The organism is Flavobacterium sp. GSP6 (genome assembly GCF_003984855.1).
GTDB lineage: Bacteria > Bacteroidota > Bacteroidia > Flavobacteriales > Flavobacteriaceae > Flavobacterium.
Genome location: NZ_RYDO01000002.1, coordinates 57672 through 115342, shown reverse-complemented (window position 1 = coordinate 115342; position 57671 = coordinate 57672). Strand labels below are relative to the sequence as shown.

General features: G+C 34.9%; 44 protein-coding genes (2 of these 44 cut by a window edge). 10 read left to right on the top strand and 34 right to left on the bottom strand.

The annotated features are described in order from the left end of the window. The 4 genes from EKM03_RS02410 to murI all read left to right on the top strand — a co-directional run. Positions 1-166, top strand: partial view of an outer membrane protein assembly factor gene (locus tag EKM03_RS02410; protein ID WP_126739825.1) — the 3' portion only. The gene continues 2564 nt to the left of window position 1, outside the view; the window shows 166 of its 2730 coding nt (coding positions 2565-2730); the start codon falls outside the window, past its left edge; it ends in the stop codon at positions 164-166. Positions 167-203: 37 nt separating this feature from the next. Continuing rightward, the gene (locus tag EKM03_RS02405; RefSeq protein ID WP_126562598.1) at positions 204-1226 is read left to right on the top strand and encodes an OmpH family outer membrane protein; all 1023 of its coding nucleotides are present in this window, start codon (positions 204-206) and stop codon (positions 1224-1226) included. Positions 1227-1247: 21 nt separating this feature from the next. Further along, the gene (locus tag EKM03_RS02400) at positions 1248-1748 is read left to right on the top strand and encodes an OmpH family outer membrane protein (protein ID WP_126458540.1); all 501 of its coding nucleotides are present in this window, start codon (positions 1248-1250) and stop codon (positions 1746-1748) included. A gap of 111 nt (positions 1749-1859) precedes the next feature. Continuing rightward, the gene (gene murI, locus EKM03_RS02395; RefSeq protein ID WP_126739824.1) at positions 1860-2639 is read left to right on the top strand and encodes a glutamate racemase; all 780 of its coding nucleotides are present in this window, start codon (positions 1860-1862) and stop codon (positions 2637-2639) included. Positions 2640-2651: 12 nt separating this feature from the next. Here murI and EKM03_RS02390 read toward each other — a convergent pair whose 3' ends face one another. Continuing rightward, positions 2652-3167, bottom strand: a complete 516-nt coding sequence (locus tag EKM03_RS02390) for a gamma carbonic anhydrase family protein (RefSeq protein WP_126458534.1) — start codon at positions 3165-3167, stop codon at positions 2652-2654. Between the two features lie 11 nt (positions 3168-3178). Further along, on the bottom strand, positions 3179-4177 hold the full coding sequence (locus EKM03_RS02385) for a type IX secretion system membrane protein PorP/SprF (RefSeq protein ID WP_126562599.1): 999 nt from the start codon (positions 4175-4177) through the stop codon (positions 3179-3181). A 168-nt stretch (positions 4178-4345) separates the two neighbouring features. Here EKM03_RS02385 and EKM03_RS02380 point away from each other — a divergent pair, with 168 nt between their 5' ends. From EKM03_RS02380 to EKM03_RS02365, 4 genes are all read left to right on the top strand, one after another. Next, positions 4346-5245: a NifU family protein gene (locus tag EKM03_RS02380; protein WP_126739823.1), complete on the top strand. Its 900-nt coding sequence runs from the start codon at positions 4346-4348 to the stop codon at positions 5243-5245. A gap of 205 nt (positions 5246-5450) precedes the next feature. Then, complete coding sequence (locus tag EKM03_RS15435; RefSeq protein ID WP_370272921.1) at positions 5451-5549, top strand: dodecin domain-containing protein; 99 nt, start codon at positions 5451-5453, stop codon at positions 5547-5549. A 511-nt stretch (positions 5550-6060) separates the two neighbouring features. Next, positions 6061-6681, top strand: a complete 621-nt coding sequence (locus EKM03_RS02370; RefSeq protein ID WP_197037217.1) for a hypothetical protein — start codon at positions 6061-6063, stop codon at positions 6679-6681. Between the two features lie 66 nt (positions 6682-6747). Continuing rightward, positions 6748-7596, top strand: a complete 849-nt coding sequence (locus EKM03_RS02365) for a mechanosensitive ion channel family protein (protein ID WP_126568031.1) — start codon at positions 6748-6750, stop codon at positions 7594-7596. 57 nt (positions 7597-7653) lie between these two features. On the opposite strand, the gene tsaB is transcribed toward EKM03_RS02365, so the two are convergent. From tsaB to EKM03_RS02345, 4 genes are all read right to left on the bottom strand, one after another. Further along, the gene (gene tsaB / locus EKM03_RS02360) at positions 7654-8322 is read right to left on the bottom strand and encodes a tRNA (adenosine(37)-N6)-threonylcarbamoyltransferase complex dimerization subunit type 1 TsaB (RefSeq protein ID WP_126568029.1); all 669 of its coding nucleotides are present in this window, start codon (positions 8320-8322) and stop codon (positions 7654-7656) included. Between the two features lie 97 nt (positions 8323-8419). Continuing rightward, positions 8420-9718 carry an efflux RND transporter periplasmic adaptor subunit gene (locus EKM03_RS02355; RefSeq protein WP_126554790.1) on the bottom strand — a complete coding sequence of 433 codons (1299 nt, stop codon included), beginning with the start codon at positions 9716-9718 and terminating at the stop codon, positions 8420-8422. A gap of 6 nt (positions 9719-9724) precedes the next feature. After that, the gene (locus EKM03_RS02350) at positions 9725-11095 is read right to left on the bottom strand and encodes a TolC family protein (RefSeq protein ID WP_126554788.1); all 1371 of its coding nucleotides are present in this window, start codon (positions 11093-11095) and stop codon (positions 9725-9727) included. An 82-nt stretch (positions 11096-11177) separates the two neighbouring features. Beyond that, positions 11178-11858 carry an efflux RND transporter periplasmic adaptor subunit gene (locus tag EKM03_RS02345; RefSeq protein ID WP_199741550.1) on the bottom strand — a complete coding sequence of 227 codons (681 nt, stop codon included), beginning with the start codon at positions 11856-11858 and terminating at the stop codon, positions 11178-11180. A 240-nt stretch (positions 11859-12098) separates the two neighbouring features. On the opposite strand from EKM03_RS02345, the gene EKM03_RS02340 reads away from it, so the two are divergent. Next, on the top strand, positions 12099-13508 hold the full coding sequence (locus tag EKM03_RS02340; protein WP_126739821.1) for a DUF4403 family protein: 1410 nt from the start codon (positions 12099-12101) through the stop codon (positions 13506-13508). 33 nt (positions 13509-13541) lie between these two features. Here EKM03_RS02340 and EKM03_RS15430 read toward each other — a convergent pair whose 3' ends face one another. The 28 genes from EKM03_RS15430 to EKM03_RS02200 all read right to left on the bottom strand — a co-directional run bounded on the left by EKM03_RS15430 (position 13542) and on the right by EKM03_RS02200 (position 56551). Further along, positions 13542-13691: a hypothetical protein gene (locus EKM03_RS15430; RefSeq protein WP_317125129.1), complete on the bottom strand. Its 150-nt coding sequence runs from the start codon at positions 13689-13691 to the stop codon at positions 13542-13544. 109 nt (positions 13692-13800) lie between these two features. Further along, positions 13801-14385: a DUF420 domain-containing protein gene (locus tag EKM03_RS02330; protein WP_126554782.1), complete on the bottom strand. Its 585-nt coding sequence runs from the start codon at positions 14383-14385 to the stop codon at positions 13801-13803. Beyond that, a complete protein-coding gene (locus EKM03_RS02325) occupies positions 14386-15072 on the bottom strand; it encodes an SCO family protein (RefSeq protein ID WP_126554780.1) in 687 nt (228 codons plus the stop codon). An 11-nt stretch (positions 15073-15083) separates the two neighbouring features. Continuing rightward, entirely contained in the window at positions 15084-15725 is a 642-nt protein-coding gene (locus EKM03_RS02320) for a hypothetical protein (RefSeq protein WP_126739820.1), read from the bottom strand. A 77-nt stretch (positions 15726-15802) separates the two neighbouring features. Beyond that, the gene (locus tag EKM03_RS02315) at positions 15803-16153 is read right to left on the bottom strand and encodes a cytochrome C oxidase subunit IV family protein (RefSeq protein WP_126454166.1); all 351 of its coding nucleotides are present in this window, start codon (positions 16151-16153) and stop codon (positions 15803-15805) included. 21 nt (positions 16154-16174) lie between these two features. Further along, a complete protein-coding gene (locus EKM03_RS02310; protein ID WP_126458495.1) occupies positions 16175-17152 on the bottom strand; it encodes a cytochrome c oxidase subunit 3 in 978 nt (325 codons plus the stop codon). 42 nt (positions 17153-17194) lie between these two features. After that, a complete protein-coding gene (locus EKM03_RS02305) occupies positions 17195-17782 on the bottom strand; it encodes a cytochrome c oxidase subunit 3 (RefSeq protein WP_126458492.1) in 588 nt (195 codons plus the stop codon). A gap of 3 nt (positions 17783-17785) precedes the next feature. Continuing rightward, the gene (cyoE, locus tag EKM03_RS02300; protein ID WP_126554776.1) at positions 17786-18688 is read right to left on the bottom strand and encodes a heme o synthase; all 903 of its coding nucleotides are present in this window, start codon (positions 18686-18688) and stop codon (positions 17786-17788) included. 105 nt (positions 18689-18793) lie between these two features. Next, positions 18794-20947, bottom strand: coding sequence for a gliding motility protein RemB (locus EKM03_RS02295; protein WP_126739819.1), 2154 nt, complete (start codon positions 20945-20947; stop codon positions 18794-18796). After that, the gene (deoC, locus tag EKM03_RS02290) at positions 20937-21680 is read right to left on the bottom strand and encodes a deoxyribose-phosphate aldolase (RefSeq protein WP_126562648.1); all 744 of its coding nucleotides are present in this window, start codon (positions 21678-21680) and stop codon (positions 20937-20939) included. The genes EKM03_RS02295 and deoC overlap by 11 nt, the downstream gene beginning before the upstream one ends. Positions 21681-21901: 221 nt before the next feature. Further along, on the bottom strand, positions 21902-22318 hold the full coding sequence (locus tag EKM03_RS15425) for a VanZ family protein (protein WP_126454173.1): 417 nt from the start codon (positions 22316-22318) through the stop codon (positions 21902-21904). Further along, positions 22257-22637, bottom strand: a complete 381-nt coding sequence (gene gcvH / locus EKM03_RS02280) for a glycine cleavage system protein GcvH (protein WP_126454175.1) — start codon at positions 22635-22637, stop codon at positions 22257-22259. The genes EKM03_RS15425 and gcvH overlap by 62 nt, the downstream gene beginning before the upstream one ends. Before the next feature lie 93 nt (positions 22638-22730). Further along, a complete protein-coding gene (sprA, locus tag EKM03_RS02275) occupies positions 22731-29897 on the bottom strand; it encodes a cell surface protein SprA (protein ID WP_126739818.1) in 7167 nt (2388 codons plus the stop codon). Between the two features lie 26 nt (positions 29898-29923). Further along, positions 29924-30505, bottom strand: a complete 582-nt coding sequence (ruvA, locus tag EKM03_RS02270) for a Holliday junction branch migration protein RuvA (protein ID WP_126458479.1) — start codon at positions 30503-30505, stop codon at positions 29924-29926. A gap of 101 nt (positions 30506-30606) precedes the next feature. Further along, positions 30607-32883 (bottom strand): NADP-dependent malic enzyme, encoded by a 2277-nt coding sequence (locus EKM03_RS02265; protein ID WP_126458476.1) that lies wholly within the window; start codon positions 32881-32883, stop codon positions 30607-30609. Positions 32884-33041: 158 nt separating this feature from the next. After that, a complete protein-coding gene (locus EKM03_RS02260) occupies positions 33042-33467 on the bottom strand; it encodes a CBS domain-containing protein (protein WP_126458474.1) in 426 nt (141 codons plus the stop codon). A 72-nt stretch (positions 33468-33539) separates the two neighbouring features. Further along, a complete protein-coding gene (locus EKM03_RS02255; RefSeq protein WP_126739817.1) occupies positions 33540-35405 on the bottom strand; it encodes a trehalase family glycosidase in 1866 nt (621 codons plus the stop codon). Then, positions 35402-36616 (bottom strand): sugar MFS transporter, encoded by a 1215-nt coding sequence (locus EKM03_RS02250; protein ID WP_126562617.1) that lies wholly within the window; start codon positions 36614-36616, stop codon positions 35402-35404. The genes EKM03_RS02255 and EKM03_RS02250 overlap by 4 nt, the downstream gene beginning before the upstream one ends. A gap of 39 nt (positions 36617-36655) precedes the next feature. Next, on the bottom strand, positions 36656-37594 hold the full coding sequence (locus tag EKM03_RS02245) for a carbohydrate kinase family protein (protein ID WP_126739816.1): 939 nt from the start codon (positions 37592-37594) through the stop codon (positions 36656-36658). Further along, positions 37595-38791 (bottom strand): glycoside hydrolase 100 family protein, encoded by a 1197-nt coding sequence (locus EKM03_RS02240; protein ID WP_233584048.1) that lies wholly within the window; start codon positions 38789-38791, stop codon positions 37595-37597. Beyond that, complete coding sequence (locus EKM03_RS02235) at positions 38775-40076, bottom strand: MFS transporter (protein WP_126458464.1); 1302 nt, start codon at positions 40074-40076, stop codon at positions 38775-38777. The genes EKM03_RS02240 and EKM03_RS02235 overlap by 17 nt, the downstream gene beginning before the upstream one ends. 133 nt (positions 40077-40209) lie before the next feature. After that, positions 40210-41124, bottom strand: coding sequence for a hypothetical protein (locus EKM03_RS02230; RefSeq protein WP_126562620.1), 915 nt, complete (start codon positions 41122-41124; stop codon positions 40210-40212). Between the two features lie 14 nt (positions 41125-41138). Then, a complete protein-coding gene (locus EKM03_RS02225; RefSeq protein WP_126562622.1) occupies positions 41139-42497 on the bottom strand; it encodes a vanadium-dependent haloperoxidase in 1359 nt (452 codons plus the stop codon). A gap of 33 nt (positions 42498-42530) precedes the next feature. After that, entirely contained in the window at positions 42531-45788 is a 3258-nt protein-coding gene (locus tag EKM03_RS02220) for a VCBS repeat-containing protein (protein ID WP_126576545.1), read from the bottom strand. After that, positions 45781-49083 carry a VCBS repeat-containing protein gene (locus EKM03_RS02215; protein ID WP_126739815.1) on the bottom strand — a complete coding sequence of 1101 codons (3303 nt, stop codon included), beginning with the start codon at positions 49081-49083 and terminating at the stop codon, positions 45781-45783. The genes EKM03_RS02220 and EKM03_RS02215 overlap by 8 nt, the downstream gene beginning before the upstream one ends. Positions 49084-49289: 206 nt before the next feature. Then, on the bottom strand, positions 49290-50837 hold the full coding sequence (locus EKM03_RS02210; RefSeq protein WP_126458449.1) for a RagB/SusD family nutrient uptake outer membrane protein: 1548 nt from the start codon (positions 50835-50837) through the stop codon (positions 49290-49292). 11 nt (positions 50838-50848) lie between these two features. Next, positions 50849-53815: a SusC/RagA family TonB-linked outer membrane protein gene (locus tag EKM03_RS02205; RefSeq protein ID WP_126739814.1), complete on the bottom strand. Its 2967-nt coding sequence runs from the start codon at positions 53813-53815 to the stop codon at positions 50849-50851. A 729-nt stretch (positions 53816-54544) separates the two neighbouring features. Continuing rightward, positions 54545-56551 (bottom strand): glycoside hydrolase family 65 protein, encoded by a 2007-nt coding sequence (locus EKM03_RS02200; protein WP_126739813.1) that lies wholly within the window; start codon positions 56549-56551, stop codon positions 54545-54547. Positions 56552-56874: 323 nt separating this feature from the next. Here EKM03_RS02200 and EKM03_RS02195 point away from each other — a divergent pair, with 323 nt between their 5' ends. After that, on the top strand, positions 56875-57671 hold the 5' portion of the coding sequence (locus tag EKM03_RS02195) for a glycoside hydrolase family 32 protein (RefSeq protein WP_126739812.1). The gene runs 793 nt beyond the window's last position; the window shows 797 of its 1590 coding nt (coding positions 1-797); its start codon is at positions 56875-56877; its stop codon lies off the right edge, out of view.

Here is a 57671-nt window from a genome sequence, read left to right as displayed (position 1 = left end):
CTATAACCCTTTTGCCTTAAATCGTTCCGCAGGAGTTGGATTGCGTGTATTCATGCCCGCATTTGGTTTATTGGGAATTGATTTTGGCCATGGTTTTGACGCTCTGCCCGGACAAGCAGAACCAAACGGATGGGAAACTCACTTTATTATTGGACAACAATTCTAAAAAATTGATTTAAAATTTTTCTAGTAGGTTACTATTTATGAGAAAACAATTTTTATATCTTTTTTTAATTTTAGCAGTTGCGCAGACTATGAAAGCGCAAACTAGAGGAACCAAACTGGGCTATATTGATATGGAATACATTTTACAGAATGTTCCAAATTATACCGAAGCAAAAGTTCAATTAGAGCAAAAAGCCCAAAAATGGAAACTAGAAATTGAAACTAAAAAAATTGAAATCAATAAATTGAAAGATGCGTTAAAAGCCGAAAAAGCACTATTAACCAAAGAACTCATTAGCGAAAGAGAAACAGAAATTAGTTTCCTCGAAAATGAAAATTTAGACTATCAACAAAAAAGATTTGGACCCAATGGCGATTTGATCCTACAAAAATCTATTTTGGTAAAACCAATACAGGATCAAATTTTTACTGCCGTTCAGGATATTGCTGAAGCAAAAAAATATGATTTCATCTTTGATAAAGCCTCTGATCTTACCATGCTGTTTGCAGCAAAAAGATTTGATATCAGTGAGCAAGTTTTACGTGTATTGAACCGTACAGAAAAAAGAGAACAACTGACAAAAAAACAACTTCAGGAAGAAGAAGCCAGAGAAAGCAAGGAAGATGCGTTAGATGAAAATCCTACCTTAGCCGATAGACAAAAAATCCTGAACGATAAAAAAATAGCTCGAGACAAATTGCTTGAAGACCGAAAATTACTTCAAGAACAAAGAAAAAAAGAATTTAACGACAAGCGAAAACAAATAATAGCTGACAGAGAAGCTAAAAAAACTGGCACGGTTTCTGCAAATGTCAAAACAATTGACACCGTTACAGCACCATCAGTAAGTGACTTAAAAAAAGAAAAAGCTAAAGAAACTGTTGAATTAGCCAAACAAAAACAAGCTGATGCCAGAACTAAAACATTGGAAGATCGTAAAAAAGTCATTGAAGATCGCAGGAAAGCTTTAGAAGAAAGAAGAAAAAAAATACTGGAAGACAGAGAAGCTCTCAAAAAAGCAAAAGAGGAAAAAATAAAAGAAAATACAAACAATAATTAATTACTAAATACTTTAAAAACGATGAAACAAATCAAAACCCTATTAATTGCTGCCCTTGTTATTTTAGGAGCAAATCAAACAATTACTGCACAAACAAAAACAGCACATGTAGATGTAAGTGAAATTATGACAAAAATGCCTGCAATGTTAGATGCTCAAAAACAATTAGACAAATTGAGTACTACGTATGATGCTGATTACAAAAAAATGGTTGAAGAATACCAAGCTAAATTAAAAAAGTACGAAGCAGAAGCAGCAACAGTTACTGAAGTTATAAACACAGAACGTTCTAAAGAAGTTCAGGACATGCAAAAAAGAATTGTTGACTACAGAGACAATGCTCAAAAAGAATTGCAACAAAAAGAATCTGATATCGTAAAACCATTAATGGAAAAAGTAAGAGCTTCGATCCAAAAAGTGGGTAAAGCAAAAGGATATCAATATGTTTTAGACGGTTCAACTCTTTTACTTGCTGATGGTCCAAACTTGACTATGGATGTAAAAAAAGATTTAGGTTTTTAAAAAAAAGAACAAAATTCAAAAAAACTGCTCACCTTATATTAGGACAGAGCAGTTTTTTTTGTTTAACAAATATTCTAGGAAATTAAAATTTCAGCGCGTAACTTTGTTTCTATGAACAACAACGATCAACCTATAGGGATTTTTGACTCAGGAATAGGTGGCACCTCCATCTGGAAAGCAATTCACAAACTACTTCCAAACGAAAAAACCATATACCTTGCCGATAGCAGGAATGCACCTTACGGACAAAAAACAAAAGAGGAAATTGTTGCATTAAGCATGAAAAACACCGAATTCCTGCTTGATATGAAATGTAAATTAATTGTAGTTGCCTGCAATACGGCAACAACTAATGCCATTCAAGAATTAAGATCTAAATATAATGTTCCTTTCATAGGAATAGAACCTGCGATAAAACCAGCAGTCACTCATTCAAAAACACAAATAATAGGAATTCTGGCTACACAAGGCACACTAAACAGTGAACTTTTCAATAAAACCACTGAAAAGTACCAAGACACTAAAATAATTGAGCAGGTGGGACATGGATTAGTGCAATTAATTGAAAATGGAGAGATTAACTCACCCGAAATGACCACATTACTTCAAGCCTACCTGATTCCTATGATTAATGCCAATATTGATTATTTAGTATTAGGTTGCAGTCACTATCCGTATCTGATTCCTCAAATAAAAAAAATCCTTCCCAAACACATTCACATTATAGATTCCGGTGAAGCAGTTGCCAAACAAACTCAAAACATATTGCGGGAAAATATAGGTTTCGCATCATCACTAAACAAAGAACCTATTTTTTATACCAACACCAATCCAAAAGTATTGACTGAAATTTTAGAAAACAAGTATACGGTAGAACAGGAAAATTTCTAAAACGGCTGAATATTACTCCTCCTTGAACCAACTGGAATACATAACATAATTATTCGAAATGCGTTCAATTTCTCCTGCAAAATCGGACTGATCTATATCCTTAACTTTTCTAGCGGGAACTCCTGCCCAGATTGTCCCTGAGCCTACAACAGTGTTCTGAGTAACAACAGCACCGGCAGCTACAATAGAATTACTTTCGATAACACAATTGTCCATTACTATCGCCCCCATTCCAATCAATACATTGTCGTGAACCTCACAACCATGCACGATTGCATTATGTCCAATAGAAACATTATTTCCTATGAGTGTAGGATGTTTTTTGTACGTACAATGAATAATAGCACCATCTTGAATATTGACTTTGTTTCCAATTTTAATACAATTAACATCGCCTCTGATAACAGCATTAAACCATACACTACAGTTGGTTCCAAAAGTAACATCCCCAATAATAGTGGCATTTTCAGCAACATAACAATCCTTCGGAATAGAAGGTGATTTACCGTTGACAGATTTTATTAGCATGATAAGATAAATTAGTTAATTGCCGGACAATTGCAATCGTATTTTACAGGTTTACAAAACAAATCAATCCCAAGGGTAATTTGGTGGTAACCACCATTATCAAATTTAACCGCTCCAGACAATTGAGAATACGTATAAGCGACCATAAATTGATCAAAATTCACACCCACAATTGGTGTTATGTATTGCAGTTTTTGTTTGGAAATTGTATTGCCATCAAGATATTCTGCACCATCAAAACTTCTTCGATAGGACAATCCACCCCAAACTCTACCAAAATCTAAATTTTTATATGCTTTCAAATTAAGGTCAATTGATTTCTCTTTTGTTTGATCCACCAATTGGAATAAAACAGAAGGCTCCCATAAAATTTGATCTGAATTACCAAAAACATACCCTGCACTGAATAAAAACTTCCTTAAGTTATCACTTTCATATTCCGTGTAAATATTTCTTCTCGTTTCAATTGCGTTTTTTACTGTCGCATGCGCGTAAAAATCTAAAAAATTATAGGATATTCCAAAGTCCACGTTAAAATAAGAATCTTTTTGCACCACGGTTCCGTCAATTATTGGATCAAAATCCCCTGACTGCAAAAAAGCGGTTTCATCTAATTGACTTTGTATCAATCCACCACTAATCCCGAAAGACAATTGATTTAAATCAATTTCGTCTCTAGAAAACATAAGGTGATACGCATACGTCAATTTTATTCCTTTTTGAGAATGATACCCGTTTTTATCATTAAAAAGTATAAAACCAGCTCCTGCTTTTTCACCTACTTTACCATTAAAACTAAGTGTTTGTAATTCAGGTGCGTCCTTCTGATCGAACCATTGCTTACGACCGGTTAACCTAATTTTAGCACAATTTGCCGCTCCGGCCATAGAAGGATGTATCAAGTAATAATTGTCTGATAGATAATCTGAGTACACCGGTATTCCTTCCTGAGAAAAGGAATAATGTGACATCAAAAAAATAATGGCTAGAAATCTAATCTTATTATACATTCAAATACTTTTTAGTAAAACGGATGCGATCAAAAAACAATATAAATTATTAAAAAAAAGCAAAAGCCGAATCAAACACGTAAATTAAAGTTAATTTATTCATTAAAAAATCAAATATAGGTATTCGTAGAAAATAACTTTAGTAAATTTGTAAAAAATTCAAAACTGATGAACAAAGTTACCATAAAAGAGACCCAAAATCCAACGATATTAAAATTTGAATTTAACGATTTCATCACTCAAAATGAAAGTTTTGAATTCAAAAATATAGACGAGGCAAAAACATCCCCTTTAGCACAACAATTATTTTACCTGCCTTTCGTAAAAACAATTTATATCTCCGGGAATTTTATTGCCGTTGAAAAATATAATATTGTTGAATGGGATGATGTCAAAGATGCTGTAGCGCAACAAATAGAAAAATTTGTAAATGATGGCGGATCAATCATTACTATAGAAGAAAATAAGTCTAAAAAACAACCGGTGACCGTGTATGGCGAAACAACTCCTAATCCGTCAGCTTTGAAATTTGTAGTTAGCAAAATACTCACTAAAAACGCTATTGAATTCAAAAACATCGATCAAACTGGCGCTTCTCCATTGGCAAAAGAACTGTTCAAATTCCCTTACGTAAAAGAAATTTTTATTGATGAAAATTACATCTCCGTAACTAAATACGAAGTCAATGAATGGCAAGAAATTACCTTAGAACTAAGAAGTTTCATCAAGCAATACATAGAAAATGGCGGAACTGTTTTAGATGAAAATTATATTGCCACGGTAACTGCAGAAGAAAAAATAAAAGTAAAAGAATTTGATACCCTGGATGTCACTTCGCAACAAATCATTAATATATTAGAAGAATATGTAAAACCCGCAGTACAAGCTGATGGTGGAAATATAGCCTTCGATTCCTATAACGAAGCCGACAAAACTGTAAAAGTGATTTTACAAGGTGCTTGTAGCGGATGTCCTTCTTCTACATTTACTTTAAAAAGCGGGATAGAAAACATGTTAAAAAGCATGTTAAATGACGAAAACATCAAAGTAGAGGCAATAAATGCATAAAAAGGGAAAATAATTCAAAATATTGATTTAAATTATAGTTACGTTAAAAAAATGTATTTTAAATTGAAAATACATTTTAATCTTTAACTTAACACCTAGAAATCAGGTCAATATTAAAAGTAATTGAAATTCTTTGCAGTTCTGAAACAAGTTGGCAAGATGGAGCTCGAAAAGAATAGCCAAAGCCTGAAAATCTGTAAAACACATGCGGTCCGTCCATGTCCATGACCAAAGCGCAACCATCAGTAATGGTGTTATAACAGAATTTAGAATAAATCTAAAATTAACTTTCGAACACGAATAGAGTAGCTAAAAAAATCAAAGCGTTTCATCAGAAGCGCTTTTTTTTAGGAGCAATTTCCCGTCATCCGTTACAATCTTTTTCTTTTTAAAGAAAAAAGAAAAAGGATTTCCACTTCTACCGGGGCTAAAAAAATTTCCATGAATAAATTCCATTTAGAAACCAGTCGTTTTTTTTATAACACACCAAAAATCCAGTAGACCGGAAAACACTGATTTCAATATCATTGGCACCAACCCTAGAAAAAGACAAACCCAACATTATAAACACCGCTAATTTCCCAGCCATTAACAACCAACCTGTATGGCACTAAGGCAGCAATGACAGAAATACAAAACTATCAAATTCTCTTTTTTACAGGCAGGCTTCTCAAGCCAAGAAAAACTGTAATACTTGAGTCAAAACTATACCTGTTCAATGCCAAATACTGATTATCAACAAATTATTAATGATTTAATAAAGTAATCATAGAAAAAAATCACTACTATTGTAAGACCAATCAAATAGAAATACCATGGGACTAGCATCATTTTTTAAAAAATTATTTGGCTCAGCCAAAGAAACGACTAATGAATTAGCGAACAAAGCAGAAACTAGTTTTGATCACGCCAAAAAAACAGCGGCACCTTACTTAGAAAAAGCAGAGAATTTCGTAGCAGAAACATTTGAAAAAACAAAAGAAAGCGCAACACCCTATTTTGAAAAAGCAGAACTTTTTGCTGAAGATACTTTTGAAAAAGCAAAAGAAACGGCAGCGCCAATTATAGAAAAAGCAGAACACTTTGCCAGCAATACTAGAGAAGTATTAAGCGAGTATTCAGCCAAAACCGGAGAAGCTCTTGGGGATTTAGTAAATAGTATAAAAGAAAAAACTGATGCAACTGCTGACAAAGCATCAGATATGGCCATTGAGAAAAAAACAAGCGTATCTGAAGTTATTGATACCCTAAAAGAAAAAGCAAGCGAAACTGCTGACAAAGCAGAAGACTTAGCCAGTGATGCAAAAACAACCGCTTCTGAAGTTGTTGATACCCTAAAAGAAAAGGCAAGTTCCCTTGCACATGATGGCGATGAAGAACTAAAACAGAGCAAAAAAGAAACCATAAATAAAATAGAAGAAGAAGATGCCGATTAATTTATTCGTATTTTTGTCTTTCAAACTTAACCTTCTCCTTTTGAGAAGGTTTTTTATTATATAAAAATGAATTTAGATCCAGACCAACTTACTAATTACGCTGATACTTTTTTAAAAGTATTGATAGATTATTCTCCAAAATTAATTTCTGCCTTTATAATTCTATTTGCTGGACTTTATATCATCCGTCTCATCAATAGGTTTATCAGAAGAATAATGGTGAAAAGGAATCTAGACCCTACACTGACAAAATTTCTGGCAGATATTTTAGTTTGGGTCTTACGAATAATTTTATTTGTATCCTTTATTTCGAAACTAGGGATTGAAACATCTTCCTTTGTGGCCATTCTCGGTGCAATGGGACTTGCTGTAGGCTTATCTCTCCAAGGATCACTCTCCAATTTTGCAGGCGGCATGTTGATTATTCTCTTTAAACCCTTTAAGGTTGGCCATACAATTGAAGCCCAAGGGGTCATTGGAACTGTTAACGAGATACAAATATTTGTAACCAAATTAATCACCGCTAACAATCAAACTATTTTTATACCCAATGGATCTTTATCAAATGGAAATATCATAAATTATTCTTTACAAAGGATCAGAAGAGCTGATTTGACAATTGCTATTTCTTATGATACGGATATTAAAAAAGCGCGCGAAATGATAACGGCAGTTCTAAAGAACAATCCAAAAGTGCTTGAAACACCTGCTGCTGAAGTATCCGTAAAAAACCTCACCGACAGCGCCATCCAAATAGCGGTAAGACCTTGGGCTACAAATGAAGATTTTTGGGATGTTTATGCCGATACATTAGAAAACTGCAAACAAGCATTTGATACCGCGGGAATTATTATTCAGCCTTATGTTAAAGAGTCTTCAAAAAAGAATAACACGGAGAGTAATGAAATAGAATAAGAAAGGCAGAAGTTACGACACTATTATTTTAAAACCCAGATTCCACAAAAGCAATAACTATTTTTTTGAAGTCGTAATCAAAAAATCTTTCAAATAATAAGGCTCAAAGTACGCAACATCAACGGTGTCACTTACTTTGAATTTCTCATAACTCAAAGCGCTCATTTCTTTGGCAGAAGGATATTTAATCTCCTCTAAAAATATATGGTTTTTTTTAGTTAAAACTAACTTGCATTTCTCGGCACAATCTCCAACAAAATAGATAGATTCCTGCAAATCTTCAAATGAATTCTCCGTAATTATTTCGGCAAGAACTTCTCGTTTTTTTACTAAATTCGGGTTAAAAACAGCACTATATACTTCCATTCTTCGCGCATCAATCATGGGAATAATCAATCCGCTGGAAACTGTAACCTGCGATGCCAACGCTTGCAAAGTATCAATAGCAATCAATGGGATGTTCAGTGCATAGCAAAGCCCTTTTGCTGCCGAAACCCCAATTCGCAATCCAGTATAAGAACCCGGTCCCTGACTTACGGCAACAGCAGATAAATCCTGAAACGTAATTCCGGCTTCTTTGATAATTTCCTCAATAAAAACATGCAATCGTTCCGCGTGGGAATATCCTTCTTCTGCTATTTCTTTGCAAAGAATCGTTTTTCCTTCTTTTGCAAGAGCTACCGAGCAATTTTTAGTGGCGGTTTCAATATTTAATAAGTAAGACAAGCCGTTTAAAGTTTAAAGTTTAAAGTTCCTCTCGAAACCTTTAATTTGTTTTATTTTTGAATTACAAAATTCGCATTATTTATCCTGTTTTTCGCTTTTATTTTTTCATAATTTCCTTATCTTTTTTCAGCATCACTTTATCTCCTGAATTCAGTTCCTTAGCGACTGTAGAGTATGGCCCGGTAATGACCACATCGCCTTTTTTAAGACCTGTCAAAACTTCAATATTAGTATCATCCTGAATTCCGGTTTTAATAACTCTAATTTTTGCTTTATCCCCTACTTTTACGAACACACATTCGTATTTTTTATCACTTTTAGGCGATGCTTCTTTTTGTTCTTCAGCTGGATCTGCCACTTTAATCTCTTTGACTGAAGCCGTATCTGACTTTATAACAACAGCACTTATAGGCACTGTCAGTATATTTGTTTTTGTATCGGTAATAATATCAACCGTTGCGGTCATTCCAGGTCTAAAAGGGGAATATGTTTCTGGTCTTCCTTTAAGTAAATCTTGATAAGATTCCTTCAAAATTCTAACTTTTACTTTAAAATTAGTGACCTGATCAGCTGTCAAGGCGGAACTGGCTGAATTAGAAATACTAGTTACCGTCCCTTTAAATTGTTTTTTTAAATAGGCATCTACCTCCACATTTGCTTCATCTCCTACTTTAATTTTTACAATATCATTTTCATTGACATCCACTTCCACTTCCATATTATTTAAATTGGCCACTCTTAAAATCTCCGTTCCGGTCATTTGTTGCGTACCCAAAACGCGCTCGCCCAGCTCTACATTCAGTACTGAAATGGTTCCGTCAGCGGGTGCATAAATGGTGGTACGCCCTAGATTATCTTTAGCCTCATTTACGGTTGCCGCAGCACTTTGAACATTAAAGTAAGCCGTTTGTTTTGATGCTTTAGCAACTTCATAAGAAGCAACTGCTTTATCCCAATCTGATTTTGAGATAATGCCTTTTTCAAATAATATTTTGTTTCTCTCGTAATTTGATTTGGATTCTTTAAAAGAGGCCTCCGCCTGACTCAAAGCAGCTCGTGTGCCTGATAAATTAGAAACGGAACGATTGTATCCTGAAGTATACAAATCCGGATTTATCTTGACCAATAAATCGCCTTTTTTAACGGCTTGTCCTTCTTTTACATTCAAAGAAATAATTTCGCCTGAAACCTCCGATGAAATTTTAACTTCAATTTCTGGTTGAATTTTCCCGGTAGCCGATACGGTTTCAATAATAGTTGAGGGATTGACCTGGGCGATTTCAATTTCTGTTCCCTCATCTTTATTTCCTATAACACCTGCTTTTGAAAGCGTTACTAACAATACAATAGCTGCTACTGAAACACCTAATACAATATAAATTGTTTTTTTTGACATGATAAATTAGTATTTGATAATTGGAATTCCAAAATAGAATTCTAGTATTTTGATTTTAAAAATATAATCGTATTTGGTTCTAATAATTTCTGATTGTGCATTCGTCAGTAAGGTTTGTGATTGATTAAAATCAAATGAATTCATCAAACCTACATCATATTTTTCTTTGGCATAATCGTAAGCGCCTTGTCTCGCCTCAAGTGCCACAACTGAGGATTCATAGGTATTTAGTGCGCCTTTAGCATCTGTAAAGGCAGTAAAAACATTACGCTGCAAATCTAAATCCTGCTGTTCCACTGCAATTTTTGACCGTTCTAAACTTACTTTTGAACGTTCTACATTGTTCCTCACCGAAAACCCATTGAATATCGGAATCGACAATTGTGCTCCAAAAGACTGTCCTTTATTACTATTAAACTGTTCGAAAAACGGAGCTGAATTTTTAGTGCCAATTAGATTCCTCATACTATCAAAGAAAGGGACATCAGCATAAGAAACTCGGCTATTAAAGCTGTAAAAACCTTGTAAAGTAGGTTGAAAAGCTCCTTTGGCAATCTCCAGATCTTTCTGTGCAATCTCCAGATTTGTTCTGGCAATTTTCAGTTCAGTTCTGTTTTCTAATGCTTTGTCATAAATAGCAGCTGGAGTTTGTACCATTATATTATTTTTATCTCTAATGTCAGTATCATCTACTACATCAAAATCTTCAAACTCTTTTAATTGCAACAACTGCGCTAAACTTAATTTAGAAATTAATAAAGCATTATCTGCAGCAATAACATTTTGATTGTTCAATGCTACTGTAGCTTTGATATCTAATAAATCCCCACGAGGAATTGAACCTGCTTTAACTAATTCTTCAGAGCGTACATATTGTTTTTCATTAATTTCCAACTGTTCTTTTTGTACTTTTAGATTTTCTTTATTAAAAAGAATCTGTAAGAAAGCGTTGGCAACATTCAGGGCAATATCCTCCTGCATTTTGAGTAATTGGTATTTAGCCGCCACAATTGAAAGATTAGCTCTTCGAAGTGTATTTTGATTTTGCAGTCCTTTATAAATATCCACTCCAACATTGGCTCCAGCCGAAGTAAACTGCGTCGTTTGGTTCTGCAAAAGCCCTGTTGTAATATCCTGATTCAAACCAATGTTCCAGGAATGTGATGCATTTGCATTTAAAGACGGCAGAAAATTTCCGATGGCTCCTTTTTTATCAATAAGAGCTGTTTTACTATCTAATTCAGATTGCTTGATGGAAATATTGTTTTGAATGGCATATTTCACGCATTCCTCGAGGGTCCATTTTTTGGATTGCGCCTGAATAGACAAACTGAACAGCGTGATAAAAACGAAACTGATATAACTATTTTTTTTCATATATTTTAGATGAAAGTGTAACAAAGGTACTACACATATTTAACATTTTTTAAAAAACTGAATTTCTTTTTTAAGTACAGATTTAGGGTTTCACTTCTTCGCTTTTTAAGCCTTGATTCCAAACTTTAATCGTATCGGAAGCTTTAATTCCACTTTTGATTTCGACATAAATACCATCGCTGATACCCAAGATTAACTCCTTTCTTATAAATTCCTGCGTCCCCGTTTGAATCTCTACGTATGGTTTTTGTGTCTTCTTATCAAATTGAATCAGCGCCTCTTTCAGCGCCAATACCTTATCCACTTTTTCAAGTATAATTGACACATTTACTCTCAAACCAGCGCGAATAAAAGTGTTCTCACTATTGGCTAATGATGCTTTGATTTCAAATTGGATGGCACCATTTTCAGTTTTACCTTTTGGAGCAATGTATTGCAATACGGCGTCAAATTTTTTGTTCTCGATAGCGCCAATGGTAATTTCGATGGGTAATTTTTCTTTTATTTCGCCCACTTCTGACTCGTCAATTTTCCCCACAAATATCATTCGGCCTACATCTGCAACACTTGCAATTGTTGTCCCTTCATTGAAGTTATTACTTTCAACAACCTGATTCCCTACTTTTACAGGAACAGTATCTAAATTGTAATTCCCGGAATCTGCCTCATCCAGAATTCCAAGTATGTTTAATAGTGTTAATTTCCCTGAACCAGAGGAACCCATAATGGCCACTAGCTCGCCTTCCTTGATATTGAAATTAATCCCTTTTAAAACATGTAGATCAGAACTTCATATTTTATACGATTTGTACAGGTCTTTAATTTCAATCATAATCTGGCAATTTTAAAACACTATTTAATTAGTTTCAACAGTAAATTATACGGAAATAAAAAGAATGACTTCAAGGATTTTAACCATAAGACTTCGTTGCAGATAAAATGTTACACTTTAATCTTAAAAAAGAATAGTTTTATTAATTTTACCGCTTTAAACCCGAATTAAATGCCAAAAACGCTATCAACCCTGCTTACACTCTGTTCTATAATTTTATTTTTTAGCTGTTCGTCAACAAATCAAATTGAAGCTTTGAAACCTGAGCCTGACGACGCAACACCATTAGTCTATGAAAACACTCCGTCCTTTATCAACTTGCCCATCAGTATCAAACTGAAAGAAATTCAAAACCAAACCAACACTCTAATGAACGGCTTGATTTACGAAGACAACAACATTAACGATGATGGCATTGAAATGAAAGTTTGGAAATTGGCACCAATAAGTATCGTGAATGACCCGGAGAACTCAGGAGAAAAAATAAAAACTATTTTACCCTTAAAAGCGGTTGTGAAATACCGAATTGGCACTAAAAAAATGGGTATTGAATTGTATGATACGCGGGAATTCAACCTGAATGGCGTGATCACTTTAGTAAGCGAAATTAGCTTAACCAATTGGAAACTGAATACCACAACACAACTGCAATCATTGGACTGGAATGAAAGCCCAACGATGCGTGTTTTTGGAAAAAATGTTCCAGTTACCTATTTAATCAATCCTGCCATCCAATTATTTAAATCGAAAATCGAAAATAAAATTGATGCCGCTATTGCGAAATCAATGGATTTCAAGCCGAATGTGTTGGCCGCTTTAGAAAAAATTTGCACCCCTTTTCAAATGAGTACTACTTATAACAGTTGGCTTCGTATTGTTCCTATTGAAATTTATTCTACAAATGCCCAACTAAAAAAAGACACTTTTGTGTTGCAAATGGGGATGAAATGCAACATGGAAACCATAATAGGACAAGAACCTGATTCTAAATTTGATGCCTCAAAGATCATTTTAAAACCAGTTACTAAAATTCCAGAAGCCATCACTGCAAATATCATTGCTGTTTCGACCTATCAGGAGGCTTCAAAAATAATGATCAAGAATTTTGCAGGCCAGGAATTTAGCTCAGGATCAAAGAAAGTAAAAGTGCAAAATGTAGCAATTTGGCACAAAACCGGAAAAATGATTATTGCGCTAGAAATAACAGGATCTGTAAACGGAACACTCTATTTGTCCGGATTACCCAAATATAATGAACAAACAAAAGAGATCTATTTTGATCAATTGACCTATGCTTTGGATACCAAAAATAAATTGATGCGCACTGCTAGTTGGCTTGCACAAGGATTTGTATTGCGAAAAATGGAACAATCTTGCCGATATTCCTTGATACCAAATCTTGAAGATGGTCAAAAAAATATACTACCTTATCTAAAAAATTATTCTCCAATGCAAGGCGTGTTCATCAATGGAAAAATGGAAAACATTCAATTTCAAAGAATCCAATTGACAAATCAAGCCATCTTAGCCTTTATAAAAGTAAAAGGAACCATCAATGTCGCTATAAACGGCCTGAAATAATTTTTCCATTTTAAAAAAAATAAAAAGTGCTGTTTAACTGGATTTGTTTTTTTTCATTCGATAAATAGCGTAACCAATCCCTGCAACCAGAAGATAAGGAATTACCATTAAATATACAATTCCGTCATTAACCGCCGCTGCTGTAGTGGTATTTCCTTCACTCGTCAATGCTGCGCGACACATCGCACATTGGGCCTTTACAGAGGACGAAAAAAGAAAACAAATTAGTACAAATATAGATACGGACCACTTTCTGATGATGCTCTTGGTTTTTGAAATCTGGCTTTTACTTTTAATATACATAATAAGGGGAAATCATTAAATAAACAATTACTCCGGTAACGGCGACATACAACCAGATTGGGAAAGTAATTTTGGAGATCTTTTTATGACTTTCAAAATTTTGTGCTAATGCTCTAACGTACGTAATTAAAACCATTGGAATAATCGCAATCGATAAAATAATATGCGTGATTAAAATCAATAAATAAACGATTCGTAATGATCCTATAGTTACTCTTTCAGAATCCTCTAATATAAGATTATGGTTAGAATCTCCAAAAATAGCAGAAACGGACGTCATGTGATAGGCAACATACATTACCAAGAAGGCAATAGACAATGCAATAGCGCCTGTCATCAACCTTTCGTGTAATTTTCTTTTTCCGTTTTTAATTGCTACTACGGCTGCTACTAACAAAATCGCAGTAACCCCATTAGTGGCAGCATAAATGGGTGGCAAAAAAGAAAGAGGCGCTACATTATATCCCAAATCTTTTAATTTGACCCCAAAGAGTATAGCCACAACCACTGGTATTAATACCGATACCGCTATAATTAGCGTATTGTATTTTTTTTCTAAAGAACTGTTTTCCATTTACTCTTTTAATAAAATATTAATATCCTGTTGGATGTTCCTTACTCCTTTTTTATCTAAACCATCGTAATATAAAATTGGATTCCCAAAATCATCTTTTCTACAACGAATATTTCCATTCTTATCAATCAAGGCAAACAATCCTGAATGCTCGAATCCACCTGCTGCTTTATTATTTTCCCCAGCATAAAGATTAAATCCCTTATTGGCCAGATTAAAAATGTAGGCTTTATCCCCGGTCAAAAAATTCCAATTCGTAGATTTTACTCCTAAAAAGTCTGCATGCTCTTTTAATACTTCTGCAGTATCGTGCTCTGGATCTATAGTAATAGAAACGATCCCAAAATTAGGATTTCCGAAAAAACTTTTTTCAATAAGAAGCATACTTTCATTCATCTTTGGACAAATAGTAGGACAAGTTGAAAAGAAAAACTCTAAAACATAGACCTTTCCTTTGTAGGTTTCATTCGTTATTTTTTTATTGTCTTGATTTGTCAATTCGAATTGTGGGGCTGGACCAATTTTAGTTAGCTTCTCACCTTCTATAACTGCTGGCCTCACACTGTCCAGACGATCGCCCTGAACCACTTTGTCATTTTTAATTCTATCTACAATTTTTGGAATCGCATAGATGCCAAAAATCAAAATAATAAACGAAATACCGATATATGATTTATTCTTAAACATAAACTATAAATTTAAATTTTTCTACTGGCATTCTTATTTTTCTTCAGAGCAGCGCGATATTCATACAAAATGACTTTAAAATCATCCAGCATTTCATTGCTTAACTCAGCGGGGTGAAACGTATTATACCCCTCTTTGGTATCTTTTACTAATTTCCTCCCTCGAAGATTGCGTTCTTTATCGATGATATACACTTTGGGAGTCCCTAACTTTTGGTCAAGGTTCTCGATCAGTTTTAATTGCTTGTGATACGCTTGAATTTCTTCAGCTGAGGCAAACACAAAACACCATTGTGCCATATCTGTAAAAGCGGACAAGGCATCAACTACTTTCTTCGCATCTTTCTCAGTCCCTATAGGGCAAATTACTACGAACTGGACATCTTTAAACTTATGATACGTTTGATAAATTTTCTGATTTAGGTTAAAAAGGTTGCCTCGGTTTATCAAAAGATCTGTCCCTGAAAACCCCAGAACGGTAACCTTATCATTTAAACTGATTTTTCCTCCGTCTAAAGTAGACCAATCTCCAAAATCAGCTGTTTTAGGGGTTACAATAGGAAGTTTTGTAAAACTGTTTACACCAGAAGCAAAAAAGAGGTACGCAACGATGGGTAAAATAAAAAGAACAAAAAGAACACTATTTTTTTTCATTGTGACAATGCTATTTATTAAAGTACAAAAATAAAAAAAGGCACGCAATGCGCACCCTTTTTTGAATTAATATCGTGTTAAAAATTCCATTTAATCGTGGAATTTTTAAAAACCTCATGAATATAATCTCCTTCTGTCAAAAGAATGAAAAGCAGGTAAATGATCAAGAAAATTAAAGGCAAAACAACTGCACTTCTTAAACTACTTTTTTCACCCTCCATGTGCATGAAGGCCCAAACTATATAGTACGCCTTATAAATTGTAAGGCCATAAAATATCCAGTTAAGCAAATTCATACCCATAAAATTATTCATGTGAAGAACTTCAGGTTTCAAAATCCCAAGAATAACTTCTATTATGGTAACGGCAGATAATATTCCGAAAACTTTCCAGATTCTGCCTATGTTAGATACGTGTACGTGTGACATGATAATTACTTTTTTTGAAAATTAAACAAGATAGAAAACGGTGAATACAAACACCCAAACTAAATCGACAAAATGCCAATAGAGCCCCACTTTTTCTACCATTTCGTAGCTACCTCTTTTTTCATAGGTTCCAATTAATACATTAAAAAATATAATAATATTAATTATTATTCCTGAAATAACGTGAAAACCGTGAAAACCGGTAATAAAGAAAAAGAAATCAGCAAATAATTTACTTCCATATTCATTTCTGACCAGATTTGCGCCTTCCACAACATAATGTGCCTGACCCAATCTAGATACGGATTCTTCTCTAGAAAGAATTGTTTTCTGTTTGGTTGCGGTCATCACTTCTGTTCGAATCAAAAGTTCAGGATGTGCTTTGAAACCGGCTTGAACCTCGGCTACAGAATAGGAAGGTAATGATGGCTCACTCATAAACCATTTGGCTTTATTTGGAGTCAATTGCTCTCTTTCTTCGTGCAGATTGGCAGCAAAATCAGCCAAAGCTACACGATTTCCGTCTTTATCAACAAACTGAAGCAAACTACCGCCTTTTGTTTCGATAGCGCCGTATTCGCCTTTGATGAAATTTTTCCATTCCCAAGCTTGAGACCCTACGAAAATCAAACCTCCAATAATAGTCAAAAACATATAAAGGATTACTTTGTTTTTTTTCATTTGATGCCCTGCGTCAACGGCCAAAACCATAGTCACAGATGAAAAGATCAAAATAAAAGTCATTAATGCTACATAATACATCGGAGCAGATACCCCATGCATAAATGGAAAGTGTGTAAACACTTCATCAGCCAACGGCCATGTCTCAATAAATTTAAATCTAGAAAAACCATACGCGGCTAAAAATCCAGAGAACGTTAAAGCATCCGATACGATAAAAAACCACATCATCAATTTGCCATAACTTGCCCTCATTGGCTCATTGCCGCCTCCCCAAGTTTTCTCTTCACTATTTGCAGTAGTAACTGTCGCTTCCATAAAAATTATTCGTTAAAAAGTTCCCAAATTTACGTTTTTTTCTTATTTAAAGAAATATAAAAACAAAAACAAATAAACCCATAATAGATCCAAAAAGTGCCAATACATTGCACCTAGTTCTATACCAAGGGTTTGAGATGAATTGTATTTTTGTTTAAAATGATTATAAATTATAATTAGTAGTGAAATCACACCACCAGCAAGGTGAATCAGGTGCACAACCGTTACAACATATAAAAAAGTAGTCGTTATTGAGCTTCCACTTCCCGTGAAATAATACCCGCTTTCGACTATTTCTCCAAAACCTGCAAACTGCAAAAAAACAAACAATATTCCTAATGCTAAAGTAGCTAAAAGAAACATTGTAGTTTGTGTTTGATTGTCTTTTTGAATCGCTTTTTTGGCTAGGTAAAAAGTCACACTACACCCTATAATTGCCGCAGTGCTATAGTAAAAAGCAATTGGCAATTGAAAATTCTTCAACCAGTCAGCTCTTGATTTACTCACTACAAAAGCACTCGTTAGTCCTGCAAACATCATAGTCATACTCACCATAGCAAACAACAAAATCAATTTATAGGATCTTGCCGTTCTTGATTTTTGCTCGGCTGCTGTCATTATCATTTCCATAATTTATCTTAAAAATTTATCAAATATATAGACTAATTGTAACAAAGTAATATAGGCTACACTAACTAACATCAAAGTTTTAGCCGCTTTTGCGGTTCGTAATTTATACAATCGAACGGCATAAAAAAGCATCCAAATACCCAGTAAAAATACAACAATTGCTGCAATTGGCGTGATAAAAAAACGTCCCGTATACCCTAAAACCGGCAATAAGGAAGCCAAAATAAGCCACACTGTATACAGAATAACCTGCAAAGCGGTTCCTTTGTCTTTCTTTCCCGTTGGTAACATAAAGAACCCTGCTTTTTCATAATCTTCGTATAGAAACCAACCAATAGCCCAAAAATGTGGAAATTGCCAAAAAAACTGAATCAAAAACAAGGTTCCTGCCTCTATTCCAAATTCTCCCGTTGCCGCTACCCACCCCAACATAAAAGGAATTGCACCCGGAAATGCCCCCACAAAAACGGACAATGAAGTCATTGTTTTTAATGGCGTATAAACACTTGTGTATAAAAATATGGAAATAGCACCAAACATGGCCGTCTTCGGGTTGATCGTATAAAGCATCGCAATTCCTATAACGGTAAGCAAACTTGCTACCAGCAATGCAGTGCGTTGAGACATTCTTCCCGTTGGAACCGGACGATTTTTGGTCCTGTCCATCAAAGCATCTAAATCTTTTTCAATTACCTGATTAAAGACATTCGAAGCGCCCACCATACAATACCCGCCTACAGCTAATTTGAACAACACCGCCCAATCTAAAGAGTGCAAATCATAAATCCCAAGCATAAATCCTGCAATAGATGAAAATACGACACTAACGGCTAAACGAGCCTTAGTGATTTCGCGGAAATCGATATAAATAGATTTTAATGAAAGGGTACTTTGTGTTGTGCTCAATGCTAAAGATGATTTGCTTTGTAAAAACTTTTGCAAAAGTAGGGTATCAAAAGGGATTTGACAAAAAACAATTCATAAAAAACTTTTTTAAAATGAAAATGAAAACTAATAGTCAAAATACCAGTTAAAAATATCAGCTCTTAATCCTAAAGTTAGCCAATTAGTGCTCTGATTGAAAGTTGTTGCCGTATTTTTTGAAGGGTCGAAACTCCTGTAAATATAGCTTCCAAAAAACTTTAGGTTGGTTGCCGGATTGACTAAATATCCCCCTTGAAAGTCCGCAATAAAAACAGCTGTTTTATTTCCTTGACCCACTTTTACACCACTGTCAAACGGCCTGTTTTCATCATAATCCTTGTAAATATTTCCTCCATAATTAAAAACATCTTCTGTTGTACCAAAATCCAGGCCTCGAGTTCCCATAGTAACTTTTGCGTCAGCAAAACACCTTCCTTTGTGGTATCGGGCAATTGCAATAAATTCCTTAAAATTTCCGCCCCACTGATGTCCTATACTTTGATTATTATGTCCATAATTTGTGATTGGAGCACTATGAGAATATACATACGGACGAACATGATTGTACTCTAACTGCAATAGTAAATTATCTACTTTGAAAGCATCAAAATATTTAATTCCAAGTTGGTATCCGTATTTATTTTTCCAGCTGTTATCCCGTTTTTTTACATCACCAAGCGAAAATTCATCGAGAACAAACTGTCCGTATAAGTTAATCTGGTTGCTCCATTTGTATTTATAAGTCAATCCTAAAAGCGCATTTCCGGTTCTTGCTGACGAAGCAAATTCGACCGCACGATAAAAAATTATGGGATTCACAAAACTCATGTCAAATCCTCTCTCATTGGTATTTGTCCAAATCACAGATTCGAAGAAACCTAGATTCAGCCTGTTCGAAACATTCCAACTCAAATAATGGTTGGCCATAAACTTCGTAGCGTAGGTTCTTTCCAGCGTAGCGTCCGGGCGAACGTCTTTAAGCCACATATAAGTATTGGTATATTTTATTTTCCAAAAATTAGTATTCAATTTAAAATAAGGATAGGGACTGGCGCCATCACTTTCTAACAAAGAGCGATAACCATCCCCAATAAAATTTCTTCCGTAACCCAATTGCATATCAATATGTTTGCTGGGCGCAAAAGTCAAATTGGCTTCGGCCAAAGGAAAATCATACGAATCCGTTTTGAAATCTTTTGCAATTCCGATTCCCGGAATAATCGCAGGATTGCCTCCATCCGGTTTGATTGACTCAGCATACCGATTGTAATAATCCGCAAAACGACCCTGACTTTCAAAAATGGTTGTGGTAAAATTGAGTTGTTTTCCTATACCACCACGAAAATTTATCCCCCGTGTATTTACATAAGTATAAGAAGCCTCCGTTTGGGTAGCCTTCCCAAGCTGCAGGTCAAAAATAGGGTTAACTGTAAACCAATAGTCTTCCCCTTGAATTGCAACTGTACTCTCATTCCATAGTTTTCTGGCCCACCAGCCGGAAACATTCTTTTTCAGCTTTTCATTGGCTCCTTTTAAGTCATAATATTTTGACACCTCCGTGTACGTATATGGTTTTGATGCCGTATGATTATTGCTCCCCACTTGATTTAACGAAGCATCAAATTGCGCATAATAACTGTGTGAAAAGGGCACATTCAAATGGCTATCAAATTCAGGGTTATTAAATTTTTTATACACGATGCTATCCAGTTCTGTTACCTTTTTATTGCTACTAGGCAGGAATTCGGCTTTCGCCAAAGCTTCAGCAACAACTTCTTCCCTGCTTTTTAAAGGAATTGCAATCGTCATTGTAAACTTATTATAGGTGGGGTTACCGTTGTAGGTTGAGGGTTGAATTTTAGGCAATTTTGCAAAAACTCTTTTGGTTTCCTTTATCAGGTCTTGCGCTATGGCATCTACATAAATCACTTTAAATACCCCCGTATTATCTACTTCAAAGAGCACTTTTACCGCTCCTTGAAAATCATTTTGGACTAGGTGCTCTGGAATTTCAAAGTTTTGAAAAACAAAATCCTGAACCTGATTATAGAAACACGTTTCTAATGTTTTGGATTGCAAGTTTACACAATCTGGAAAAACAGGAAGTCGTTCGGCTGAATTTCCTGACTCTTGCAGTAAACTATTAATCTGCTGAGCGTTTGTATAGAAAGAAGACAGGAACAAAAGCATTACAAACACTGTTTTTTTTACCTCAATTTCCTTTATAAATCTAATATTCATTGTGTGAATTTTGACCGTTAGCAATCATTTTAGCTCCCGAAGTTCCTATTCGTCTCACGCCTAATCGGATCATTTCAACAGCTTCCTCATACGTCCGCACTCCTCCGGCAGCTTTTACCGGTAAAGGCGACGCATTTTCGAGCATCATTTTTATAGCAGGAATCGTAGCGCCATTGGGCAGATTATTTTCCGTTTTATAAAATCCGGTTGAAGACTTCACAAAAATCGTAGCGAACAACTCTTGCTGAAAATTAGAAACAATAACATTTTTAATCAAACTTGATAATTGGATGATTTCTTTATCATTGAGCGCTGCAACTTCAATAATCCACTTTACAACTTTCTTATTGGCCAATCCCAATTGCGTACACTTTAGAATTTCATCTTTGACCAAGTCAATTTCACCATTTTTGAAGGCTTCATAATTACAAACAAAATCCAGATCATCAGCCCCATTATCTATAGCCTGTCCGGCCTCAATCAACTTCTGTTCAATTGAAGATTTGCCCTGCGGAAAATCAATTACAGTTCCTATTTCCAGATTTGAATGTGCCGAAAGAATCATTTTTCTAGCTAAAGGAACCATCTCGGGACGTATCATAATGAGTTTAAAGCGTTCCTCAATGGCTTCCTGAATAAATCCCTGAGCCACAAGCGTATTTTCTTCATGACTGAGACCCGCTTGTACCGCAGTTTTCAAATAGGTTGAGTCTAAATATTGCTTGATATCCATAGCGATTTTGATTTCATAATTATAGTGAACTCTGACTGACAAAAATACATTTTATATGCACATGAGCTTAGTGCTAGATCGTACAATTTAATTATTTTTGATACTACAACTGATACTTTCACTACCTTAAAAATAGTATAAATCCTGTTCCGTAAAACCGCAACTCTTCTAGTGCCTAAAACATAAAATCCCACAAGAAGTGGGACTTTATCTTTGTGTTTTTATTTCTTAAACAGCACCGCGATTGCTACTGCCAGCACCGCTCCGGATGTATTTGCTGAAACATCATATATGTCTGCATGTCTGGAAAGGGTAAACAACTCTTGTGAAATCTCGATTACTATTCCAAAAAAAAAGGAAAACAAAAAAGAAAACACTAACGGTTTTAAACTATTCGAACTGCTTATCTGTTTTTTTAAAAACAAATAACAAAATGACGTTAGTACAAAATGAAAAAAAGCATGGACATATTTATCTATATTGGACACATTCCCAAGAGGGACATTGTTCAATTGTATTAAACAAAAAAAGGCAATAATTCCAGCCCATACAATAGCTGCCCACAAAAATAGTTGCTTATGCACCAATAATTTCTTTATACGAATCACTCGAAAGAAGCGAATCAAATTCAGCAACATTAGTTACTTTAATTTTTACCATCCATCCGGCGCCATAAGGATCTGAGTTGACACTTTCCGGAGTGTTCTCTAGTGCGTCATTAAAAGCGATAATTTCTCCTGAGAGAGGAAGAAACAAATCAGAAACCGTTTTAACCGCTTCCACAGTCCCAAAAACCTCATCTTTCTCTAAAGTCTGATCTAAAGTTTCCACCTCAACATACACGATATCACCTAATTCTTTTTGCGCAAAATCAGTGATTCCTACTGTTGCAATATCCCCTTCAAGGCTTACCCATTCGTGATCTTTTGTGTACTTTAAATTTGCTGGTATGTTCATATTATTGTAATTGATAATTATTAAATGATAATTTGAATTTTATGTGACAAATGTAGCAATCTCAATTCAAATCTGGTTTAGATTTAAAGAAAATTAATTCCCAAAATTATACCGAAGTGTAAACCCGGAACGAACATTTGTCAGTGGAAAAGAAGTCGAGATTACTGCTTTAGAAAAAGAATGATCGTAATAGAAAATAGCCGTAAGGTTTTTACTAAAGGAATAATCAGCTTTTACGGTAAGTGACCACAAATTTTGACCGCCTGCCAGCTGATTGTTGTTATAATCCAAGTACCTTACAATGGTTTGATTGTTCCGATAGGACAAATCTGCTTTCAAATTAATATCGCTTTTTATTATTCCTGTAGGATTATCCGCGAGTCTGGAAGAAAAAATAACATCTTTGAAACGGTAGCCTAGCCCAACCACATATTCAATTCCTTTGACTTCGGTCAATAAATTATTATCAAAACTCATGGATAACGCTCTGTCTTTTTTGATTTCGGCCAATACTTTCAAGGAACTTTTCAGTTCAAAATCCATTCGCAACAACGGATTAAATTGCTCTACTAAATTGATATTAGACATGATGGTTTGATTAAAAAAATTACCACTTGCATCAGTTCCGTCGGGTGTTTTATCGTATTCAAAATTTGATCTGAATGCATTTATCGTATATGAAGCCCTGTAATTATGCTGCAGGGAGAATCGTTTGAAATTCTTTTTAAAAACTTCATAACGCATCAGTCCATTATATTTCACAGCCCAGTTTGGGATTGGAAAATTTCTAAAAATTCCCAGCGAAACAGCGGAAGCATCTCCCCCGGAATAAGCAGCTAAAAACGCTGGTAACAATACGGCCTGATTATTTTTTCCATAACCCAAAGGGAATCCTTCCGGATCCAGGTTACTCGGATTATTAATGTCGATGCCGCGCTGTGTTGCCAGTCGATTTGCCACAGTAAGCCTGTTTGATCTAAAGTCATCAAATGCAGCTGATATATTTTCATCACTACCCGAAAAGGAAGTTTTTATCAGAACGGTCGATATCGAGAAAATCCCGGCAGTGTAGGGAGATCTTGCGTTATAAACGCCATCGGTAACGTCATATTGTTCCGAAAAATTTTCAGAGTAGGCCCGGTCTAAAGTCAAATCAATTTTTAATTCCGGCAGTAAATCTACATTTGCTGTAGCTTTAAATAATTTATTTGTCACTCGGGAAAAATTTTGGTTGAAATCCGGATAATTGGTCAGCCATCCATTTTTTGCTGCTTCAAAGCGAACATCATCCTGACTTCCAAAAATAAATCCTAACGATGGTCTTGAAGAACCCAGAAACCCCACGCTTGGTGTGTATCCCGGCAAAACGGTACCGCTATTGTGTGTATAGGTCATCTGAATGTTTTTGACACTAGTCAACATCCCAATCAAACCATCTACAAATGGATTGTTTTTTGGAGCTTGGTTTGCATTCCTATTTACTATTTTTTCTCCCGGTTTTGGAGCAGTCATTCTAGGTTTAGGTACTGTCTTAGTACTGTTTTTGGCAAGTCCTAAATATTTATACAACAAATCCATATTGAATGTTGCATTCAAATTATTGGAATTTGCATTTTGAACGGTATTTCCCAGATTATAATTAGCGCCTTCAATTTGTATTTCTGACAAAGCATTAGAAGTACGCTGCCAGCTGTAATCACCGGTATAAGAATACGTTGCTCTTACAAAACTGAACAACGGAATTTTATTAATTGGAATTTCATAATTCAAAACCAGTTGTTGCATGTGTTGATTTGGATCTCCCATGTCCCAATAACTATCCCAAATTGTAAACGTATCAATAGGCTCATTATTCTCGTTCAAATAGCTTTTTACAATATTGCTGGATGAAGCGGTATAGTTTAATTTCAGTGATTTTGTCAAATTATAATTAAATCCATATTGGTAATTAAAAGCAAAATTTCTGCGATACAACGGATCAAGTCCTATGCCTTCTACCTCAACCTGTCTGAATTGCTGACGGTTGTATTGTCTAATAATATTGCTGTTAAACGAAATATTTGAAGGTAAATAATTAAAATTAAAATCACTCAGTAACTTCCAATAATTACTGTTTTTCATGAACTTAGTTTTCTTGAACGGCTCCACTGATTTAGGCTGAAATGTGTACGCATAATCTACAGAAGAGTTTACCTGTTGATCCACATAATCTTCGATTTCAAAATCATGTCTTTCTACTTCATTAAAAGATTGCGAAAAAGTAAAGTTTTCCGGGTCGTAAACATGCTGTTTTTGTTCCGGACCACGTTCTTTTCTAACCCCGATAAAGTTTATGCTTTTGCGTTTTGTATAATCAATAGCTCTACTGGCAATATTATCTCTTTGATTTTGATCCGTGGTTTTATCCAGTAACTGTTTTAGTTTTATATCTTGATTAAAAGGATCGTATTCCGGCGTTATTGTTTCTTCGCCTATAGCGTAATTAAAAGGCAGGTTAATCTGCCATTTTGGAGGCAGTAATTTTCCTAAATTCACATTAGCAACAATAGTATACTGTTGCGTATCTTCTCTGCTTCTTTCATTTGGGCCTTGTTCCAATGCTCCAAAACCAATAGTGCTTTTTCTACCGGAAGCTGAAACAGTGGCGAAATCAGCTAAATTTGAATCAATATTCAACACTGCGGCCATTCCGCCTTTGTTATCCATATCGGCCAGGCGAAGTTCATTAAACCAAACTTCTCCTTTAATATCGTTGCGGGCATCATTGTTTTTTACCCCAACCATTAAGGTTCGCACTAACCCAAAATTAGGATTCCCCTTAACTCCTATTCTTAATTTATTTATTTTATTGCCCAGGGAGGAATCCAATTCATCTTCATTTTGATAATAAATCCCATCTAATGGCAGTGTGGCAGGATCGATACTCATAGCCAGAATCTTCAATTGCGTTAATAAAGCAAGTGACAAATCAATTTCATTCTCTGCGGGCCAAACTGTTTCGGCACTCAAAGGTGAGCAATCAGAATTAGATGCTGATGATGGCGTGGTGACTTTTAAAGGAATTTCAATTTGGTAAAAATTCTGGGTAAAATCATTTCCAAAACGAATGAAACCTACCATTTGATTTTCTTGAAGTGCAATTTCGTTTGGTAAAGATTCTGCATGCAAAAACATTTTTAATTTCTTGAATTGGCGCATATCAATACTAACGTTTTTAAAAACGGCTCTGGAGTCTAATGGTTCCAGTCCGTTTCCGGATACCCGCAAGGCTAATGATTGTTCGTTTTGATTAATTACCGTGTTGTTATTAAACAGTTGTTCACGCGTTACGCCCGGTGGAGTAATGTAATTAACAGGACATCTTTGGTTGTTTTCCTGAACATTTACGGCTAAAACATCTAAATTAGTATTGTCATCGTCTATGTTAGTATCATTAAAATCAAGGGTATTGGTATAGCGCCTCCATTCTCCTCGAACTAAATCCAAGGCTCCAAAACGAACCGTTACTTGATCTTCAAAACCGGTCATAAACATTCTCATGAAACGAATAGATCTAAAATCGGAAATATTTCCTATTGTGTTTTCAGGTTGCGAAACCGGAATTTTAAACTGCAGCCATCGGGCCTCTGTATTTGAACCATCGGGCAAGGTCACTTGCGTATTTCTAATATCCGTAATGTAATTTTGTCCCACGGCCATATTGGGCTGGACAGTAATGCTGTATTCATAATACGCATTAATGGTATTCATCGTATTATCCTTATTGATATCCTCGACATCAGGAAGAGTGGTAGACCCTCTGTTAGGATCATTGATATCTACTGTTGAGTTGCCATCAGTACCGTTGTACATTTTGTATCGATCAATAATGCCGCCTGATGCATTCAAGTAAAAAGTATAGTCATCTGCCGCTGGATCCAGCTCAGAAGCAAAATTAGTATATACTGATCCTTCATTAGCATTAGACAAACCATCTAAACCAATGTCTTGATTTTTTCTATTATCAACATTTGTGTCAAAAGCATAAATCAATGATTGAGAAGCCGGGACATCGCCCCATATTGGCTGTGGATTTGCCACTATCTGATCCGGTCCTAATCCGTTTTCATATTGTTTTCTTCCATCTTTCAGGACATCCTCTGATATCTCTCCTAAGTTGAAGTATATTTTACCCGTATTTGTTTGTGCTGCCTGACCATTTCCTACATACGGATCTAAAATCCAAAACTGGATGTATTCCACATTTCCTTGTTCGAAATTAGTCGAATTTAATGCTCGCATGATTCCACCAAAATTGTCTTTGGCATTTGCACCAACATTTAGGCTGTTGTTATATGGCCCCCGTTCTAAAGGATAATAACTTAAATCTAATGTGTTTATCACTTGTGATTGTCCTTGAGCGATATCTGTCAGGGGATACAATTCCTGACTAAAAATTCTTCTGGTGGTATTGAAGGAAAGGTCTTCATTAGAAACACCGGATGGTTTTTGTGTATAAAATATCGGATCTATAGAATACCATGATAATTTGGCTCTTTTAAACCCGTAACTTAAGTCATTGGCACTGGCATTAAAATCATACGTACTAGTTGTGTTTTTTTCTGGGGTTGATGCAAGACTCCAAGAATATGGGCTTCGCATATCAATAGTAGATTGAGTTCCTTCAAAATCATCTACATAAATCGTAGATTCACCCTGAAATTGATCTGCTTTAGGCGAATCCGGTTTCAAGAAAGCAACTTCGCCTCGTATAGAAAGATTAGAAGGCACATCCGTATCCAGATTGGGTAATTTATTTACCAATCGAGTCAAGAATGGCACTTCGGTTGAAAAATTAGTATTAAATCCAAAAATAGTATTGTTGACCGATTCCTGTCCAAAACTCGATTTTTGAGTAAATGGCCTTTCGCTCATTTTCAAAAAAGTGGCTCCAACCACAAAATTATCAGCAATTTTATGCTCTACATTTACACCCATAAACCGCCTGGTTTGCTGGCCAAAAACAGAGTTGTTTTCCAATGACACCTCAATAGGCGTATTAGAGGCTTGAAGTGAAGCATCTAAAATCTGTACGCGACCCAATTGATAATTGACACTGTAGTCAATTCCTTCTACCAGAACCCTTCCTGCTGCGGTCACTACAACAGAACCTCTAGGAACATTAAAAGCGCCAATTGGTATTCCATCACCACCTGTAGATTTGTATTTCCCTCTTAATAAGAACTTATTTTTCTCACTATCCTGCAAAGCCCCTGATTGGGTGTTGCGGTACATATTGCGGAACACATATTTTTTCTGATTCTCATTATAAGAATTTACATTGTTATAATTTTCTATTAAAGCGGGGTTTGCTAATTTAGAAAACAACAATTCTCCAAACGGTTCTTTTGTGGTAAAAATAATTCTTCCGTTTTGAGCATCTATAGTCAGCCCTGGCATAAAGTCAAAAAAACCATCACCTCCGGCTTGCGGATCATTATTGAAATTTAATTTGTCTAAATTAAAGACTTTCAACAATGGTGTGCTGGTAACGGTATAGTCTTTTGGGGGAATTTCATTTTTATTGTTAGCATCCGGAAAAGGACTTCCGGATACTTCCGTAATATAGTTTAGAGGCGAAGGATCCGTGTAGAGAATATTAAATCTGAAATCTTCTTGTTTCAATTGATAGCCCCCTTGAATCTGATAGATATTTTTCATCATCAGGTTCCAAATAGGGTTTCTAACGTTAGTCAAATTACTTTTCAGCATTTTCAATATCAAACTTTGCGAGATAACCGCTTGATTTGAGGAACCATTCCCCGTAACCACCGTTGCATCTACTCCATCATTACCAAATTCCCCCACTTGATAGACCTGATCGCCTATGGTATATTGATACGCCACTGCCAGAACCTCATCATTTGCCAGTCGTTGTTGCAATGAAATATATCCTAATTGTGAATTAAAAGTATATTCATTTGGATTCAGTTTTCGAGCATTTTCTAGTTTAGAATAATCCTGTGCTTCACTTACTGTCACATTAAAACCGGAGTTTGCCGTTACAATTTCACGTATATTGGGATTCAGCAAACCTCCTCCTGTAGTAATTTGTGCCGGATCATAATCATTATTTGAATTGTCAGCAGGAGAATCTAAGGGATTATTAAAAATACCTGTTGATGGATCTAAAACAACTACTTCGTTGTCTGCCAAACCCGATAATTGTCCTTCCCCTAAATCCTGAAGTGCAATAATATTTCTAAGGTTATTATTCGTGGTCGTGACACGGTTTTGCTTATTGGTTACCCAAATTTCGATTCGGGAGATCTGAACTCTACTGTCAATAAAAGGATAATTTGCCAGGGATTTATCATACCTGTTTCTAAAATATTGGGATAAGAAAAAATGCCTGTCACTATCATAATCTAAGGCAAACATCTCAAAATCTTCAATTGTGCCTCCACCTTGAGCGATTAAACTTTTAGTCTGCGATTTTTGTTCCGAAAAAACACCAGTGACTGTTGTTTTCCCAAACTGTAATTGTGTTTTTACACCAAATAGACTTTGTGCTCCCCGGATCAAGGAACTATTCAATGGCATGCTGACATTACCCACTTCTATTTTTTGAATAATATCGTCCTCTGATGGTGCATATTCCAGCTTGATCAGGTTTTGAAAAGCAAATGTTGACTGCGTATCATAATTTACATTTACATTGAGCCGAGTCCCTACCTTTCCCATCAAACTCATGCTAATTCTTTGATCAAAATCAAATGAAGTAGTAGTCCTGTTTCTCGGGGAAAATGAGGGATTATCTTGTTTGGTATACCGCATTCCTAAATCCATTTCAACAGATCCGGTAGGTTTTACATCAATGGTATTGCTACCAAAAACAGATTCAAAAAGCCCTGATTTTACATAATATCGAGGTAATAAATCTCTTTTAGCAATTTCACTTCCTTCCTTTTTTCCGTCAATAGCGTCTACTTTTTTCTTGAAATAATCCCGCATGGATTCCTTCAAAACAAGATTTTCATACTCTTTTGGTGTTAAAATAATAGGGTAATTAATAGAAAAACCATCCACGGAATTTGTATAGATGTACCTGTCAGTTACAGGATCATAGGTATATGCCGAAAGGACACTTTGAGGATTTTTTAACTGTACCTTCCCTATAGAAAATCCGGTTTTTACGGTATCCTGAACTGCCTGAGTTACTTGTGCATTTGACATAAAACCACAAAATAAAACAAGTGAAAAAATACAAATTTTATGCATACAACTCGTGTTTCTTGAATCCCTTTTTATAGATTTTTCAATGCTTTTTTGATGATTGTTTCCACTGTGGCGTCCGGATCTTCTTTAACAATTTTTTCTATAATTTTTTCCGAAGTTTTTCGTACAAAACCTAAAACTTCCAAAGCTGATAACGCTTCATCTCGATTTGTATTGTTCTGTGACATAGAAACTTCATCTAAGTCGTATAATTTTAATACTTTCTCTTTTAGATCCAGTATGACTCTTTGTGCTGTTTTACTTCCAATTCCTTTTATAGACTGAACAGTAATTACATCCGCAGTCGCAATTGCTTGTATGATTTGTTTAGGATCTAGCGAGGAAAGCATTGTTCTTGCTATGCTCGCTCCTATTCCTGAAACGGACAATAACATTTTGAATATTTCTCTTTCTGACTTTTCCATAAAACCAAAAAGTGTATGCGCATCTTCTTTTATCTGAAGATACGTATACACTTTTATAAAATCTGTACTAGGAAGTAACGAATAGGTATGTAAGGAAATATTTACGTGGTAACCTACGCCACCACAATCAATAATTATGTGAGTGGGTGATTTCTCAACTAGTTTCCCTTGTAAGTGTGCTATCATGAATTAACAATATGTTAACAAATATAACAAAATTAGCATACTATTTTAGTAAATTCATTAATTTAACTTTGTTAGCTTCTTGACGCTTTTCTGAATTTAATTTATTTTTTCTTTTGTTTTTCCTGAGCATCAATCACAGCAATAGCTGCCATGTTTACCATTTCCTCAACACTGGCTCCCAATTGAAATATGTGAACAGGTTTTCCCATCCCTAACATGATTGGCCCAATAGAATCTACTTTATTTAGTTCTTTCAACAGTTTATAGGTGATATTAGCCGATTCCAAATTGGGGAAAATAAGGGTGTTTACTTTTTTGCCTGCCAATTTAGAAAACGGAAATTTCTCTTTCAGCATTTCTGGATTAAGGGCAAAATCAGCCTGAAGTTCTCCATCAATAATCATTTCCGGATGATTTTCATGCAAATAAGCAACCGCTTGTCTTACTTTAGTGGCACTTTCATTTGAGGAAGATCCAAAATTAGAATAGGAAATCATGGCAATGACTGGCTCTACTCCAAACATTCTGGCGGTTTTAGCTGTCATAACTGCAATTTTTGCCAAATCATCTGCTGATGGATTAATATTTATAGCCGTATCAGATAAAAACATTGGTCCACGAGCCGTCATCATCATATTAGTTGTAGCCACCAGCGAAGCCCCAGGTGCTTTCTCGATAAGCTGTAAAATAGGTTTTACCACCGTAGGATAGCTTCTGGAATATCCTGTTACCAATGCATCAGCTTCGCCTTCATTGACCATCATAGCCGCAAAATAATTTCTTTCGCGCATCAGCTTCTGAGCATCTAATAATGAGATTCCTCGTCTTTGTCTGGAGGCCCAGTATGTTGTGGCAAACTTATTTCTTCGACCTTCTTCTTCAGTGATTTTCGGATCAATAATTTCAACATCGGCATCAAAGCCAATTTCTGCTTTCAATTCTAAAATAATTTCTTTATTCCCCAATAAAACTGGAAAACCTATTCCTTCTTCCAATACTATCTGGGCTGCTTTCAAAACATCTAAGTGATCTGCTTCGGCAAAAACGATTTTTTTAGGATCCATTTTAGCTCTATTGGTAATCAATCGAACCATTTTATTATCATTCCCTAAACGCTCTAAAAGTTCCTCTTCATACTTGACCCAATCCGTTATAGGATTCAATGCAACCCCAGAATCCATTGCTGCTTTAGCTACCGCCGGAGCAACAACTATAATCAATCTTGGGTCAAAAGGAGAAGGTATAATATAATCCCGTCCAAATGTTAACTTTTTAGCCCCGTAAGCGATATTCACTTGTTCAGGAACGGACTCTTTCGCTAAAGCTGCCAGCGCTTTGACTGCAGCCATTTTCATGGCTTCATTTATTTTGGTCGCACGCACGTCTAAGGCACCCCTAAAAATATAAGGGAATCCAAGAACATTATTCACTTGATTAGGATAATCAGACCTTCCAGTAGCCATAATCACATCTTTTCGAGTTGCAATGGCTAAATTATAATCAATCTCCGGATCTGGATTTGCCATAGCGAAAACGATAGGATTTACAGCCATTCCCTGTAACATTTTAGGGGTCATAATATCTCCTGATGATAACCCTAAAAAGACATCAGCACCAACTAAAGCTTCTTCAAGACTGATAGGTAAAATGTCTTTGGCATATTTTAATTGTAAATCAGACAATTTCGGATTGTCTTTGGTCAACAATCCTTTGCTGTTATACATTAGGATATTTTCTAGTTTTACACCCAGTAAAATATATAAATTTGCACAAGCAAGAGCGGCTGAACCTGCTCCTGAAACTACCAATTTTACATCTTCTACATTTTTACCGGCCAGCTCAAGGGCATTTAGCAATGCTGCCGAAGAAATGATGGCTGTACCATGCTGATCATCGTGCATCACGGGTATATTAAGCTCTTCTACAAGCCGTCTTTCTATTTCGAAAGATTCCGGTGCTTTGATATCTTCCAGATTAATACCCCCAAAAGTTGGCGCTATGTTCTTTACCGTCTGGATGAATTCTTCTATATCTTTTGTCCCAATTTCAATATCAAATACGTCGATATTGGCGAAAATTTTAAACAACAACCCTTTTCCTTCCATTACTGGTTTTGACGCTTCCGGACCAATGTCTCCCAATCCTAAAACTGCAGTTCCATTAGTAATCACTGCAACTAAATTTCCTTTTGCAGTATATTTATAAACATTGTTTACGTCTTTAGCAATTTCTAAACACGGCTCAGCTACACCAGGAGAATAGGCCAAAGATAAATCTCTTTGTGTTGCATATTTCTTGGTGGGAACTACTTGAATTTTACCAGGAGTCGGCTTTGCGTGGTATAATAATGCTTCTCTTCTTTTGCTATTCTTTTCCATTGTTTTTAGATTTTATTCTAGCGCGTAAAGATAGGGGTCTAGATTTAAAAAGAGAGGACTTTTCTCCCATTCTTTTGCATAAAAAGGTCTGATTTGATTCCAAAAAAAAAGCTACACGTAATGCAGCTTTAAATAATTATTATTTTTTTGAATCTTTTTTATTGGGTAATGTAGGAGTTTAAATGTTGAATAGTCTCTTTTTGGATCTCGATTATAGCCTTTACCACATCACTTATTGAGATAATTCCAATTACAATTTCATTTTCCAAAACGGGCAGGTGACGCACTCTTTTGGCACTCATCAACTCCATGCAGTACTCCAAATTATCCGATGGACTTACTGTAACCACATCCGTCTCCATGATTTCATAAACAAAGGCTTTCTTTGAAGATTTTGCTTTCAGAACAATTTTCCGAGCATAATCTCTTTCAGACAGCACACCTTTCAAAATCGTATCTTCAATAATAAGAATTGCTCCGATGTTTTTTTCACTCATCACTGACAATGCTTCGTAAACAGTGTTAGTGGAAAGTATGGAATACACTTCCTTCCCTTTAGTACTTAAAATTTGATTAACTGTCATAATTGATTCATTTAGTGAATCATAAAGTTAAAAAAAATATGCATTCAAACAACAAAAACTTTTTTTTAAGCTCTAAAATATAGCATCAGGAGAAACCAACGCTCCTAATTTAGCTTTTAATTCTTCATTCAAAATTTGTAATCCATATTGATAGGACGCATTCATCCAGCCAAAACCTTCCTTTGCGATGTAATCAAATTCAGTCCCTACATTACCATATTCGGCAAAAACTTTATGGGAACTGATTTCCAAATCGAATTTTTCAGGGATTGTTCCATTATAATCCACTGCATTTCTAGTAATTAACCACAACCATCGGTACACCATTTCTTGTGCTTTATCTAGATAATTATAGTTAATCAATCCTTCCCACAGCAACATTTGGTGCGGTGCCCAACCAAAAGGATAATCCCATTGTCGTTGCGGTACCTCTTTTGAAGCATTAGCAATACTAGCCTTAGTGCTTCCTGTAATTCCACCTGTTTTCACAAATTGCGGCAAAGCAATTTCAACTAATTTTTTGGCCTGATTTTCATCACATAACCCAGCCCACAAAGGAAAAAATGTTGTCGCCGCTTCAAACGGGAACTGCTTATGGCTCACAAAATCATAATCAAAATACATACCTGCGTCCTCGTCCCAGCACAATTCATTCATTTTTGTTTTTCTGGAAAGTGCTTTTTGCTCCCATTCTTCTGAAGTGTAAAGGATCTCGCCACTTTGAAAAGCATTACTAAAATATTCTTTTATCAAGTAAGCGACATCTTTTTCATATTTGTAAAGAAAACTATTGACATCTACTGAATTCAAATTAGTACACGTATTTATCAGGCGGTTTGTTGTATCATGCCCGCTTTCTCTCATGCTTCGATCATGAACAAAATAAATGTCCAGTTCGTCATCAACAAGCGTTCGCTGTAAATATTGTTTTTCAAATTCTCGAATAGGTAAATTGTATTTTTTAGCATACGGCTCTAAAACATCATCAAAATGCCCCGGTTCTACTTCAAATGGCATTCCAATTCCATCGGCTTTATACCTGTTTAAACCTGTTGGGGTCAAGCGATTTCCTTGCACCATCCAAACTGTATTGTATTCCAAAATGACCGTTTCCAAATGGCTTCTTAACCAGTCTACACTTGGCGTTTTCTTTTTTGCAATTTCGATTAGCAAAGAAGAATACAAAGGCGGTTGTGTTCTGGTCAAATAATAACTTCTATTCGCATTCAGAATTTTACCATACTGTATAATTTGGTATTTAAAATTTTCAGCAATTGCGATTGCTTTGTCTAATTGACCATCTATTAACAAGCCAACGCCAATAAAATAGCTGTCCCAACCATACATTTCGTTGAATCTTCCACCAGGAACCACAAAAGGCACACCTTGCAGACTGTATAATTTTTGTTCCAGAGCCAAAGCCAGAATTCCTGGTTTTTCATTTAAAGTTTCCACATATTCCACCGAATAATTCTCAGGCAGAATTTCAACTTTAAAATTTGGCAATTCTTTTTCTAATTCTTGAAAATAAGCAACTCCCGTTTTGTCTTTGGCAGCAACATAAAGTGTTGCCACATCACTGGACGTTTTTTCATCTTCAATAATTTGTTTCAACCCTTTTTTATCAATGGTACGAGTCAGTTCCTCCCAATAATCATCCTTGATTTTTCTTGAAATTCGGTGAACTGGATTCTCTTGAATGCGACTCAAATCGACTTCACCCAATACTGAATTCGCTTCCTTAAGCTGCGCTAATTCCTGTAATAAATTGGACAAATGATATGTACCTATGATAGCCACTTCCTGTTTGGTGTTTTCGTCAACCAAAACAAATTTTTTAGGCCCATTGTCGTCTTTCGTAATTTTTTTATCCTGATCTGTATCCTCTTGAAGTAATAGTTCCTGGAATACTTTGTCTATGTTGAGTATGAATTTCATTGTTTAGCGGTAAGTTTTTTTAAAATAAAGAAAGAAACAAGCAGTAATGACATTGGAATTAAAGTGTAATAAAAGGCGTTTTCAGGGCCTTCATTTTTAAATAAGTAACCAATAACTCTAGAGCCCAAAGTACCACCAAGTGCTGAGAAAACCACAATTAAACCAGTCATAGAACTGTGTAATTTTTTTGGCAAGGCACTTAAAACTACTGAATTTAAAAGCGGATAAATCGGTGCAATAAAAAGTCCTACTAACGGAAATGCAAATCCTATCAAAGGAATATCGCTTAATGAATTGATTTCTTTGACATTCAATCCAACTGTTTTAGGAAGTACAAAAATCACAATGAGCATAGCTGCTATAATACAAAAACTGAGTACCCAAATCCAATTGACTCTTTTAGTAATTACCCCAGCAACAAGTCGGCCTACAGCCAATGAAATAGCCAAAATACTCGCCATCATGATACTGATATTCTCCGGAAGATGCAACACCTTATTATTGAAAGTAGGCAACCAAGACATAATTCCCTGCTCAATCATTACAAATAGGAATGCGCTGATTACAAAAACGATGGTTAACAGTTTCGCAAATAATTTGAACATTTGTTTGAAGTCATCAGCTAGATCAACGCCCGGAATTTCAATTTTATTTTCGAATTTAGTAAAAAATAAAAAACCAAAAGACAATAACGAAATACCGGCCAATAACCAATACACGTTCAACCAAGCATCTGGATTCGCATCTGAATTAAAAGCCGGAAACAAGAAATACGCTAATGCAATTCCTATCATAAACACGCCTTCAATGCTACTCATCAAACTATTGTGTTCGTGTTGATTGGTTGTTATGGTTCCAATAAGTGAATACACCGATACTTTTATCAATGCAAAAGAAACGCCCACGGTAGCAAAAAGCAATTTGGCCGTTCCAAAAGAATTTCCATAATACATACTGACGCAAGCTGCTGAAACCAAAGCCAAACCAATAAGCATAGCTTTCTTATATCCAATTCTGGGTAAAAACGAAGCGATTAAAAACGAAACTATAGCAATGGGCAAATCCTTGTATGCTTCCAAAACACTGGCTTGAAATTCATCTACACCATAATTTTTTTGCGCCTTTAATATCACAATTCCCACGCTGTTCAGCAGAATTGCAAATACAAAGTAGTTGAGATACATGGCTAATTTTATAGTGCTTTTTTTCATGTTTTATCTATTATAACAATTAATTTTTATTCAAAGACATTACAAATCGGAATTTAAATATTCCTGAATATCTATTCCTTCTGGCAATCTGCCTACATTCTGAAGTTTCAATACTGCCAGTTTCTGTGCAATAGTTATTGTTTCTTCAAAGTTTTTATTCAACAATTGTGCATATAAAAAACCCGTCCAGAAAGCGTCTCCTGCTCCTGTGGTGTCTTTAATATCTTCTACCGGCAATGCTTTTTGATGAAACCTTCCATAGTCAACATTAGACAATACTACGCCATCTTTCCCTTTTGTCAAACAAATCGTTGAAGCGCCCAAGCTATGAAAATAATCAAAAATAAAATTTTCGGTTTTTTCTTCCGTAAAAAGACGGTAACAGTCATCTTCGCTTAATTTTACCAAAGGATTTGTTGACAAATAATCCTTTAAAACCTCACTTGCCTCTTCCCGATCAGGCCAAATTCTCTCCGAAAAATTAATATCAATACTCGTTTGTAATCCTAATGCTTTCGCTCGTTTGGCACTTTCCACAATAGTGGTCCGAGCTGGATTTTTGCTTAAAGCAAAACAAGTCGTATGGAAAATTTTAGCACTTTCCAGTAAATCATTCGGTATTTGACTTTGCTCAATCTGACAATCTGCTTCTCTGTACGGAATAAAATCCGGCGTACTTGTCGATTTTGAAACAAATATTACAGACGTCGGATGACTTTCTGATATTCTAATTTGTGACGTAATGACATGATTTGCTTTTAACTTTCGAACAATATATTCGCCTAAACCATCTTCTCCACAGGTGGCCACTAATACTGATTTCAGACCCAAACGCGCAGCATTTACGGCCAAATTTGTTGGCGAACCGCCCAGAAAACGATGGTAATCTTTGGTTCTATTTATAGACGTATTCATTTCATGACCAATAAAATCAATCAAAACTTCGCCTGCACATAATATGTCTATTGACTTTTTCACTTAAACTAAAAATTTAAAATTTGTATGTACACTTTGGTGCAACAGCACCGTTGCTGCGCCACTCCAAGCGCAAAAAGGAACGCCGTTTGGCTCTTTGGTTTCGCTATTAAAATTTTCGTAGAAACTAAAATTTTCAATAGCGTTGGCTTCATTTATAGCCGTTAAAAGCGCCTCTGCTTCCTTATTATTTCCTTTCGAAAGCAAAGCCAGACCATAAAAGCCATTGACCATGGACCAACTTCCACCGTTATGAAACTCATTAGGGTAATTTCTGAACTCGTATTTGCAATTGTTTTTAAGCAAATTCCAGTCTAAATCAGTTTCTTGTATTGGTGGCCAAAAAGCAGGTAACAACTGCAATTTCATTTCGTTTTTGAGTGCAATTGAATATTCTAAAATTGAATTTTGAAAATCTTCGGAACCAATGTTTAAGTACAAAGCCAGCGAATTTGCAAAAGCATCAAACTGTGTTTTGTAACCAGCCGGTGAAAAAGAACACGGCATGTATTTTTGGAAGTTCAATTCATTATATGCACGTTCGTGGTATTTTTCACCAACTGAATTTGGAGTGAAATTAATTTCTAGTTGCGCTGTTATTGTTTCAATCTTTACGGTAATATCCTCGTCATGTGCAAAATGATTGTAACTTTTTAAGGCCCAAATTCGGAGTAATTGATCGTACAAAACATAGCCGTCCGTAATATATTCATCCGCCCAATTTCCTGATAATGGCACATACAAAAGGCCTTTATTGTTAAATTCCCAGGATTCCAGGAGCGCAAAACACTTTTCAATTTCAGTATCGTATTTTGCTACAAAAGTAATGTCCTTTGTATAATACGCATATTGGCAGATCCCAATTACAAACCAAGTCACGGCGTCGACTCTTCCTGCCAATCCGCCATAACTAACCTCAGCTTGCTCGCCAATTGTCATCACGTTAGACGGAATAGTGCCATTTTGATGTTGATTACTAGCTAATGTTTCTAATGTGTTACGGAATGTTTCGATCAATTTTTTATCTCCCGAGGCCAAAGCCGCCAATCCACAAATCACTCCATCTCGGGCCCAGACCCTTTTATAGTTGGAAATATTTTGAGCACTGGCTAGAAATCCTTCAGAAGAAGACACTTTCTCAAGCAACTCCATTGCTTTTGTATAATTCAAATCACTGTTCATATTATTGTCTTGAAACATTTTTACTTTTAATCAAAAGAGTACAAAAAGCACCGATTAGCATCAGAACACCAGCAAAAGTAATGGCTTGGCGAGCATCATTATCTAAGAAATTCTTTAAAATATAACCAAAAGAGAGATTTTGGATAATCATTGGAATAACAATCATCATATTAATAATACCCATGTACACTCCATAGCGCTCTTTTGGAATAACAGCAACGACCATCAAATATGGTATTCCCATCATACTGGCCCAAGCAATTCCGTAACCAATAATTACTGCAAAAAATATGTATTGATTTTGCACCATTGGAAACCATAAAAAAGAAACGGCTCCAAATAAAAGACAGACAAAATGAATCATTTTTGCACCGTATTTTTTAGCTAATATTGCCAAATAAAAGGCAATTGAAAAAGTAACTATAAATCCAAAAGCACCAATTAATCCGTTCCATTCTACCGCTTTTTCATAGCCCATTGCATTCCTCGGTGTTACATTCCATACGGACAAAGCAATACTTTTCGAATTATTTTGCCAATAGCACATCATGGCATACCATTGAAACAAATACACCAGAAACAGTTGCCACATGACCGTTGGCATTTCTAAAACTGCTTTATAAATATCGATAAAAGGCGAAAAAATATTTAGAGGTTCTGCTTTTAAGATAGCTAATTCTTCTGCTGTTGGCGGGATTTCTGTAGTTTTACCCATACTCCACCAAATGGAAGTTACTGAAAGAATTGCTCCTAAAAAAAAGGAGGCATAAATCCACGTTGGTAGCGATCCTGTATATCCTACAAAAATAATTGGAAACAGAAAAAGTGAAATATAAGCCAGAAACTGTCCGAAACCAGTAAAAAAACTTTGCGCCTGGAAACCTGTTGGTTGTTGTTCTTCATCCAGCGTATCCGCAATAAAAGCCCGATACGGTTCCATAGCAGTATTGTTACCAACATCCAGAATCCAAAGCAAACCTGCAGCCATCCATAAGGAACTGCTAAATGGGAATAGAAATAAGGCGATACTACAAATTATGGCTCCGATAAAAAAGTACGGTTTGCGCCTTCCCCACCTTGGATGCCACGTTTTATCACTCATTGCGCCAATAATGGGTTGAATCAATAAGCCCGTTAAGGGTCCGGCAAGATTTAAAATAGGAATTTGATCCGGACTTGCATGTAAAAAATCATAAATAGGATTTACGGCACTTTGTTGCAAGCCGAAACTGTATTGTATGCCGAAAAAACCAACATTCATATTGATTATCTGCCAAAATTTTAATTTTACTTTAAAGCTCATTTTGGTTGGTTGATTTATTAATTTTATCTAAAAATAATTTTAATATTGCCAATTAAAAACAGATTAAAAACAAAAACGTTTTCGGAAGACCCGAAAACGTTTTCGATTATTTTAAATCAACGACAATCAACCTTTATTTTGAAGCAAAAGGAATGATGATTTTTGTTTCCCATTCTGATTCTACACCCCCATTAAAAGGATTTGAAAGAAAATGCTCTAATGGTTTATTCTCTAATTTATAGCCATGTAGTTTCGCATAATCCAACAACGTAAACCAAGATCTGTCTGAAGTTCTGAAATTACCAAAATATGTTACCTGAAGACCCTTTAACGCCGGTATAATTTTAAATTTGACATCACTATCCGGAACATATTTTGTATTTTTGGAAATCGGAAAACAATAATTAAAACTAATAATTTCTTTATCTTGATTCCAATCAGTAACTTCCAAATAAGGACGATAACCGATTATTTTTATTTTATTTCTATCTAAATAACCTACAATTTTAGCATCAAATTCAATCATAGTCTGTGCTTTTTCTTGCAAAATACTTTTTAAAGAAATGTAAGCTACATATATTTCTTCAGATGATCTTTTACCGTCTATTCTTATTTTAAAATCGTCAATATGATCTTCAAGTCCCATTTTAAAAGATTTTATTTTCTCTATTTGTTCCGTCCTAAACTTGGTTGAAACAAAGGGAGCTGTTAATCTATTGTAAAAGGAATGATTTAAATCTTTTATTCCAACAGTAATACTGGTCATAGAATCGTTTACTGATTTCATATTCCAAGTGTATTCCATTTCTTTATTTCCTTTTTTCATCTGATGTTTGATGAAATCAAAATTTCTTTTTTCTAAAACAGTATAAAATTCATTTTGATTTTTAGTCTGTGTTGTTGTCCACTCTATAATTCCTTGAGAAATAGTTCCTGTTGCAGCATTAACTTTAAAAGTAATAGTATAATCCGATTGCTTTAATAAAAAATACCATCCTAAAAAAGAAAATAAAACGACAGCCGATAACCACTTTAACTTATTATTCATTGTATGAATTTGATTTATTTAGATTTGAAAAATTTGATTTTACTATTAATATATGTCCCTAGGTTTGTACCTTGAACTACCCCATTTTCAATTGCGGCTCTATAATGAATGCCTCCATACAACCTACTAATAGAAGCTTCTGCTGCAGCTTGCTTAAACGATTTAAAAGGTCTTTTAGGCAACCCAAAAGAAACTTCTGAGTCATCGATATAACTAAAATTATCTCCAAAAATAGAGGTTAGAATAATTGCCGAACACGACGAAACTACAGAGTGTCCACTTACATATTCCGGAAAAGGAGGTGTTTGTAATTGTGGTCTCCAGTTTTCATCAATGTTTTGATTGATATACGTTTCAGGACGCACAACATTACTCCTATACTTTTCATCCCAACAACTAATGAAGCTCTCAAAAATTCCGATAGATGTTATAGTGTAAGCAAAAACAGTAGTTTCAAAATCTGATTTCGATTTTTTTAAGGCTATTTTAGTGATATTAATCCAATGTGCATCCGGTGTATTTTTCTTCTTTGCAAACATCATGTGTCCCTGTATGACTGTAGCATAGGGATTACAATCCCAAAAGGAAGCTATAGCCGATTCCTCAGGAATTGGTTTGCTTGGATTTTTTTCGACTTCAATTAATTTTTCAGAAATTAAATTTCCGACATCATAGGTTTCTTTTGCCTCTTTATAAAAAGCAGAATTTTTATCCGTAGAATAAGGATGAGGTGGGATGGCTTTAAATTGAGAGGCTGAATCCATAACCAAAGTTCTTATTTCGCCCCAATGAGGCTCCACACCATCCATATAAGAGGGCGGCGTTGGTTGCCATCGGCCGGGTTGATCTGCATACACTGAAAACTTAGGAAAAGTACGCGTTTGTTTATAATTATCTTTCCCCATCCACATTTTTATTCTGTCTACCACTCTTAAAGCGTACGCTTTGGAAACATCAAATTCTTTTTGATTTTCAGCGCTCCATTTTTCATACAAACTGTCTCTATATTTTTCTATAGCTTCCTCAGAAAAAATCAATTCTTTACTCACTTCAATATGGGCAATAAGCGCTGCCAAATTTTTATTCACTCCACTTTTCGGATCTAGTTTAGGAATAGAATCCAGTCCTTTTAACTGCCCTTGTAAACTTTCGTATTTCGTGCTATTTTGTGCCATAATCTCGTAAGCTGCAACATTGGGATAAACATAAATTCTACTCGCTACTGGAGGAGAAAATATGTCATGAACCATAATTCCTGTTACTGTATCTACTGCAGCACAAAAATCAGCTGATGACACTTTAATTCGCATCTCTTTGCCACAAGAAGTCAAAAAGAGCATTATAAGTCCTAGAAGATAAATTTTAGAGTTCATTTTATAGGGTTTAAGTGAGTTGTTTTCATTAAATTAGTTCTTAGCTGAAGGCATTTCGTACAGCTCTGCCTTTTTATTATTGATGGTAATTAGCAGGTATTTTTTGCCTTTAAAATTGATAATCCCCAGATGCTTAACTGCTTTTTGAGTCAGATCAATTCCAATTTGATGCCCTAACAAGATGGTTTTTTCATTCTTGATTAAAGCACCGGAAAACCCATCAAATCTACTGTGATATGGAGTCACTCCAAAGTAATTTCCCGCAGCAAAAACTTCTTCCCTAGCATCTGAATCAAAATTAGATTTCACAAAACTGGTGATAGGCGCTACTTGCATTTTATTGGAAAATGGAACAAAAATAAATTTACCCTTGTCATTTCTTAAATACCCCGATTTTAAATTATGAACTTCATACAATTTTGCTTTGTCTAACATTTTGGGATCAAAAACTTCCTCTAGTGTTTTTCCAGCAAAGGATTTATAGCTATTGAATTTCTTTTTCAACATTCCACTGAATTCTTCAGCTAATTCATCTAAACCTATTGTAGTATAGTATTTTCCGTTTTTTTCGATCGCAACAATTGTTTCAAAAGTGTCATTCGTATCAAAATCATCGTAATACATTTTCATAGGGAATTCCGGAGAGGCTTTGAATTTTGAATTCATTCCCCAGTTTCCAACCAAATAGTCTTGATCACCATCATGGTCAATATCAAATGCACAAATAGACTGCCATAACCCATTCTGATTTCCTGGTAAAAGACTTTCTGTAACCTCTTTAAAGCTTCCTTTTATATTGGCAAAAAATTTAGGTTTCATCCATTCCCCTACTACAATCAAATCTAAGTTTCCATCATTATTAAAATCAGTAACCAACGCATCAGTAACCATTCCAATTCCTGCGAAAATTTTACTTTGAACTATCGAAAACACACCTTTATTATTATTTAACAAGTAACAATCTGGCATTCGCCCGAAACTATTATATTTAGAATTATTTCCGACAAACAAATCTAAATCGCCATCTTTATCATAATCAATTGTTTTAATAACAGAAGCATTCATTGCCTTTGTATCTGGAAAAGCACTTTTAATTAGCGTATTTCCCAAATACAATCTATGAATTAGATCAGCAGCATATTGTCCACTTCCAGAAGCAACTATTAAATCATTTTGCTTATCCCCATTGAAATCAGCAATCACCGCCGAGGCATCTTCATAAATGGAATCTAAGTAAATTGAATTGAATACTTTTTTTGAAAATCCTTTTCCATTTTGAAGGTAAATTTCGGCTAACTTCCCTTGTGATCCTCCAAAGAAAACATCTTCTTTACCATCATTATTCAAATCTCCAACAACAGTTGCCGGTCCACGATCAGAACGTTGATATGGTATTAATTTTTGAGCTGTAAAATCAACAAAGTCATTTTCTAGATGTGTAAAATCGATTCCTAAATTGATTTCTGATTTTTTAAAAATAGGCAAAATAGCTGGATGTAATTTTGCATAATTAAATACTTTACGCCCCGAATTAGCTTGGATTGTAAGCGTCTGATTCGTTTTTACATTTTTCAGGGTTTGGATCGTTTTATCCGGCCAAATTACCTGAATAGAATCTACTTGCTTTATTTTTCCGTAACCAAAATGAATTATGGGTTCTGAACTCGATTGAAAACCACGTGTAGTCTGAATTTCTTTAAATTGTTTTTTGCCTTTTACAAACGAAATCACTTTACTTCCTATTCCGAAAGTATTCTTTCCTCCAAAACGCAATTTTAATTTTAAATAATTGGCTTTATTATTAGTCCTGTTAATATAAATGGAAGCCACACTATTCAAATTATTGGTTACAACATCCAAATCACCATCATTATCTAAATCGGCATAAGCACCACCATTTGAAATAATGGAATCGTTTTCTATCCATTCATTAGATTTGTTTTTAAATTGCAAATCTTTAGCTCCTTGAAACACATAATTGGTTACATTGCCTTTAGGCATTTTCTTTAGCGCTTGTTTATCCAATAACTTAGTTGTATTAAGTTTGGTTTTTACATGATCATTTGAAAAATACTTTATGTAATCCAAATCATTTGGCCGTTTCGGAATTCCATTACAAATAAAAATATCTTGTTCACCATCTTGATCATAATCAGCAAATAAGGAGCTCCAACTCCAATCTGTTGCCGCTACCCCACTCAACAAAGCTGTTTCTGTAAAATGTTTCCCTCCCTGATTAATTTGCAACATATTTCTGGTATATTGATAATGATACCCTAATTTTTCTGTTCTAACCTTCAACATTTGAGGATTATCGTCACCCGATGAAGATTTTAAGACTTTTTCATCCTCAGGCAACATATCCAATGTAATTATGTCCGGAAAACCATCGTGATTGATATCAGCGACATCTATTCCCATCGAAAATCGACTAATATGACCAAAATAATTCTTCATACTTTCTGTAAATGTCCCATCTCCATTATTTAAGTAATAATAATCATCTTCATGAAAATCGTTACAAACATAAATGTCTGGATTGCCATCCAAATTAAAATCAGAAATCGCTATTCCTAAACCATAGCCATTAGCACCTCCAAAAATACCCGCTTGTGCGCTTACATCAACAAATTCGCCATCATCATTTCTAAATAGTTTATCTCCACTTTCATAATTTCTTTTATTTCGAATATCAGCTTTGCCATAAGAAGCTTCCGAATGAATCGCATGATTTAACAAATACATGTCTAAATCACCATCGCCGTCGTAATCAAAAAACGCTGCCGAAGAACTGTAATTATCAAGATCTAATCCGTATTCTGAAGCACTTTCAGTGAAGGTATTATTTTTATTATTAATAAATAATTCATTATGACCTTCAAATCCATTGATTCCTACCACTGCACAAACATAGATATCTAAATACCCATCGCCATTGACATCGGCCATAATAGAACCCGTTTTCCAATCACTTTCCCCCTCTATGCCAGCTTTCACAGAAATATCCTCGAATTTATTGTCGCCCTTATTGAGATACAACTTGTTTTTCCCTTGATTGGACGTAAAATAAATATCTACTAAACCATCATTATTAATATCACCCAGAGCGACCCCGCCTCCATTATAATAATAGAGATAATCTAAAATCGAAATATTTTTTGATTGATCTAATTGATTATTAAACTTTACATTACTTTCTTCGGGCGATAGTTTTTCAAATAATAGATTTTCATTCTTTGAACAACTAATAAATAGCAATGACGCTAGACCTATTTTAAAAAAATTATTCATTACTTATAAATAGTTTTGGAGTATTATTATTGAGTACTGCTAAAATAGCTATCGTATTATTTTTGTTTTTAACTATTTTAATCTTTTGCACTTCTCCAGTTAAAAAGAAACCAGAATTAGCATAAGGAAGCCAAGTAAAATCACCTTTTTTACTCCCTAACAAAACACTTCCATGATTGGCATCTAATCGCCCAAATTGCGGTTTAAATTCATATTGATTTCCCCCAAGTATGATATCTAAAATTCCGTCCTTATTAACATCCACGACACAAGTAGTATTTACAGATGAAAATTGCACTTCTTTTGGTAATATTTTTATTTCAAACTGACCATTACCCTTATTAATAGCAACAACACTTTCCTGAATCACAGCCGTTTTTTGTAAAGAATTGCCGACTACATCTTGAGCAAATATTTCTTGAACTGATTTGTTCGCATAATCAGCATAACTTAAATTTTTCTTTTTAATAGATGGAATCTGTTTTGCCAATTCTTGTTTTAAATGAATTGGCATATCTTTTCCTTCAATAGTACGAGTAGTAATTTGTTCAATAGTTCCATTATTGTCAAAATCATTGACAAATAATTTCATAGGATTTTTAGCAGACGCTTTATAAGTTGTATTAGTTCCTTTATTCCCAAAAATAAAATCTTTTTTACCGTCAATATTCAAATCCACACAATTTATTGAATTCCAAAAACCTGAATAACCAGTCAAATTTGATTTAAAAATAGCCAAACGTCTTCCTGTATTTTTAAAGATTTGTGGAGCCATCCAATCGCCTACTACAATCAAATCTTTCTTAGAATCATTATCAATGTCTTCCCAAACCGCATCAGTAATCATTCCAGTCGAGTTGAGTTTGAAGGCTTTTTTGTCGATAATATTTGTAAAATTTCCTTTGCCATCATTTTCTAATAATAAATGTTTTGGGTCAATACCATAGACTCCTGGAACACTTCTACTCCCCACAAAAACATCTACATCCCCATCACTATCAAAATCACAAGGTGCAATAACTGATACATTATTAGTTGTTGGAATGGTAGTTTTACTTTTTATGAAAATCCCTTTGCCATTATTCAAATACAAACGGTTTTTATAATTGGCTTGATCCGATTTCTCATTTCCGCCTGACCCTACAAATAAATCTAGGTCTCCATCATTATCAGCATCAAAGAAGCTAGCCGCTGTATCTTCAAAATCAGCATCTACATCCAAATCTTTTTGAACTGTGACGCCAAAACTATTGTCTCCTTTGTTCAAATAAATTTTTCCTGATTGTCCTTTAGCACCTCCAATAAACACATCATCATTCCCATCACCATTAATATCTCCTACGGCAAGTGAAGGTCCCTCTTGTGATAGCATTCTAGAGATTAATCCTTCATAATCAAAATCGATGTAATCATTTTCCTTATGAGTAATAAAGTTTGACTTCACCTCTTTAAACAAGGCTTTTGACTGTGTTTTTTTAAAGATATACTCTTTTTTAGCATTACCAATTGATAAATTGATAGTTGAATTGAGAATTACTTTTTTTATCGTTTGCGATTTTCCATTTGGCCAAATTACCTGTAATGAATCTATTTTTTTAGTTCCAATACCAAACGTCATTACATAATCAATAGAAGATTGAAATCCTCTTGAAGGAATTAACTCTTGTCTTATAATTTCCTTACCTGAATATAATTCAACTACACTACCGATAGCAAATTTATTTTGATTATCTCCTTTCAATTTTACCTTAACAAAATGATTTGCTTTGTTTTTCTCTGAATTATTTCTGTAAACAAAGGATTCCATATTTACATTATTCACTACTAAATCTAAGTCACCATCATTATCTAAATCACCATAAGCCGCACCATTAGAGAAACTTGGCGTATCCAAACCCCAATTTATCGCATTATTTGTAAACGTCAGATTATGATTGTTTTTATAAGCGTAATTTGAGATAGGCGTGCTTGGCATCTTGGCTATAATGGTTTCAATATCTTCTTTTTTACCTGTAACTACCATTTTCTGCAAAAATTCATTTGCAAAAAAGTCCATAAAATCTTGATTTGTCAAGTCATGATAAATCCCATTACAAACATAAATATCTTTATACCCATCATTATCCATGTCAAACAACAAGGCTCCCCAACTCCAATCCGTTTTAGCCACGCCTGCATAATTAGCTATTTCAATAAATTTATTATTGTCATCATTAATCTGTAAAGTATTGGACATATATTGATTAAAAAAATCTAAATTCAATTTTCTAGTCAATAAATCATAGTTATCAAAACTAGTTGTTGTTTTTAAACGGGCATCCCCTTCTGGCAACATATCAGTTGTAAAAACATCAGATTTACCATCATTATTAACATCCGCTAAATCCGCCCCCATAGAAGATTGACTTATATGGGTTGCCCAACCTTGAATTTGTTCGGTAAACGTTCCGTTTTTATTATTGATGTATAAATAATCTCTTTCATAAAAATCATTTGAGATATAAATGTCTGGATATAAATCGCCGTTAACATCCCCCACAGTCACTCCTAAACCAAAACCAATCAAACTACTAAAAATACCCGCTGATTCACTAACATCAACAAATTTCCCATTGTCATTACGCATCAATTTATCACCACCTCCTTTAAGGATTTCAGCAACATCCCAGTCTTTATCTCGTAATTCTCTTTTATTAGAATAATTTAAGGTCCCAACCGGAATAAAGCTGTTATTCAAAATATAACAATCTAAATCCCCATCCTTGTCATAGTCAAAAAAGGCTGCGTGGGTTGTAATTCCAGTATCCGCAAGATTGTATTCTGCCGCTTTTTCTGTGAAAGTAGTATTCCCGTTATTTATATACAACTGACTTTTTCTTATAGCATCAATATTACTTCCTGCATCACAAACATAAATATCTAGCAAACCATCACCATTGACATCCACCATTACTACACCCGTTGACCACGCTTTTTCACCTTCAATCCCTGATTTTGTTGAAATGTCTTCAAATTTAAAATTGCCTTTATTCAAATACAACTTATTTGTGCCTTGATTAGAAGTAAAAAAGACATCCGCCAAACCATCATTATTGATATCCCCAATTGCTACACCGCCACCGTTATAGAAATTACGATATTTAAAGATATTCATATTCTTACCATTTTTTACCTCATTCTGAAAACTAATACCCGTTTCAGAAGCGTCTAATTTAGTAAACAAGGAATCCGAATTTCCTTTAGAACAACTTATAAAAATTATAAATAGAAAAAAACTCGCAATACACTTCAACATCTTAAAAATGAATTAATTTAAATAAATATAAGCACGCAATTTATGTTTTTTTCAGTTTATAAAAAAATTAAAAAGAGCCAAAAAAAGTGTGAAATAAAACAAAAAAAGAGCTTCATAAGAAGCTCTCAATTATAAAAAAATTAAGAGGGCAATAAATCGCCCTCTTAATAACTAACTCCAAATATAATTAACAGTAAACAATACTTTTAATATCCAGGATTTTGTTTAATATTAGGATTCAACAAAGCTGTTGTTGGTACGGGTAACAATACTCTATACGCATCAGTATTCTTCATTGTAGCTCTAGCAGTAGTATAAGTTCCAAAACGAATCATATCATTTCTTCTCCAACCTTCTTCCCACAATTCTGTAGCTCTAGCTTTATCAATGTTAGCCAAAGTCGACAAATTAATTACAGTGGTAATTCCTTGACGAGCTTGTAATTGAGCAGCAATAGAAACAACAGTACTTGTGCTTGAACCACCTCTTGTTATAGCCTCCGCTTTCATCAATAAAGCATCCGCGTAACGGAATAACACATAGTCATTTTCCGGTTTATCCATATTAGACACATCTGGAATGTATTTTTGTGGACGAATACCCCATCTTTCTAACCAGCTTTGAGAAATGATTCTACCATCTGCTGGCAAATTTGCCAAATCACTTTGAAAATTTAAAGGTAATGAACCATTTTGAGCTCTTGTTGTTAGAGGAGTAACTCCTCCTTTATCATATTGCAGTCCTTTACGCAGTCCTAGAGGGCTCCCGAAAGCGGCAATAATAGCCGGATCATTATTATTAATACGTCTATCTGACGGATCAAATTTATCGTAATACTCCTGCAATACAGAAAATCCGTTCCAACCACTTGGAACTTGATTGTAATGGTTTCCCATATACCACCTTGTTCTAATAGCGCCCATATCTACACCATTAATATTTTTGGCTGTAAAAATTAACTCCGGACTAGTATGATTTGCTGGTTTAAAGTTATCCCAGTAATCCGAAGCTAAAGTAGTAGCGCTAGAAATAGCATCAACGTATTGAATTACTTTATTCATATTAGCCACATTGTTCGCATTAAATCCTGTATGACTTGGCGAATCAAATACCGCTTTATTCAAATAAATTTTAGCTAACAAAAAGTTTGCTGCATCTTTACTTGCAATTGAAGGATCAGAAGTGTTTTTTGCAGGAAGATTAGGCAACGCTTCTACAAGCAATGCAATAATTTTAGCTGTCGCTTCAGGAGAAGTCCAAACCTTAGGAAAATCATCTGGAGAACTACCTGCTTCTCTGTATGGAACTTGACCAAACATATCAATAGCATTGTAATAATAATAAGCTTTCAAAAATTGAGCTTGCGCTTTCTTGTCAGCCGGAATTCCCTGTATAGCTAATGCTAAGTCACAATTATAAACACTTGATAGCATCTGTCTCCAAGAAGTATTTATTTCTCTACTATTTGCGTCCCATGTATGAAAATGATCTTGCAACCACGCTCCACCGTCACCCCAGTCACCTGCACGTGTTGGCACAATAACAAAATCTGTAGAAACCTCTTGTATTGCAAATACTCCGTCTTGTCCCTCAAATTGTCGCAATCCATTATAAGCTGAAGTCAAAACTGCATCAGGATCCGCTTTTGAAATTTCAGTTGCATCAGGGATTTGTTCATCTAAATTAGTACAACTAACGCCAAGAACTAATGCTCCAGCAAAAATACCGTACTTTATAAAATTATTTTTTTTCATTTTTATTCTAATTAAAATGTTACGTTAAGACCTACTGACAAAGTTCTAGCTCTCGGATAAGATAAATAATCTATACCTGCAGAAGGGACACCATTTAAAGATTTGTTAGTATCAACTTCCGGATCAAAACCTGAATATTTAGTAATTATAAATAAGTTAGAACCGTTTACATAAAAACGAGCAGACTTCACTTTAAAACGCTCTAAAACATCTCCTTTAACAGTATAACCTAGTGTTAAATTACCCATTCTAATAAAGTCCCCTTTTTCAAGGTATTTAGTAGATGGTGTATTAGCATCAGATCTTGATTGAACTGAATTTGCAACTTCTGGAGTTACGTTTTTACCTCCCAATTGATTTTGATAGAAAAGGGCTACATTAGTGTTGTTGAATAAATAATTACCGAAATTTCCATATAATGATGTTGAGAAATCAAAACCTTTGTAGGCCAAACTTGATGAAAAGCCTGCAGTCATTTTAGGTAAAGGCTGCTTATCTAACAATTTTACAGCGCCTCCATCTGCATATTGAGAAATTCCATTTGCATCATATCCTGTGAATGTTGGAAGATAATAGGTATACAATGGATGTCCATCTTGAATTCTTTGAACATATGCATCACTCAGACCTTGCCCGTGAATGGCCCCAACGTTGTACACGTTTGCGGCACCCAGATTTTCAATAGTATTTGACAAGAATGCCACGTTACCAGAAATATCCCAAGTTAAATCATCTGTATCAATTACCTTGTATGACAACGAAACCTCGACTCCTTTGTTTATTAAGTTAGCTGGTAAATTAGTATATTTGATACCTTGAGGTGAAGGCTGCCCTGAAGTTGAAGGGATACCAACAATTAAATCAGTAGTATTTTTGTTGAAATAATCAACAGATCCTGTTAACTTATTATTAAGCAAAGCAAAGTCTGTCCCTACTCCGTAAGAAGTTGTAGTCTCCCAAGTTAATTGAGAATTCGCATTGTTTACAACATTAAATTGATTTGGACCATTGTATTCAATTATACCTACAGAAGAGTTTCTTGGAAATTCAGTATTACCTGTTTTACCAATATTTCCTCTTAATTTAAAATCATTAACTAACCCGTCTTTTCCATCAACTAGTTTGTAAGCCAAACCTAAAGAAGGGAAATTTCCGTATTTTTTACCCGCTGCTGTTTTAGAAGAACCATCACGTCTTACCGTTAAATCTAAATTCAATTTATTATAGAATGCTAATGATGCTCTGGCAAAAACAGATTGCATATCAACTAATCCTTTATAAGAACCAACTCTTGTTTCTGTTGGGATTCCACCTTCCATATTTTCTAATAAATTAGTTTGTGTAGCAGCAAAACCTTTTGCAGATACATAAGTACCATTAGATGCATAGTTATAGTACGAATATCCAACAATTGCATTCAAGTTAATATTTTTTGTAATATCTTTTGTGAATGTTAAATTGTGTTCAATAGTTTTGTTTACTCTTTGATCATTAGAAACTGTCGCTTGTCCTCTGTACGTTTTCAAATCCGCAGGATTAGTAGCCGTTGCAAAATCTTGAATATTTAAATCCGGAGTAGCTTGTTGCTTTACAGAAGAATTAGACGTCTCAATACCAACAACCATGTTGTATTTCAAACTATTAGTTAATTTCACAGTAGTGGTTAGACTACCTAATAATTTAGACAAATCACCATTATTAGAGAACGAATTCATCAAATGAACAGGATTAAGATAATCACCACTCACTCTTGTGTAACCGCCTGGCTGTGCTGGGTCATAAACTGAACGCGTTGGGTTCCAATACAATGCAGCACTTAATAAGTTACCAATATATCCTGTATCGTTAGTAATCAAACCTCTACGATCTTTGATATTAGAATAAGCGATACGAGTTTCTAATATCACTTTACCATCAAAGAAATCATTTGAGTTGTAAAAACTTGCAGAAATTTTATCTAAACCAGTATTTCTTACGATACCGTCAGTATTAGCCATACCTAGAGAAACTCTAGTACTAGAATTGTCTGTTCCACTTGAGAAAGACAGGTCATGATTTACAGTATTACCTGTTTGCAATACTTGTTTTTTCCAATCGAATGCTCCGCCAAAATGATTTGCTGTCTGACCTGGAGTTGCCGCAATAAATTCATCAGTAGATAAAACATCGAATTTTGAAGCATAAGAAGAAGTAGTGTAAGAAGTAGAATAAGTTAATTCTGGCACTTTAGACTTTCCTTTCTTAGTTGTAATAATAATTACCCCATTAGCCCCTCTAGCTCCATAAATCGCTGTTGAAGAGGCATCTTTCAAAATTGACATACTTTCGATATCATTTTGATTAATGAAACTCAATGGATCTTTGGCGCTCATAGAGCCTAAATTCATATTAGCACCACCTGCTGATACGTCACCTCCGGCTAAAGGCACCCCATCTACAACAATAAGCGGTCCGTTACCCCCGCGTAAAGTACCATTACCACGAATTCTTATTGAATTTGCAGCACCTGGCTCTCCACTTGAAGAAGTAATTTGAACACCTGCAACTTTACCTCTCAAAAGTTCAGCTGGATTGATAGCAGCAACATTATCAAATTTTTTAGAGCTAATTTGATCTACAGCACCCGTTGCATCTTTCTTTTTAACCGTACCGTAGCCAATAACTACTACTTCTTTCAGTTCTGCAGAATCTTCTTTTAAGACTACACTAATAGTACTCTTACCTGCTACATTTACCTCTTGAGATTTAAGACCAATGTAACTAAAAACTAAAACTGCATTTGAGCCTACATTTTTGATCGTAAATTTTCCATCGAAATCAGTTTGTGCTCCATTTGTTGTTCCTTTAACTAAGACAGAAGCCCCTGGAAGCGGACCGCTGCCATCAGATACTGTACCAGACACATCTTGCGAATATGTCAAGCTTGTACACAGCATCGTTAGAAACACCATCAAGCCTTTAATTAGACTATTTTTCATACGTAATAAATAAGTTGGTTAATAATTTTTTTTAATGGTTTGTTTAAATATTAACACCAAACATAATTATAAATTTATGATAATATTAAGATATTACTAAACTATAACGTTTTCGTTATGCCGAAAACGTTTTCGATTTTAAAATTAATACTTTAAAAAATTAATACTAAAATTATACTAAACACAAAAAAAAGATACTAAAAAACATATTATTATAATTTAGTGGCTTTTTCACTTCAAATCAATTGTATATCACCCAATAGAAAAGCTATTTGCAAACTAAGATTACGAATTACTCATCATAATGAAGTTTTTTATACCAAATCGATAATCCAAAATAAGCCGCGTCAAATGTCTAAAAATAGTACGCCATACCTATCAATACTTCGTTTTTTACTCCCTGTTTCAACGGCTAAAAAAATCACATTTACTAAACGTATGATTATGAAAATGTAATTGCCTTTAAAATATAAATTTGGAATAAATTACATAATTAAACCATTTATCACTTCATCCTATTTATTCTATCTAAACAATCAGTCCTAAAATAGTAAAAGCAATCATGCAGCTTTTTCTGTCGAAAATTTAAATTGAATAAAACCCAATGGCTTCTAAAAACAAAAAACCACGAATACTATAACAATCTTCAAAATAGATTGCTTGTATATTCGCGGCAAAAATTATTTAAAGTAACCCGTTGGGTGTAATTACACCCAACGGGTTACTGTATTATTTGATAACAATTGTTTTATTATCCACGCCCACTCCAATAATCTTAAGTGATTTCCATTGTTTTGGCAGCAGTCCCTTGTTGTATTTCAATCCCATATCCGTTTGTTCCACTCCGCCAAAACCATAAATAACGGCTTGAAGCATTGCTCCGGCTCCAGTAGCAAAATAAGGGTTATTACTATTGGCTGATTCCGAAAATACGCCAAAAGGAGGCCGACTGTTAGGTAAATACGATTTCACAAAATAACTATAGGCTTTATCTCTATCTCCCAATCGAGCATATAGAACCGATAAAACTCCGGAAGCCATAGCTGGACCATCTTTTTTGTCAATTTTTTCGGCGTAATATACCAAATCTCTTTTTATTTGTTCTTTGTCAGTGATTGTATGCAAAGGATATGCTAATAAGTTGACATCTGCCTGTTTGATCATTTGTCCTTGATATCCTTTATAATTTTGAGTAATCCCATCCTTTTTATGAATCACTAATTTCTCTGATACTGCTATCCATTCTGGATTGATCGGCTCATTTAAAAGTGTCGCTGCTTTAATCGTATTTTTCAAAGACTCGATCGCTGATGCATTGGTAAAAGCATTGTCATCTACATGTTGCGCATACTCATCGGCACCAACTACATTCAAAATAGAAAAACTTCCGTCTTGATTTTTAACTACTCTGCTTACCCAGAAATCGGCTGTTTCTTTAAGAACCGCCCATTCTTTTTTCAACCAAGAAGTGTCTTGTGTATAGGCGTAATAATTCCAAAAAGCTATCGAAACATCTGCTGTGATGTGCTGTTCAAAAATACCTGTCAAGGCCCAAGTTGGTGTTGCTTCTTCTCCTGTATCATCAGATTCCCAAGGATACATTGCTCCTTTGTACCCATAAATAAAGGCTTTTTGTTTTGCTTTTTGCAAACGATCTGAGCGATAATCCAAACATGATTTTGCCATATCAGGTTGCAGTGCCAAGAGCGTTGGATACATCCAAAGTTCCGTATCCCAAAAAATATGTCCGTTATAGCCTTGAGACGACAACCCCATAGGCGCAATACTTTGTCTGGTTCCTGGACGTATATAAGAATACAAGTTATACAACGCGAAACGCACCCGTTGTTGCGCATCCAGGTCGCCTTCAATTTGTATGTCACCCGTTTTCCATAATTCAGCCCAAGCTTGTTTGTGACGGTTCAATAATTTATCAATTCCTTCCTGCAGCGCATAAATAGGTTGTCTTTCGGATTCGTTCAAAGGATCCGTAACATCCTTGGAAGTGCAAATTCCTCCTGCAACCGCAAAACGGTATTTTTGGCCTTTGATCATTTTTTTAGTAAACCCAACTTCATTTCCGGTTTGTTTTAAGGTTTCGCTTTCACCATCAAAAAGAAAAGTTGTTGAAGCGGCCACTGTATATTTACCGGTTAGCGTTTTAGCTGTAGTACCAAAAACCGGCATTAAATACTGATTGTCCTTTAAGACCCGAAACTGACTTTTTGCCTCTTTCAGTTCATCAGGAACAACCATGTAATTGTTAGCGGTAATTTCTATATCCTTAATAGGAGTAATTTCGACAATTGCCATCGCTGAAAAAGGAACAGCTCTATTAGCCAAAATCGTGTAATTAATTGTGGCCAAATCTTTAAACGAAAAGGAAGTGGTACTCGTTCCTTCTTTCATTGAAACCACTTGACTCCAATTATCGATATTGTCTGATTTGATTTCTTGCTTATTGATATTCAAATGCAGATTTAAAAACTCTATTCCGCGTACTATTCTGCTGATCCCATTTTCAGGACTTCCGTCATACACACCATTCAGGATAATTTCTTTTGTTTTGAGAGGTGTGTCGTCAGTCACGATTCCTATTTGACCATTGGCCATGGCAACTCCAAAATAATTCTCTCTGGAATTAGCATATAAGTGCCATTCGTCTGATTGGGCTTGACCACAAACCCCAGTACTAACTAAAATCATGAAAACCAATATTTTAACTGTTGAATTCATCATATAATATTTTAATAATATTTTCAAACATATATAAATTATTCGTTAAAAATGTACATCGATCCAGATAGTAGGTGAAATACAAATCGAAAACGTTTTCGACTCATCAAAAACGTTTTTGGTCGATTCCAAATCAACAATTACAAATTATAATTCTATTTTTATGAAGATAAGTAATAACCATGGTATAATATCGTATTTTAAAATCAGGATAAAATTATGTAACAATATGATTTAAAGCTGTTTTACTTAAAGTTAATTCTTTTGACTTTACGACTTTTAAACTTTCGACTTACTTACTATACTAATTAATCCTTTTTTTAATGAAGTTCACAAATAAAATCACCTATTTTTTTATACTATTGGGAGTCTCTTTATCCTTGTTTTCCTGTAAAAAAGAAACTAAAAATGATGTTATCACCATTGATGCTTCTGGAAAATTAGCAGTAGATTCCTCTAAAAAATACAAAGAACCATTTAGACCACAATTTCATTTTTCTCCGGAAAAAAAATGGATGAATGATCCTAACGGAATGGTTTTCTATAAAGGGATTTATCATTTATTTTACCAATATTACCCAGATGATATCGTTTGGGGACCAATGCATTGGGGACACGCCACAAGTACAGATTTAATCCATTGGACACACCAAAAAATCGCTTTGTTTCCTGACAAATTAGGAATGATATTTTCAGGAAGTGCCGTTGTAGATTTAAAAAATACTTCTGGTTTGGGAACAAAAGAAAATCCACCAATGATTGCCATTTTTACCTATCACGACATGGCAGGCGAAAAAGCGGGCAAAAGAAATTATCAAACGCAAGGATTGGCATATAGCTTAGACGAAGGCGAAACTTGGCTCAAATACAATGGAAATCCAATCATAGGAAATGTTGATCAGAAAGATTTTAGAGATCCTAAAATGTTCTGGAATACCGAAACTAATCTTTGGAATATGGTATTAGTAGCAGGAGATCATGCACAATTTTATACTTCCAAAAATTTAATTAATTGGAAATTCGAAAGTGAATTCGGTAAAAATATAGGAGCTCATGGCGGTGTTTGGGAATGTCCTGATCTTTTCAAATTAAAAATTGCCGGTTCCAATGAAGAAAAATG

Excerpts from the sequence above, each read along its gene's own strand:
- EKM03_RS02310 (WP_126458495.1), bottom strand. The coding sequence starts at position 17,152 with ATGGAAGCGACAGTTACTACTGCAAATAGTGAAGAGAAAACTTGGGGA.
- EKM03_RS02365 (WP_126568031.1), top strand. The coding sequence starts at position 6,748 with ATGAATTTAGATCCAGACCAACTTACTAATTACGCTGATACTTTTTTA.
- EKM03_RS15435 (WP_370272921.1), top strand. The coding sequence starts at position 5,451 with ATGCGGTCCGTCCATGTCCATGACCAAAGCGCAACCATCAGTAATGGT.
- EKM03_RS02260 (WP_126458474.1), bottom strand. The coding sequence starts at position 33,467 with ATGACAGTTAATCAAATTTTAAGTACTAAAGGGAAGGAAGTGTATTCC.
- EKM03_RS02340 (WP_126739821.1), top strand. The coding sequence starts at position 12,099 with ATGCCAAAAACGCTATCAACCCTGCTTACACTCTGTTCTATAATTTTA.
- EKM03_RS02315 (WP_126454166.1), bottom strand. The coding sequence starts at position 16,153 with ATGTCACACGTACACGTATCTAACATAGGCAGAATCTGGAAAGTTTTC.
- EKM03_RS02370 (WP_197037217.1), top strand. The coding sequence starts at position 6,061 with ATGGGACTAGCATCATTTTTTAAAAAATTATTTGGCTCAGCCAAAGAA.
- EKM03_RS02205 (WP_126739814.1), bottom strand. The coding sequence starts at position 53,815 with ATGAAAAATAGTCTAATTAAAGGCTTGATGGTGTTTCTAACGATGCTG.
- EKM03_RS02200 (WP_126739813.1), bottom strand. The coding sequence starts at position 56,551 with ATGAATTCAACAGTTAAAATATTGGTTTTCATGATTTTAGTTAGTACT.
- EKM03_RS02240 (WP_233584048.1), bottom strand. The coding sequence starts at position 38,791 with ATGTTTCAAGACAATAATATGAACAGTGATTTGAATTATACAAAAGCA.
- EKM03_RS02255 (WP_126739817.1), bottom strand. The coding sequence starts at position 35,405 with ATGAAATTCATACTCAACATAGACAAAGTATTCCAGGAACTATTACTT.
- EKM03_RS02225 (WP_126562622.1), bottom strand. The coding sequence starts at position 42,497 with ATGAACTCTAAAATTTATCTTCTAGGACTTATAATGCTCTTTTTGACT.
- murI (WP_126739824.1), top strand. The coding sequence starts at position 1,860 with ATGAACAACAACGATCAACCTATAGGGATTTTTGACTCAGGAATAGGT.
- EKM03_RS15425 (WP_126454173.1), bottom strand. The coding sequence starts at position 22,318 with ATGTTGCTGAATTTGATTCGCTTCTTTCGAGTGATTCGTATAAAGAAA.
- EKM03_RS02330 (WP_126554782.1), bottom strand. The coding sequence starts at position 14,385 with ATGGAAAACAGTTCTTTAGAAAAAAAATACAATACGCTAATTATAGCG.
- EKM03_RS02385 (WP_126562599.1), bottom strand. The coding sequence starts at position 4,177 with ATGTATAATAAGATTAGATTTCTAGCCATTATTTTTTTGATGTCACAT.
- EKM03_RS02235 (WP_126458464.1), bottom strand. The coding sequence starts at position 40,076 with ATGAGCTTTAAAGTAAAATTAAAATTTTGGCAGATAATCAATATGAAT.
- EKM03_RS02250 (WP_126562617.1), bottom strand. The coding sequence starts at position 36,616 with ATGAAAAAAAGCACTATAAAATTAGCCATGTATCTCAACTACTTTGTA.
- EKM03_RS02390 (WP_126458534.1), bottom strand. The coding sequence starts at position 3,167 with ATGCTAATAAAATCTGTCAACGGTAAATCACCTTCTATTCCGAAGGAT.
- EKM03_RS02400 (WP_126458540.1), top strand. The coding sequence starts at position 1,248 with ATGAAACAAATCAAAACCCTATTAATTGCTGCCCTTGTTATTTTAGGA.
- EKM03_RS02230 (WP_126562620.1), bottom strand. The coding sequence starts at position 41,124 with ATGAATAATAAGTTAAAGTGGTTATCGGCTGTCGTTTTATTTTCTTTT.
- gcvH (WP_126454175.1), bottom strand. The coding sequence starts at position 22,637 with ATGAACATACCAGCAAATTTAAAGTACACAAAAGATCACGAATGGGTA.
- ruvA (WP_126458479.1), bottom strand. The coding sequence starts at position 30,505 with ATGATAGCACACTTACAAGGGAAACTAGTTGAGAAATCACCCACTCAC.
- EKM03_RS02305 (WP_126458492.1), bottom strand. The coding sequence starts at position 17,782 with ATGGAAATGATAATGACAGCAGCCGAGCAAAAATCAAGAACGGCAAGA.
- sprA (WP_126739818.1), bottom strand. The coding sequence starts at position 29,897 with ATGCATAAAATTTGTATTTTTTCACTTGTTTTATTTTGTGGTTTTATG.
- EKM03_RS02320 (WP_126739820.1), bottom strand. The coding sequence starts at position 15,725 with ATGAAAAAAAATAGTGTTCTTTTTGTTCTTTTTATTTTACCCATCGTT.
- deoC (WP_126562648.1), bottom strand. The coding sequence starts at position 21,680 with ATGGATATCAAGCAATATTTAGACTCAACCTATTTGAAAACTGCGGTA.
- EKM03_RS02210 (WP_126458449.1), bottom strand. The coding sequence starts at position 50,837 with ATGAAAAAAAATAATTTTATAAAGTACGGTATTTTTGCTGGAGCATTA.
- EKM03_RS02355 (WP_126554790.1), bottom strand. The coding sequence starts at position 9,718 with ATGTCAAAAAAAACAATTTATATTGTATTAGGTGTTTCAGTAGCAGCT.
- EKM03_RS02350 (WP_126554788.1), bottom strand. The coding sequence starts at position 11,095 with ATGAAAAAAAATAGTTATATCAGTTTCGTTTTTATCACGCTGTTCAGT.
- EKM03_RS02265 (WP_126458476.1), bottom strand. The coding sequence starts at position 32,883 with ATGGAAAAGAATAGCAAAAGAAGAGAAGCATTATTATACCACGCAAAG.
- EKM03_RS15430 (WP_317125129.1), bottom strand. The coding sequence starts at position 13,691 with ATGTGTCGCGCAGCATTGACGAGTGAAGGAAATACCACTACAGCAGCG.
- EKM03_RS02325 (WP_126554780.1), bottom strand. The coding sequence starts at position 15,072 with ATGTTTAAGAATAAATCATATATCGGTATTTCGTTTATTATTTTGATT.
- EKM03_RS02405 (WP_126562598.1), top strand. The coding sequence starts at position 204 with ATGAGAAAACAATTTTTATATCTTTTTTTAATTTTAGCAGTTGCGCAG.
- EKM03_RS02295 (WP_126739819.1), bottom strand. The coding sequence starts at position 20,947 with ATGAATATTAGATTTATAAAGGAAATTGAGGTAAAAAAAACAGTGTTT.
- EKM03_RS02215 (WP_126739815.1), bottom strand. The coding sequence starts at position 49,083 with ATGTTGAAGTGTATTGCGAGTTTTTTTCTATTTATAATTTTTATAAGT.
- EKM03_RS02380 (WP_126739823.1), top strand. The coding sequence starts at position 4,346 with ATGAACAAAGTTACCATAAAAGAGACCCAAAATCCAACGATATTAAAA.
- EKM03_RS02220 (WP_126576545.1), bottom strand. The coding sequence starts at position 45,788 with ATGAATAATTTTTTTAAAATAGGTCTAGCGTCATTGCTATTTATTAGT.